The organism is Alcaligenes sp. SJTW-7, from assembly GCF_047716895.1.
Classification (GTDB): Bacteria; Pseudomonadota; Gammaproteobacteria; order Burkholderiales; family Burkholderiaceae_B; genus Alcaligenes; species Alcaligenes ammonioxydans.
Map to the genome: position 1 here is coordinate 1657248 of NZ_CP136682.1, position 55523 is coordinate 1712770.

At 57.1% G+C, this 55523-nt stretch carries 58 protein-coding genes (2 of these 58 cut by a window edge); 33 read left to right on the forward strand and 25 right to left on the reverse strand.

Annotation, left to right across the window (positions count from 1 at the left end; translation table 11 throughout):
* From RSQ48_RS07405 to hisI, 9 genes are all read left to right on the forward strand, one after another.
* Window positions 1–12, forward strand: the final stretch of a protein-coding gene (locus RSQ48_RS07405) for a TetR/AcrR family transcriptional regulator (RefSeq protein ID WP_059317735.1). 636 nt of this gene lie to the left of the window's left edge; only the last 12 of its 648 coding nucleotides appear in the window; its start codon lies beyond the left edge, outside the window; it ends in the stop codon at window positions 10–12.
* 19 nt (window positions 13–31) lie between these two features.
* The gene (locus RSQ48_RS07410) at window positions 32–1744 is read left to right on the forward strand and encodes an acyl-CoA dehydrogenase family protein (RefSeq protein WP_131071635.1); all 1713 of its coding nucleotides are present in this window, start codon (window positions 32–34) and stop codon (window positions 1742–1744) included.
* 290 nt (window positions 1745–2034) lie between these two features.
* Window positions 2035–3252 (forward strand): zinc metallochaperone GTPase ZigA, encoded by a 1218-nt coding sequence (gene zigA, locus RSQ48_RS07415; protein WP_415302284.1) that lies wholly within the window; start codon window positions 2035–2037, stop codon window positions 3250–3252.
* A 63-nt stretch (window positions 3253–3315) separates the two neighbouring features.
* Window positions 3316–4257, forward strand: a complete 942-nt coding sequence (gene folE2, locus RSQ48_RS07420) for a GTP cyclohydrolase FolE2 (RefSeq protein WP_415302285.1) — start codon at window positions 3316–3318, stop codon at window positions 4255–4257.
* A 130-nt stretch (window positions 4258–4387) separates the two neighbouring features.
* On the forward strand, window positions 4388–4663 hold the full coding sequence (yidD, locus tag RSQ48_RS07425; RefSeq protein WP_003801316.1) for a membrane protein insertion efficiency factor YidD: 276 nt from the start codon (window positions 4388–4390) through the stop codon (window positions 4661–4663).
* The gene (locus RSQ48_RS07430) at window positions 4560–5117 is read left to right on the forward strand and encodes a SufE family protein (protein ID WP_415302286.1); all 558 of its coding nucleotides are present in this window, start codon (window positions 4560–4562) and stop codon (window positions 5115–5117) included. The genes yidD and RSQ48_RS07430 overlap by 104 nt, the downstream gene beginning before the upstream one ends.
* Window positions 5114–6508: a dihydroorotase gene (locus RSQ48_RS07435; protein WP_415302287.1), complete on the forward strand. Its 1395-nt coding sequence runs from the start codon at window positions 5114–5116 to the stop codon at window positions 6506–6508. The genes RSQ48_RS07430 and RSQ48_RS07435 overlap by 4 nt, the downstream gene beginning before the upstream one ends.
* Window positions 6509–6533: 25 nt before the next feature.
* Window positions 6534–6986: a ferric iron uptake transcriptional regulator gene (fur, locus tag RSQ48_RS07440; RefSeq protein WP_003801310.1), complete on the forward strand. Its 453-nt coding sequence runs from the start codon at window positions 6534–6536 to the stop codon at window positions 6984–6986.
* The gene (hisI, locus tag RSQ48_RS07445) at window positions 6983–7498 is read left to right on the forward strand and encodes a phosphoribosyl-AMP cyclohydrolase (RefSeq protein WP_230406289.1); all 516 of its coding nucleotides are present in this window, start codon (window positions 6983–6985) and stop codon (window positions 7496–7498) included. The genes fur and hisI overlap by 4 nt, the downstream gene beginning before the upstream one ends.
* A 130-nt stretch (window positions 7499–7628) precedes the next feature.
* On the opposite strand, the gene RSQ48_RS07450 is transcribed toward hisI, so the two are convergent.
* The 7 genes from RSQ48_RS07450 to RSQ48_RS07480 form a co-directional block, all read right to left on the reverse strand.
* The gene (locus RSQ48_RS07450) at window positions 7629–9152 is read right to left on the reverse strand and encodes a tripartite tricarboxylate transporter permease (RefSeq protein WP_415302288.1); all 1524 of its coding nucleotides are present in this window, start codon (window positions 9150–9152) and stop codon (window positions 7629–7631) included.
* A 2-nt stretch (window positions 9153–9154) separates the two neighbouring features.
* Window positions 9155–9604: a tripartite tricarboxylate transporter TctB family protein gene (locus tag RSQ48_RS07455; protein ID WP_081050018.1), complete on the reverse strand. Its 450-nt coding sequence runs from the start codon at window positions 9602–9604 to the stop codon at window positions 9155–9157.
* 122 nt (window positions 9605–9726) lie between these two features.
* Window positions 9727–11109: an ATP-binding protein gene (locus tag RSQ48_RS07460; RefSeq protein ID WP_415302289.1), complete on the reverse strand. Its 1383-nt coding sequence runs from the start codon at window positions 11107–11109 to the stop codon at window positions 9727–9729.
* Window positions 11102–11821: a response regulator transcription factor gene (locus tag RSQ48_RS07465; protein WP_003801300.1), complete on the reverse strand. Its 720-nt coding sequence runs from the start codon at window positions 11819–11821 to the stop codon at window positions 11102–11104. The genes RSQ48_RS07460 and RSQ48_RS07465 overlap by 8 nt, the downstream gene beginning before the upstream one ends.
* Window positions 11822–12049: 228 nt before the next feature.
* The gene (locus RSQ48_RS07470) at window positions 12050–12514 is read right to left on the reverse strand and encodes an NUDIX hydrolase (RefSeq protein ID WP_003801299.1); all 465 of its coding nucleotides are present in this window, start codon (window positions 12512–12514) and stop codon (window positions 12050–12052) included.
* A gap of 259 nt (window positions 12515–12773) precedes the next feature.
* The gene (locus tag RSQ48_RS07475) at window positions 12774–13100 is read right to left on the reverse strand and encodes a hypothetical protein (protein WP_003801296.1); all 327 of its coding nucleotides are present in this window, start codon (window positions 13098–13100) and stop codon (window positions 12774–12776) included.
* 94 nt (window positions 13101–13194) lie between these two features.
* Window positions 13195–14712: a CoA-acylating methylmalonate-semialdehyde dehydrogenase gene (locus tag RSQ48_RS07480; protein ID WP_415302290.1), complete on the reverse strand. Its 1518-nt coding sequence runs from the start codon at window positions 14710–14712 to the stop codon at window positions 13195–13197.
* Window positions 14713–15209: 497 nt separating this feature from the next.
* Between RSQ48_RS07480 and RSQ48_RS07485 the strand changes: the two genes are divergently transcribed.
* Together RSQ48_RS07485 and RSQ48_RS07490 are read left to right on the forward strand one after the other, a co-directional pair.
* Window positions 15210–15764 (forward strand): cytochrome b, encoded by a 555-nt coding sequence (locus RSQ48_RS07485; protein WP_003801291.1) that lies wholly within the window; start codon window positions 15210–15212, stop codon window positions 15762–15764.
* 3 nt (window positions 15765–15767) lie between these two features.
* Window positions 15768–16700: an NAD(P)H-dependent flavin oxidoreductase gene (locus RSQ48_RS07490; RefSeq protein WP_003801290.1), complete on the forward strand. Its 933-nt coding sequence runs from the start codon at window positions 15768–15770 to the stop codon at window positions 16698–16700.
* A gap of 60 nt (window positions 16701–16760) precedes the next feature.
* Here the strand turns inward: RSQ48_RS07490 and RSQ48_RS07495 are convergent, their stop codons facing one another.
* From RSQ48_RS07495 to RSQ48_RS07515, 5 genes are all read right to left on the reverse strand, one after another.
* Window positions 16761–17675 (reverse strand): LysR substrate-binding domain-containing protein, encoded by a 915-nt coding sequence (locus RSQ48_RS07495; RefSeq protein WP_415302291.1) that lies wholly within the window; start codon window positions 17673–17675, stop codon window positions 16761–16763.
* Between the two features lie 394 nt (window positions 17676–18069).
* Window positions 18070–19695 (reverse strand): CopD family protein, encoded by a 1626-nt coding sequence (locus tag RSQ48_RS07500; protein ID WP_415302292.1) that lies wholly within the window; start codon window positions 19693–19695, stop codon window positions 18070–18072.
* Between the two features lie 53 nt (window positions 19696–19748).
* Entirely contained in the window at window positions 19749–20285 is a 537-nt protein-coding gene (locus tag RSQ48_RS07505) for a YcnI family protein (protein WP_415302293.1), read from the reverse strand.
* A gap of 62 nt (window positions 20286–20347) precedes the next feature.
* On the reverse strand, window positions 20348–20764 hold the full coding sequence (locus tag RSQ48_RS07510) for a DUF2946 domain-containing protein (RefSeq protein ID WP_415302294.1): 417 nt from the start codon (window positions 20762–20764) through the stop codon (window positions 20348–20350).
* Between the two features lie 228 nt (window positions 20765–20992).
* Window positions 20993–21595: an ATP-dependent Clp protease proteolytic subunit gene (locus RSQ48_RS07515; protein WP_131071644.1), complete on the reverse strand. Its 603-nt coding sequence runs from the start codon at window positions 21593–21595 to the stop codon at window positions 20993–20995.
* Between the two features lie 459 nt (window positions 21596–22054).
* On the opposite strand from RSQ48_RS07515, the gene RSQ48_RS07520 reads away from it, so the two are divergent.
* The gene (locus tag RSQ48_RS07520; protein ID WP_165477556.1) at window positions 22055–22300 is read left to right on the forward strand and encodes a hypothetical protein; all 246 of its coding nucleotides are present in this window, start codon (window positions 22055–22057) and stop codon (window positions 22298–22300) included.
* Window positions 22301–22507: 207 nt separating this feature from the next.
* On the opposite strand, the gene RSQ48_RS07525 is transcribed toward RSQ48_RS07520, so the two are convergent.
* Both RSQ48_RS07525 and RSQ48_RS07530 read right to left on the reverse strand, forming a co-directional pair.
* Window positions 22508–22882 carry a DsrE family protein gene (locus tag RSQ48_RS07525; protein ID WP_003801247.1) on the reverse strand — a complete coding sequence of 125 codons (375 nt, stop codon included), beginning with the start codon at window positions 22880–22882 and terminating at the stop codon, window positions 22508–22510.
* 22 nt (window positions 22883–22904) lie between these two features.
* A complete protein-coding gene (locus RSQ48_RS07530) occupies window positions 22905–23249 on the reverse strand; it encodes a carboxymuconolactone decarboxylase family protein (protein ID WP_003801244.1) in 345 nt (114 codons plus the stop codon).
* 117 nt (window positions 23250–23366) lie between these two features.
* Between RSQ48_RS07530 and RSQ48_RS07535 the strand changes: the two genes are divergently transcribed.
* The 4 genes from RSQ48_RS07535 (at window position 23367) to RSQ48_RS07550 (ending at window position 24902) form a co-directional block, all read left to right on the forward strand.
* Window positions 23367–23678, forward strand: coding sequence for an ArsR/SmtB family transcription factor (locus RSQ48_RS07535; RefSeq protein ID WP_003801242.1), 312 nt, complete (start codon window positions 23367–23369; stop codon window positions 23676–23678).
* Window positions 23679–23776: 98 nt separating this feature from the next.
* Complete coding sequence (locus tag RSQ48_RS07540) at window positions 23777–23974, forward strand: DUF2892 domain-containing protein (protein WP_131071646.1); 198 nt, start codon at window positions 23777–23779, stop codon at window positions 23972–23974.
* Window positions 23975–24172: 198 nt separating this feature from the next.
* Complete coding sequence (locus tag RSQ48_RS07545) at window positions 24173–24721, forward strand: zeta toxin family protein (protein WP_003801238.1); 549 nt, start codon at window positions 24173–24175, stop codon at window positions 24719–24721.
* Window positions 24714–24902, forward strand: a complete 189-nt coding sequence (locus RSQ48_RS07550) for a hypothetical protein (protein ID WP_003801236.1) — start codon at window positions 24714–24716, stop codon at window positions 24900–24902. The genes RSQ48_RS07545 and RSQ48_RS07550 overlap by 8 nt, the downstream gene beginning before the upstream one ends.
* Before the next feature lie 67 nt (window positions 24903–24969).
* Here the strand turns inward: RSQ48_RS07550 and RSQ48_RS07555 are convergent, their stop codons facing one another.
* Window positions 24970–25842, reverse strand: a complete 873-nt coding sequence (locus tag RSQ48_RS07555; protein ID WP_415302295.1) for a LysR family transcriptional regulator — start codon at window positions 25840–25842, stop codon at window positions 24970–24972.
* 143 nt (window positions 25843–25985) lie between these two features.
* Between RSQ48_RS07555 and RSQ48_RS07560 the strand changes: the two genes are divergently transcribed.
* From RSQ48_RS07560 to RSQ48_RS07615, 12 genes are all read left to right on the forward strand, one after another.
* Window positions 25986–27161, forward strand: coding sequence for a muconate/chloromuconate family cycloisomerase (locus RSQ48_RS07560; protein ID WP_207307409.1), 1176 nt, complete (start codon window positions 25986–25988; stop codon window positions 27159–27161).
* Between the two features lie 68 nt (window positions 27162–27229).
* The gene (gene catA, locus RSQ48_RS07565; protein ID WP_003801229.1) at window positions 27230–28165 is read left to right on the forward strand and encodes a catechol 1,2-dioxygenase; all 936 of its coding nucleotides are present in this window, start codon (window positions 27230–27232) and stop codon (window positions 28163–28165) included.
* A gap of 124 nt (window positions 28166–28289) precedes the next feature.
* The gene (locus RSQ48_RS07570) at window positions 28290–28985 is read left to right on the forward strand and encodes a 3-oxoacid CoA-transferase subunit A (protein ID WP_131071649.1); all 696 of its coding nucleotides are present in this window, start codon (window positions 28290–28292) and stop codon (window positions 28983–28985) included.
* Window positions 28982–29680: a 3-oxoacid CoA-transferase subunit B gene (locus RSQ48_RS07575; protein ID WP_003801224.1), complete on the forward strand. Its 699-nt coding sequence runs from the start codon at window positions 28982–28984 to the stop codon at window positions 29678–29680. Before RSQ48_RS07570 ends, RSQ48_RS07575 begins: the two co-directional genes overlap by 4 nt.
* Complete coding sequence (pcaD, locus tag RSQ48_RS07580; protein WP_415302296.1) at window positions 29677–30480, forward strand: 3-oxoadipate enol-lactonase; 804 nt, start codon at window positions 29677–29679, stop codon at window positions 30478–30480. The genes RSQ48_RS07575 and pcaD overlap by 4 nt, the downstream gene beginning before the upstream one ends.
* A gap of 33 nt (window positions 30481–30513) precedes the next feature.
* The gene (gene catC, locus RSQ48_RS07585) at window positions 30514–30789 is read left to right on the forward strand and encodes a muconolactone Delta-isomerase (protein WP_003801221.1); all 276 of its coding nucleotides are present in this window, start codon (window positions 30514–30516) and stop codon (window positions 30787–30789) included.
* 288 nt (window positions 30790–31077) lie between these two features.
* The gene (locus RSQ48_RS07590) at window positions 31078–32259 is read left to right on the forward strand and encodes a benzoate/H(+) symporter BenE family transporter (RefSeq protein WP_415302297.1); all 1182 of its coding nucleotides are present in this window, start codon (window positions 31078–31080) and stop codon (window positions 32257–32259) included.
* A complete protein-coding gene (locus RSQ48_RS07595; protein ID WP_415302298.1) occupies window positions 32256–33518 on the forward strand; it encodes a GTPase in 1263 nt (420 codons plus the stop codon). Before RSQ48_RS07590 ends, RSQ48_RS07595 begins: the two co-directional genes overlap by 4 nt.
* On the forward strand, window positions 33518–35059 hold the full coding sequence (locus tag RSQ48_RS07600) for a dynamin family protein (RefSeq protein ID WP_415302299.1): 1542 nt from the start codon (window positions 33518–33520) through the stop codon (window positions 35057–35059). Before RSQ48_RS07595 ends, RSQ48_RS07600 begins: the two co-directional genes overlap by 1 nt.
* Before the next feature lie 269 nt (window positions 35060–35328).
* Window positions 35329–36267 (forward strand): ZIP family metal transporter, encoded by a 939-nt coding sequence (locus RSQ48_RS07605; protein WP_165477557.1) that lies wholly within the window; start codon window positions 35329–35331, stop codon window positions 36265–36267.
* A gap of 291 nt (window positions 36268–36558) precedes the next feature.
* Window positions 36559–37173 carry an ABC transporter ATP-binding protein gene (locus RSQ48_RS07610; RefSeq protein WP_415302300.1) on the forward strand — a complete coding sequence of 205 codons (615 nt, stop codon included), beginning with the start codon at window positions 36559–36561 and terminating at the stop codon, window positions 37171–37173.
* Between the two features lie 201 nt (window positions 37174–37374).
* A complete protein-coding gene (locus RSQ48_RS07615) occupies window positions 37375–38484 on the forward strand; it encodes a class II histone deacetylase (RefSeq protein WP_415302301.1) in 1110 nt (369 codons plus the stop codon).
* 42 nt (window positions 38485–38526) lie between these two features.
* On the opposite strand, the gene RSQ48_RS07620 is transcribed toward RSQ48_RS07615, so the two are convergent.
* The 7 genes from RSQ48_RS07620 to RSQ48_RS07650 all read right to left on the reverse strand — a co-directional run bounded on the left by RSQ48_RS07620 (window position 38527) and on the right by RSQ48_RS07650 (window position 46648).
* Window positions 38527–39462, reverse strand: a complete 936-nt coding sequence (locus RSQ48_RS07620) for a helix-turn-helix transcriptional regulator (protein ID WP_415302302.1) — start codon at window positions 39460–39462, stop codon at window positions 38527–38529.
* A 249-nt stretch (window positions 39463–39711) separates the two neighbouring features.
* Window positions 39712–40323: a superoxide dismutase gene (locus RSQ48_RS07625; RefSeq protein WP_003801205.1), complete on the reverse strand. Its 612-nt coding sequence runs from the start codon at window positions 40321–40323 to the stop codon at window positions 39712–39714.
* 54 nt (window positions 40324–40377) lie between these two features.
* Window positions 40378–40857: a hypothetical protein gene (locus RSQ48_RS07630; protein WP_003801203.1), complete on the reverse strand. Its 480-nt coding sequence runs from the start codon at window positions 40855–40857 to the stop codon at window positions 40378–40380.
* A gap of 299 nt (window positions 40858–41156) precedes the next feature.
* Entirely contained in the window at window positions 41157–42590 is a 1434-nt protein-coding gene (locus RSQ48_RS07635) for a hypothetical protein (RefSeq protein WP_059317709.1), read from the reverse strand.
* 243 nt (window positions 42591–42833) lie between these two features.
* A complete protein-coding gene (locus tag RSQ48_RS07640; RefSeq protein WP_415302303.1) occupies window positions 42834–44795 on the reverse strand; it encodes a PIG-L family deacetylase in 1962 nt (653 codons plus the stop codon).
* Window positions 44796–44927: 132 nt separating this feature from the next.
* Window positions 44928–46091: an NnrS family protein gene (locus tag RSQ48_RS07645; RefSeq protein ID WP_301607329.1), complete on the reverse strand. Its 1164-nt coding sequence runs from the start codon at window positions 46089–46091 to the stop codon at window positions 44928–44930.
* A 77-nt stretch (window positions 46092–46168) separates the two neighbouring features.
* Window positions 46169–46648: a MarR family winged helix-turn-helix transcriptional regulator gene (locus tag RSQ48_RS07650; RefSeq protein ID WP_003801195.1), complete on the reverse strand. Its 480-nt coding sequence runs from the start codon at window positions 46646–46648 to the stop codon at window positions 46169–46171.
* A 412-nt stretch (window positions 46649–47060) separates the two neighbouring features.
* Between RSQ48_RS07650 and RSQ48_RS07655 the strand changes: the two genes are divergently transcribed.
* Window positions 47061–48200, forward strand: a complete 1140-nt coding sequence (locus RSQ48_RS07655; RefSeq protein ID WP_003801194.1) for an FAD-dependent monooxygenase — start codon at window positions 47061–47063, stop codon at window positions 48198–48200.
* 277 nt (window positions 48201–48477) lie between these two features.
* Window positions 48478–49794, forward strand: coding sequence for an MFS transporter (locus RSQ48_RS07660; RefSeq protein ID WP_003801191.1), 1317 nt, complete (start codon window positions 48478–48480; stop codon window positions 49792–49794).
* 138 nt (window positions 49795–49932) lie between these two features.
* On the opposite strand, the gene RSQ48_RS07665 is transcribed toward RSQ48_RS07660, so the two are convergent.
* Both RSQ48_RS07665 and RSQ48_RS07670 read right to left on the reverse strand, forming a co-directional pair.
* Window positions 49933–50202, reverse strand: a complete 270-nt coding sequence (locus RSQ48_RS07665; protein WP_003801188.1) for a hypothetical protein — start codon at window positions 50200–50202, stop codon at window positions 49933–49935.
* Window positions 50199–51002 carry a YggS family pyridoxal phosphate-dependent enzyme gene (locus RSQ48_RS07670; protein ID WP_003801186.1) on the reverse strand — a complete coding sequence of 268 codons (804 nt, stop codon included), beginning with the start codon at window positions 51000–51002 and terminating at the stop codon, window positions 50199–50201. Before RSQ48_RS07670 ends, RSQ48_RS07665 begins: the two co-directional genes overlap by 4 nt.
* A 77-nt stretch (window positions 51003–51079) precedes the next feature.
* On the opposite strand from RSQ48_RS07670, the gene RSQ48_RS07675 reads away from it, so the two are divergent.
* Window positions 51080–52387, forward strand: coding sequence for an aminotransferase class I/II-fold pyridoxal phosphate-dependent enzyme (locus RSQ48_RS07675; protein ID WP_003801184.1), 1308 nt, complete (start codon window positions 51080–51082; stop codon window positions 52385–52387).
* 71 nt (window positions 52388–52458) lie between these two features.
* On the opposite strand, the gene RSQ48_RS07680 is transcribed toward RSQ48_RS07675, so the two are convergent.
* Window positions 52459–53361, reverse strand: a complete 903-nt coding sequence (locus tag RSQ48_RS07680) for a DMT family transporter (RefSeq protein ID WP_415302304.1) — start codon at window positions 53359–53361, stop codon at window positions 52459–52461.
* 84 nt (window positions 53362–53445) lie between these two features.
* On the opposite strand from RSQ48_RS07680, the gene RSQ48_RS07685 reads away from it, so the two are divergent.
* Both RSQ48_RS07685 and RSQ48_RS07690 read left to right on the forward strand, forming a co-directional pair.
* Complete coding sequence (locus RSQ48_RS07685; RefSeq protein ID WP_003801180.1) at window positions 53446–53961, forward strand: MarR family winged helix-turn-helix transcriptional regulator; 516 nt, start codon at window positions 53446–53448, stop codon at window positions 53959–53961.
* A gap of 39 nt (window positions 53962–54000) precedes the next feature.
* Window positions 54001–55523: the 5' portion of a VRR-NUC domain-containing protein gene (locus tag RSQ48_RS07690; RefSeq protein ID WP_415302305.1), read on the forward strand. 145 nt of this gene lie beyond the right edge of the window; the window shows 1523 of its 1668 coding nt (coding positions 1–1523); the start codon lies at window positions 54001–54003; its stop codon lies off the right edge, out of view.

Consider the following 55523-nt stretch of genomic DNA (forward strand, 5'->3'; position numbering starts at 1 on the left):
GCCACACCCTAGAAAAAACTCGGAGACAAACATGAATCAGCCGCTTTCCCCCAGTGTTTTGACTGCGTCCGAGGATCGTTACAGCACGCATCAGGTTTTGAATCAGGCTTTGCCTGCCAGCGGGTTCAATGCTTTTACGGGTGATCGGGTGCTGGTTGACGCCATCAGTCGTGAAGCTCCCTGGGCCGCGTCGCGTTGTCAGGCGTTGGGGGCGGTAGCTGGGGATGAAAATGTGCAGGAACTGGCTCACTTGGCGAACCGCCATATCCCCGAGCTTAAAACGCATGATCGATTTGGCAACCGGATTGATTGGCTGGAATTTCACCCCAGCTGGCATGAGTTGATGGGCCTGGCCTGGCAGCACGAGGTGCCCAATTTAAGCTGGCGTACCCAAGAGAAAAACGGCCATTTCGCCCGCGCTGTCTTGTCTTATTTGTGGAATCAGGTGGAGCACGGTACGGGCTGCCCGACCGGCATGGCTTATGCGGCTTATGCTGGTTTCGAGGCCGAGCCTGCCTTGGCGATCTGGGCGGATAAGCTCAAAGGGACGCGCTATGAATATAGTCGTCGCGAAGTGGGGGACAAGCCCTCGGTGGTGATTGGTTATGCGATGACGGAAAAGCAGGGCGGCTCGGACTTGCGTGAGACACAGACGACCGCGCGCTTTTCCCACAGTGCGGATTATCACGGTGCTACGGCGCAGTGGTATGAGCTGACAGGGCATAAATGGTTTTGTTCGGTGCCGCAGTCCGATGGCTTTTTTACGCTGGCTAAAGTCAATGGCGCTGTTACGTGCTTCTTCTTGCCCCGTACCTTGCCGGACGGCAGCTACAACCGCTTTTTTGTGCAGCGCTTGAAGGACAAGGCGGGGAATCGATCCAACGCGTCCAGTGAAGTGGAGTATGCCGGCACGCTGGCGATTCGGGTGGGGGAGGAAGGGCGCGGTATTCGGGAAATCCTGTCGCACTCGCATCTGACGCGTCTGGACTTTGCGATTGGCTCGGCGGGTTTGATGCGGCAGGCGCTAACCTTGGCTCTGCGTCACACGACATCACGCAAGGCTTTTGGAACCTCTATTGCCGACCGCCCCATGATGCGCAATGTGCTGGCGGATATGGCGGTCGAGGTGGAAGCGGCAACTTTGATGGCTTTGCGAGTGGCCAAGGCGACGGATCTGATGCAAAGCAGCGAACATGAACGACTGCTGGCTCGGGTAGCGACTCCTGCGGCCAAATACTTTAATTGCTCACGCGCGCCCTCCATCGCGAATGAAGCCTTGCAGTGTCATGGTGGGAACGGGTTTATCGAAGAGAACCCCATGGCCCGCGTGTATCGAGAGGCACCCTTGAACAGCGTGTGGGAAGGCACGGCCAATATGATGTGTATGGATGTGCGGCGCGCCATGATCAGGGATCCGCGCACGGTGGAGGCGGTTTTTGATGAACTCAAACCCTTGGCCGGGCAAGACAAGCGCTTCGATGCGTTGGTGCAGCACACTGAGCGTCTGGTGAGAGCGGCGATCGAGGACGAGTTTCTGGCCCGCCCCATGACTGAAGCCGTCGCCCGCGTCTCGCAGGCAGCCGAGCTGCTGCGCTATAGCTCTCAAGAGGTGGCGGATGTGTTTTTAAGTACGCGCAGCGGCGGGGATGTGGGGTCTTGGGGAGCGCATTACGGCACCTTGGAAATGGCAACGTCCTCCTCAATCGCGCAGAAAATTGTGCGCAGGGCGATGGTCACAGATTGATCTTTGCTGTTTGCAAAGTCTGGAGTGAGCGGGGGCTATCTGGATCAAGTCTTGGATAGCCCTTGTTGCTTGAACCGGGTGGCTTTGCAGGCGAGGCGGCCACCTGACACCTGATTCCCGCTTCCCGTGACGTGGGGCTGGAAGAATCAGGTTGTCCGTTCTAGTCTTCCAGCCCTCCTTGCAAGAGGGTTTTTTCTTGGCTAAATATTGTTATGTTATAACATATCAAAATTGGCAAAATCCTGTGCAAGGAACCGCCCATTGATGCTCAAGAATGAAGAGAAATGACGATGAACCTTAATAACACGCCGGTCGATCCCGCGGCCCGCATTCCCGTAACGGTTTTGTCCGGCTTTCTGGGTGCGGGCAAGACGACTTTGCTGAACCACATCCTGAACAATCGTGAAGGCCGCCGCGTGGCCGTCATCGTGAACGATATGAGCGAGGTCAATATAGATGCGGCTCTGGTTCGTGACGGTGGTGCCGAGCTATCGCGCACGGATGAAAAGCTGGTGGAAATGAGCAATGGCTGTATTTGCTGCACCTTGCGCGAGGACTTGTTGCTGGAGGTTGATCGTTTGGCCAAGGAGGGGCGTTTTGATCAGTTGCTCATTGAATCCACTGGCATTTCAGAGCCGCTGCCCGTGGCTGAGACCTTCACCTTTGAAGGCGAGGATGGCCGTTGCCTGGGCGAAGTCGCTCGCCTCGATACCATGGTCACGGTGGTGGACGCCTTTAATTTCCTGCGCGATTACAGCTCGCAAGACAGCATTCAGTCCCGGGGTGAATCCCTGGGTGAAGAAGACGCGCGTACCGTTGTGGACCTGTTGATTGAGCAGATCGAATTCTGTGACGTGTTGGTTCTGAACAAGATTGACTTGATCAGCGAGCCAGAACGCGAGCGCCTGATGGCCATTCTGAGCAGCCTGAATCCTCGCGCACGTATTGAAATGGCCGAGTTCGGCAAGGTGCCCCTGGACCGCGTGCTCAACACCGGTCTGTTTGACTTTGAAGAAGCCTCCAGAGCCCCAGGCTGGCTGCAGGAATTGCGTGGCACTCACACTCCGGAGACACAGGAATACGGCATAGGCAGCTTTGTTTATCGCGCACGCCGTCCGTTCCATCCGCAGCGTTTTCTGGATCTGGTCGAAAGCGAATGGCCCGGCGTGGTGCGTTCCAAAGGCTTTTTCTGGTTGGCAAACTTCCCGACTTTGGCGGGTTCCTGGTCACAGGCGGGCGCGGTGGCTCGCTATCACGTGGCGGGTTACTGGTGGGCTGCCATGCCGCCCGAACGCTGGCCGCAAGACCCCGAAGCGGTAGCCCTGATCAAGGAAAAATGGGATGAGCGAGTCGGGGACGCGCGGCAGGAGCTGGTGCTGATTGGCATGGAGATGGACGAGGCTGCATTGCGCGCTCGTTTCGATGCCTGCCTGTTAAGCGATGAAGAAATGGCCAGCGGTCCCAGCACCTGGACAACATGGACAAATCCGTTTTCAGACTGGCCTTGATGGAATTGAGGTCTTGCCAAGTCTCTGTCGGCTTGGACAAGGCCTTTTGATTGGATGTTGAGTATGACTGTTGTACTTCCCGACCCGGCTCTGAACGATTCCAGCTATGGCCTGACTCCGCTGTCTTGGGTAGGTATGGAGGGAATCGATTTACCCATTACCGTGGTTGAACCGGGCTATGCGCGCCAACTTCATGCGCGTGTGGATGCCCAGGTTGATTTGCCGCTGACGCATGTGAAAGGGATACACATGTCCAGGCTGTATCGCTTGCTGAATGACCTGCCGCCCGAACAGGCCTTGTCGCCGTTGGAGCTGCGACGTCTTTTGCAAAGCATGGTGGATAGCCAGGAGGACTGCGGCACGCGCAGTGCGCGCTTGGGTTTCAGATTTGATTTATTGGTGCGACGGCCTGCCTTGGTGACGCCGGATCTGGCAGGTTGGAAGTCCTATCCCGTCGTGCTGGAAGCCAGACTTTTGGACGGTATCTTTATGTGCAAGGTGCAGGTTCAGATTGGCTATTCGTCGACCTGTCCGTGTTCGGCGGCGCTGGCTCGGCAATTGATTGAACAAGGTTTTATGCAGGCCTTTGGAAAACAGCCTGTGCTAGGTGCGGTTGAGGTTGCTGCCTGGTTGCATGAGCACGCCAGTCTGGCCACTCCGCATAGCCAGCGCAGTCAGGCTCTGGTTCAGGTCCACGTATTGGAAAATAGGGAAGACTGCGGGTTTTTAGCGCTGATTGATCGTGTCGAAGAGGCGCTGGCAACACCCTTGCAAACCGCCGTCAAGCGGGCTGACGAGCAAGCTTTTACGGCCTTGAATGGCCAGAACCTGATGTTTGTGGAGGACGCAGCGCGTCGTATAGAAGCGGCCTTGGCGGGCTATCAGAACCCTGGTATTCGGGTCCGTCATTTAGAGAGTTTGCATCCCCATGATACGGTGGCGTTCAAAGTTCCATTGTCGGAAGCAACGCCTTTTTCAGGACTGAACGGGGGCGTGGAGCCATGAGTGTTTTAGCCCTTGCTAATCCTTGTCAGACACTGCTGCAAGGTCAAATTTGCTTGCTGCTGGAGCAGGTCAGCAAGATCACGTTCAGTCTGACTGACCTGATGCTCCATTCCCGTCTTTCGGAGCGGCGATGAAAGCCTTTCTTGTCTCTGTCCTGGTCCTGCTGGTTCGGGGCTACCAACTTTTAATCAGCCCATTATTGGGGCCACGCTGCCGTTTTTATCCGACTTGTTCTCAGTATGCGATTCAGGCTTTGCGCACGCATGGCCCCTTCAAAGGAACGTGGCTGGCCGCACAACGCCTTGTCCGTTGTCATCCTTGGCATCCGGGCGGGCACGACCCGGTTCCTGCTCGTGGCGATCAGGGCAGGCAAGCGTCCAGGCAGTCAGGAGAAGGCCGTGGATAAGGGGGGCGTACCTAAAGAGTCCATCGCTCAGACTCAGCAAGCCATTGTGGACAGTTTCCAGTGCCTGGGTAACTGGATGGCGCGCTACGAATATCTGATTGATCTGGGGCGCTCCTTGCCCGATTTCCCGGAAAAATGGCGTACAGAAGCGAATCGTTTGCACGGCTGTCAGGCACAGGTCTGGATGGTCTCTGAATTGCATGATCACAGGTTGTTTTTTCAGGCTCGTAGTGATTCTGCCATCGTCACCGGCTTGTTGGCTTTATTGATGAAGGTGTATTCGGGGCGTCTGCCTGAAGAAATTCTGTCCCATCCCCCCGACTTTTTACGGGCAATTGAACTGGGGCAGCACTTGTCACCGAATCGCGCCAATGGCCTGTTTCACATGATGGAGCGGATTCGTTTGATGGCACAAGATGCTCTGGGTGCAGAAGCCGCAAAGGCAAAACCATGACGCCAGCAATCCTGAAGGCCCCTCTATCCCGGTCCACAGAAACGACCAAACAGCATGATCTGCGCCATGCCGATCTGCTGCTCTGTGGCGGTACGGTAATGACCCCTAACGGTGCCGAGCACATTGACATCGCCTGTGTGCAAGGCCGGATTATGGCTCTTGGCGATTTGCAGCCCAGCTGGAGCGCAGAGTGCCTGCTGAACTTGAGCGGCCTGCATGTATTGCCAGGGGTCATCGACAGCCAGGTGCATTTTCGAGAGCCGGGGTTAGAGCACAAGGAGAATCTGGAAGCGGGGACACGGGGTGCGGTCCTGGGCGGGGTGACTGCAATTTTCGAGATGCCCAACACCCATCCCTTGACGCTGGGAGCTGCCGATCTGCACGCCAAGCTAAATGCCGCTCAAGGTCGTAGCTGGTGCGATCACGCCTTTTACATCGGTGGCTCATCCTTGAATGCCGAATCTTTGCAGGAACTGGAGCAGCTTCCAGGCTGCGCGGGCATCAAGGTCTTTATGGGTAGCTCTTTTGGCGATCTCCTGGCGGATCAGGATGAAGTCCTGATCCGCATCTTGCGTCATGGCCGCAGACGGCTGGCGGTGCATGCGGAGGATGAGGCCAGACTGCGTGAACGCCAACATATCGCTCTGGATAGTGGGGACGTGCGGCAACACCCGGTCTGGCGTGATGTCCCAAGTGCGTTGATGGCGACTCAACGCATCGTTCGCCTGGCGGCACAGGTGAATCGCCGCCTGCATGTGCTGCACGTGTCCAGCGCAGAGGAAATGCAGTTTCTGGCCGCCCACAAAGCTCGCGTGACGGTGGAAGTCACTCCTCATCACCTGAGTCTGCAGGCTCCCGACTGTTATGAGCGCTTGGGCACGTTGGCCCAAATGAATCCACCGGTGCGGGAGCAGCGTCATCAGGACGCGCTGTGGCAGGCGGTCCGAGCGGGTGTGGTAGATGTGATCGGCAGCGATCATGCGCCGCATACCTTGTCGGAGAAGTCTCAGGGCTACCCGGCCTCGCCCAGTGGCATGACAGGCGTGCAAACTCTCCTTCCCCTGATGTTGAACCATGTGCATGCGGGTCGTCTGAGCCTGCAGCGACTGGTGGATTTGACCAGTACCGGTCCTGCCCGGATTTTTGGTCTGGAAGGCAAAGGGCGTATTGCCGTGGGCTTTGATGCCGACTTCAGCATTGTGGATCTGAAGGCGCGGCGTCGTATTCGCAACGACTGGATGGCCAGCGTCAGCGGCTGGTCTCCCTACGACGGCCTGCCGGTTGTGGGCTGGCCGATTCACACCATTGTGCGCGGCCATTGTGTGGTTCGTGATGAAGCCTTGGAAGGGCAAGCGCAAGGCAGGCCACTGCGTTTTCTGGATGTCCCCTAGCCGCCCATTCAGCAAGGAGTACGCCATGACGGATTCAAAAGAGCTTAAAGAGCGTGGTCTGAAGGTGACCGCAGCCCGTATCCAAATTCTTGAGATTTTCCAGACCCCCGGCATGGGTCATTTGACGGCGGACGATGTGTATCGTCAGTTGATCCGGCAAGGCAGTGAAATTGGCTTGGCCACTGTGTATCGCGTGCTGACGCAATTGCAGCAGGCAGGCCTGTTAAAGCAGGTTTATTTTGAGCCCGGCCGGGCTCTGTATGAGCGGGATGATGGCGAACACCATGATCACCTTATTTGCACGGACTGCGGTCGCGTGCAGGAGTTTCATGACGAGGTGATCGAACAGCGCCAACAAGCGATTGCTCAAGAGCGGGGCTTTCAAGTTCTGGCTCATAGCCACGTCTTGTATGGGCCTTGCCTGAATCCCGATTGCACGTATCGCCCCGGCTCCCCCCATGACAAGGAGAAAACGTGAAAACAGCAGGAAAAGAATGCGGACTGGACGACACCCCCATGGTGCAGATGCGCCCTCGAGTGTCAGTGGAACAGGTGGAAGAGGGCGAAGAGCTGGCGCCCAAATTTGACGAACAGGGCCTGATTGCCTGCATCACTACAGATGCGAAGAACGGGGAGGTCCTGATGTTGGGGTACATGAATCGGGAAGCCTTGGAAAAAACCATACAGACGGGCGAGGCCCATTACTGGAGCCGGTCGCGCCAGACGCTCTGGCATAAAGGGGCGAGTAGTGGTCTGGTGCAAACAGTAGAGGAGATGCGCATCGATGACGACCAGGACGCCGTACTGCTGCGCGTGCGGGTAGCCGGTTCAGGAGCCAGTTGCCACGTAGGCTACTACTCCTGTTTTTATCGGCAGGTACCGGTAGGAGCGGCGCACCGCAAGGGCCAGAAACTGGTGTTTATTGAGTCGACCAAGACCTTTGATCCGCAGGACGTGTATGGCGATGCGCCCAATCCTACCGTGCTTTAGCCTGCCGTTTGGGTGGACGGGGCCAGACAAGAGGCTGTCCGGTTTTCCTTGGGGAGCAGGCTAACAAAGCCGGGCGTGGTCGCCCCGCTTTGTGTTTGTCGCAGTTGCCTTGTGAACGGGTTTGGCTCCACTAGGATGCTTTGGCCAGACCCCCCCATTTTTTCTGACGGTTCGCGCGCCAGAACGAGTAACTCAGTCCCAGTATCAGCAAGATGCAGGCGATGATAAAGACCATGCTGATCGGGCGCTCCAGAAAGATCATGGGGTCGCCGCGGGACAGCAGCAGGGCCCGGCGGAAGTTCTCTTCTACCATCGGCCCCAAGACAAAGCCCAGCAGCAAGGGGGCAGCTTCAAAGCGCAGGCGCATGAAGCCGTACCCCAGAATGCCAAACAGCAGCACGATGTTGACATCGAACAGGTTGTTGTTGGTGCTATAGACGCCCACGCACACAAAGAACAGGGCAGCGGGGTACAGGTACTTGAAAGGTACAGACAGCAGACGCACCCACATCCCGATCAGGGGCAGGTTCAGGATCAGCAGCAGGATGTTGCCCACCCAGAAGCTGGCAATCAGGCCCCAGAACATATCGGCGTGTTCGACCACCATTTGTGGGCCGGGCTGGATGCCATGAATGATCAGTGCCCCCAGCATCAAGGCCATGACCGGATCGCCAGGAATGCCCAGGCTCAGGGTAGGAATGAAGCTGGTTTGGGTCGAGGCACTGGTGGCGGCTTCGGGCGACGCAATGCCTTCAATCGCACCCCGTCCAAAACGCTCAGGTTTCTTGGCGATTTTCTTTTCCGTGGCATAGGCAATAAAGGAGGCAATGGTCGGGCCTGTGCCGGGCAGGATTCCGAAGGCAGCGCCAATGGCCGTGCCGCGAACCAAAGCGCCCTTGGACTGCTTGATGTCGCCTTTTTCCGGGCGCAGGGAGCGGGTGGAGACTTTACCAATAGCCTTGGTATGGCCGCTATGGATCCGGTTGATGTTCTTGAGGAAGTCCGCAATACCGAACAGACCCATGGCCAGTGCCACAATCTGCAAGCCGTCCTGCAGCTCCGGAATATTGAGGTCAAAGCGCGACACACCGCTGTTTACGTCCGTCCCTACCACGCCAAAGATCAGCCCCATGACCACCATGGCCACGCCTTTGATGGCCGAGCCTTTCGCCAAGGTGGCCCCGGCCAGCAGTCCCATCATCATCATGGAAAAATATTCGGCAGGGCCGAACTTGAAGGCCACATTGACCAGGGCTGGCGAGAACAGGATCATGGCCAAAATGCCGATCGTGGCTCCAAAAAAGGAGGACAACATCAACATGAACAGGGCTGAGCCGGCCTTGCCGTTGCGGGCCATGGGATTGCCATCCAAACAGGCCACTGCGTGTGAGGCGGTTCCGGGCAGGTTGAGCATGATGGAGGTGATGCCGCCGCCGTATTGGGAACCATAGTAAATTCCGGCCAGCATAATCAGGGCAGCCGTGGGCGTCATGGCGTAGGTCAGGGGCAGCAGGATGGAGATGGCGGCCAGTACGCCCATGCCGGGCAAAACACCGATCAGGTTCCCCATGAACACGCCAAAGACGGCCCACATCAGGTTATCCAGTTGAAAGGCAACGCCAAAGCCGTGCATCAGGTTAGAGAGAATGTCCATGCCTAGCCCCACGTGAACAGGGGAAATTGCAGCTCCAGCCCCCAGGAGAAAATAAGCACACCCAGCAGCGTTACAAACACGGACAGCAGCAAAGCGGTGAGCCAGGAGTGCTCTTTGTCGCCCATGGCCGAGATGAACACCAGGGCGAAGGTGGCGGGAACCAGTCCGCCGTAGCGGCCCAGGATAATGAAGGCGATGATGCCACCCACAATGGCCAGCCAGCCTCGCCATTGCGGTGGGCCGTAATCTTCTTCCTGCTCCTCGTCGTGCGAGGCGGTCTCGACAAACAGGTACAGCGCGCCCAGCGCGATCATCACGATACCCAGCAGAAACGGGAAGTATCCCGGCCCCATGCGGGCCAGGCTGCCCAGGGAGTATTTCTGTCCCATCAGAACCGTCAAGACGCCCACCCCCACCATCAGCCCAACTGAGTAATATTTTTGTCTGCTCATGACCCTCCCCATTTCCGTAAAGCACGCATGATTTTTATAACTCCTGAAAAAGAGCGTTTAAAAATGAGGCTAGCTTAGCGGAGCAGAAGTTTGCTTAGGGTGACAGTTTCATTACCTTTTGGTCATGTTGGCGGTTGTGCAAAAGAGGGGGCGGGAAGCGCAATGGTAACTTTCAGGCCGGATTCTCCTTTTGAGAAAATCAGTTCGCCGCGATGTAATTCAACGATGGCCGAAACACTGCTTAATCCCAATCCAAATCCTTCGCTGTCATGATGGTAGCGGTAGAAATATTTGCCCACGTTCTCGTATTCACTTTCGGGTAAACCGGGGCCATCATCTTCAACACTAATCACAACAAGATGGCCGATTTTTCTTTCGATGCCGACGTTAACGTTTTTTCTGGCATATTTAATTGCGTTGTCCACGATATTGGCCAAGGCACTGGCTAAAAGATTGCTATCACCATTCAGGGTGACGGCATCAATTCTCTTTTTGTGCAGTCTGACCCCTTTTTCTTCCGCAATAAACTGGTACAGATCCAGAACGTCCTCCGCAATCTGCTCCAGGTTGCAGGCTTTAAAGCTTTGTCGGTGGACTCCGGCATTCAGTTCTGCAATCTGCAGCAGCTTGCCCAGCAGTACGCTCAGCTTCTCCACTTCTTCAATGGCTTCCTGTTGGGCCTGCTGGACGGGTGCCGGGACGCCGGGCAGGTTACGGGTCTCGCGCAGCTTGCCAACGATTCGGGTCAGTGGCGTGCGAATATTGTGGGCTACGGTATCGGAGATATGGCGGGCGCTTTGCATCAGGCTTTCAATCTTGTCCAGCATGCGGTTGATGTCGTGGTGGATCAGGCCAAAGATATCTTCGCTTTCGGAACTGATACGCTTGGAGATGTCGCCTGCACCTACTTGCTCCGTCAGCACACGGATGCGGCCGATGCGGTATTTCAGTTCGCTGCTAAAGACGTAGGCGCCCAGAATCACCAGCATCAAGGCGAGCATCATGGAGGTGAGGATGATGCGGCTCAGCATGGCACGCAGCTCGTTCAGGGTGCCCAGTTCGTGCCCAACTACCAGGGTTTCTCCGCCAGCCAATTTGGTGACGCGAACATTTCCTTCAGACAGGGCATCGATATGCTTGATCTGAACTTCCACCACCTGTTGCTCGGGCAGTTCGTTCAGGCCTGGGATCGCGTGGATATTGCCCACCAGTGTGTGCTTGTTCTCATCGAGCAGCAGGTAGATTTCCTGCCCCGAATCAATCCGGTCCGACAAGGTCAGTTCGATCATGCGCAAGACCTCTTCGCGTCCACCTACTTCATAGGCAATGCTCAGCCGCTGCACTGCAACGCTGATCTGGCGCAAGTGCTCTTCGCGCAAGGCACCAAAGACCTGAACGTAGAAAAAACCGATCAGAAACAAGGTGGTGAAGATGGCCAGTATGCTGTAGTTGAGCGTCAGCCGAAACGAGGTGGACTCCCAGAGCCGTTTCAGGAGCTCAATCATCGCTGCGTTTCAGCCTGATCCCGTCAACGCTAGCCTTGTCGCTGAGTACATAGCCGCGACCGCGTATCGTATGAATCAGAGGTGGAATGCCTTCCCTGTCCACTTTACGCCGCAGGCGGCTGACCAGCACATCCACCACATTCGATTGCGGGTCGAAGTTGTAACCCCAGACCACTTCCAGCAGCATGGTGCGGGTCAGGATTTTGTGACTGTTCATCATCAGGTAGGACAGGAGTTTGATTTCGCGCGGTTGCAGCTCCAGCACGACCCCTGCGCGGGTGATTGTCTGTGTACGAATGTTCATCACCAGATCATCAATCTGCACACTTCTGATTTCTGCATTATCTGTGCTGCGGCGGATCAAGGCATGCAGGCGGGCAGCCAGCTCCTGAAAGGAAAAAGGCTTGATTAAATAATCATCCCCGCCCGCTTTTAAACCATCCACTTTGTCGTCCACTCCTGATAAAGCACTCAATACCAGAACGGGGACTTTTTTTCCTAATGATCGCAAGGTGAAAAGAATAGAGAGGCCATCTACATGATTGGGAAGCATGCGATCCAGAATAATGACGTCCCATATCTCTTTCATGGCATTTTCCAAACCGGATACGCCGTCGTGACTAGCGACAACCGAGTAGCCCAGTTCGGACAAACCATTTACCAAATAGCGGGCGTTGTCGCGGTCATCTTCAATCAATAAGCAATTCCACATATGACTTTCCATTTTTTAGAAACAGGCAATGACATCCATTTAAAAAAACGGATTGTTCGCAAGGCTTAAGGCGGATCATGAGTCAAACATGACAAAACGCTCATGTTTGGCGTCGGCGATGAAAAGAAAAAGGGATGGGCACCCGATCGCAAGCCATTCCGGATTATAGGAATAATTAGCCTGCGTATTAGAAGCGGGTAGACCGGTGCTGCAGAGGCTCAGTGTCGGTCAGGCAGTGCGGCAGGAGGCAGCCAGTGCCAATGCGCGGCGCGCGAGGCCACGTACATCAAGGCTGTGTGCCACCTCCAGCGCGTCCAGCTCGGCCTCGGTGAACCAGCGCGCGTCGAGTGCGTCATCGGCGGCTTGAGCGCTACCCGACTGCCACTGAAAGAGAACAGCGATAAGAATGAAATGTGGATAGCTTGGCGGGGTGGGGCTGGGTTCGCGGTCAAACACATCCAGGGCATCAAAGATGTGCAGGGCCTGACCCTGTACCCCAGTTTCTTCGCGCAGTTCACGATGCGCGGCGGCATGAATGGTTTCACCGGGACGGATTTTGCCGCCCGGGAATGCCCAGCGCCCAGCATCGGGCCGGTTGGCGCGGCGTATCAGTAAAATTCGGTCTTGATGAACGACGGCGGCCAGGGTGGCGGGAACCGGTCCCGTGGCAGGGGAAGCGGGATCAGCGGACAAGATAGCAACTCCAGGTCAAGGATGGCCTTCCTTGATCAAGCGGCGAGCAGATAGCGATCCGTTCCTTTGCTGGCATGACCCGGATCAAGCTCAGCCGGTCACTCTGCTTAGCAACAGGGACAGGCAGTTTTTCAGCCCGCTTCCCAGGGCCCCTCGATCATAAAGACGGTTTTTGACAATATGACCTGGGCGAGTATACCTGCCTTTGCGTGACCCTTGCTCCCTGCGCCCTGGCCCTGACCCGCATGCCCACGACGGACTACGCATCGCTGGCAAGCTGGGCTTGAATGAGTAGATCAGCCAGTTGTTGGCGGGCAGACGTCCACCGTCCAAGCACGGTGTCCTCGCCCACACTAGGATTCAGTACATCCTGTATGGCCTGTAGCAGACAGGTGCTTGTCATGGGATCGAGCTCAGGCAGGACGGGCAGGGCCTTATGCAGCTTGCTGGTCCAGGGGGCCTGGGATTCTGCAAGGGGGCAGGTACGCAGCAACAAGGCATACAGATGGATGGCCAGGGCGTCACCACCTGTTTCCAATAGGCAAGCGGTGGTCTTGATGAGGTCGCGTTGATCGTCAGTCAGCATATGCAGGGGCAGGGGAGAGGGACGGCAAAGTCGGTGGCAGCCACGGAACGCATGGGGCGTTCGCTTGTTGAACCCTAAAAGGTGGCTGTGGTGCTCATTGCGTAGTGGGCATGACAAATTGCGCGCCTTTGGCGATGCGTTCCGGCCAGCGCTGCATGATGGATTTTTGCCGGGTGTAAAAGCGCACCCCTTCTTCTCCATACGCATGCATATCGCCATACAGGCTCTTTTTCCAGCCGCCAAAGCCGTGCCAGGCCATTGGCACAGGCAAAGGCACATTAATTCCCACCATGCCGACTTGAATGCGGCGCGCGAACTCGCGGGCTACATGACCGTCGCGCGTAAAGCAGGCTACGCCATTGCCGAACGCGTGGGCATTGACCCGTTCTAAGGCTTGCTCAAGGTTCGCCACCCGCATGCAGCCCAGTACCGGCCCGAAGATTTCCTCTTGGTAAATACGCATCTCAGGAGTCAGACCGTCGAATAAGGTGCCGCCCATCCAGAAGCCGTCCTCGCAGCCTGGTCCCGCTTCACTGCCTTGAAAGTGGCGGCCGTCGACCAGCAGTCGGGCACCTTCCTGTACGCCCAGTGCGATGTAGTGGGCAATGCGTTCGTAAGCGGCACGGCTTATGAGGGGGCCCATTTCGGCGGCCGGGTTTTCGCCATTTAGCACCTTCAAGGCTTGCGTGCGCTCGACGAGTTTGGGGATGAGCCGGTCGGCCACATCCCCCACCAATATGGCTACGCTGATGGCCATGCAGCGCTCGCCCGCCGAACCGAAGCCGGCACCGATCAGTGCGTCCACCGCCTGATCGATATCGGCATCGGGCATCACCACCATATGGTTTTTGGCACCACCCAGCGCCTGCACTCGTTTGCCATGACGAGCGCCCGCTTCGTAAATGGCGTGGGCGATCGGCGTCGAGCCTACAAAGCTGATGGCCTGCACCAGCGGGTGTTCCAGCAGCGCGTCAACCGCTTCCTTGTCGCCTTGCACCACATTGAATACCCCATCGGGCAGACCCGCCTGTTTGAACAACTGGGCGATCAAGAGCGAGGGACTGGGGTCGATCGGACTGGGTTTGAGAACAAAGGTGTTTCCGGCGGCAATGGCCAGCGGAAACATCCACATGGGCACCATGACGGGAAAGTTGAACGGGGTCACACCCGCCACGACGCCCAGAGCTTGGCGTACCGTCCAGTTATCGATATGGCTTGATACCTGTTCGGTGTAATCGCCTTTCAGCAGTTGCGGGATGCCGCAGGCGAACTCCACGATTTCAATGCCGCGAGCCACTTCACCTTGGGCATCGCTGAAGACCTTGCCATGCTCGGCGGTAATCAGGTGGGCCAACTTGTCCTTATGCTCGTTCAGCAGTTGCAAAAACTTAAACAGGATTCGGGCGCGGCGGATAGGTGGGGTGTCCGCCCAGCCGGGGAAGGCGCTTGCAGCGGCCTGAACTGCCTTATCCACCTCGGCAGCGGTGGCCAAGACGACCTGAGCGCTAACGGCGCCGGTGGCGGGATTGCAGACGTCCAGATGACGGCCGGAGGTGCCCGGCACGCGCTGGCCGTTGATGTAGTGGTCAATAAGGGCGACAGGATGAGTCATGCAGTCAGTCTCTTGGAGGGGGCGTTGTAAAGCAGCATTAGCAACTCCTAAGATAGGTGACTATAAGAATCATGTAAAATGATGAATAATGAATTTATAAATCATTAATAGTGAATAACAAGCACTACGTTCAACGCAGGCTTGCGATGAGCCGAGGCGTTACTCGTCAGGACCGTGGCTTATGCCAGTTAAACCTGGGCGATAGATGCGGTGACGCCTGACTCGTTGGCCGTCGCCTCATGACAGGGTATAAAGATTAAATAAATCATAAATAAAGATTGGTCCTATCAGGTTTTATCATTTTACTTGATGATTGATCGTGTCTATCTTAGCGGCGTGCGGACGGTGACCCGTTCCAGAGCAAGGGCCTTGGCGGGCCCGTCGCTCACTTCTTTGCAAGCCGCGCGGCATTGGCCAGCACTCACGCGTATCGCCCGGCTTACGGTGTGTGTGCTAGGACAGGAGAGGGTCTTCAGTGCTTTTTCAAGGAGGTCGTCATGCAGTTGCGCGACAACGGACTCAGGTTCTCGCCCATTACGATTGTGCTGCACTGGCTGGTCGCAGCCTTACTGCTGTCTATCCTGGGGTTGGAGGTGGCAATGGCCCGAACCGCGGCCCAGGCCTCGTCTGCCCGACTGGAGCCGATACAGAATCTGTTGGGGCTGATGCTCTTTCTGATCTCGGCTTATCGATTCTGGGCCAGGGTGAGCTCGCCTCATCCTTTACCCTTGGGCTCGCCCACGCCGGTACAAGTGATTGTGTCCCGCTCGGTGGCCACCGCCCTGGCATTGGCGATGGTGCTGCTGCCGCTAGCCGTCTGGCTGTCCCGCGCAGCGGCCGGCGTGGGAATTGAGCTGCCCGGTGGCTTGATGCTCCCGGCTCCGATCGGCCCGAGCAAGCCGCTCAAGGCGGTGCTGGACGCTTTGTTCAACATTGGGGCGACGGCTTTTGTGGCCGGGCTTGCTCTACATCTGTTTGGCGCGTTCAGAAACCACCTTGTGCTGAAGAATCAGACCTTGCGCCGCATGTTGGGCAAACAGGTGGAGTTGTGAATCATGGGTGATACAAAACAGACTTTTGCAGGCAATGTCATCACAGACATGTGCGGGGTAGCGTATCCGATTGTTCTGGCGGGCATGGCCGCGATTTCGGGGCCTAAACTGGTGGCCGCGGTAGCAAATGCGGGCGGGGTGGGAGTGTTGGGAGGCTTGCGTCTGGCTCCCAAGGTGCTGCGCGAGTGGCTGCGGGAAACCAGAGGTCTGACCGACAGACCGTTTGGTGTCAATATCGTGCCCCAGTTTGGTGGACCGGCTGTGTTTGAGGCCCAGTTTCAGGTGATTCTTCAGGAGCGGCCCCGACTATTGTCCTTGTTTTATGCCGAGGATGCTGGTGCCGACCTGATTGCCCGCGCCAAAGATGCGGGCATGATCGTCATGGTGCAAACCGGCACGGTGGCTCTAGCCCGTCAAGCGATTGCACAGGGAGCCGATATTGTGGTTGCCCAGGGCAGTGAGAGTGGAGGGCATTTGAATCGTGGCACGGTGGGCTTGATGTCCTTGCTGCCTGCGATTATCGACGTTGCACACGGTTGTCCCGTTCTGGCGGCGGGCGGCATCACGACAAGTCAGGATGTGCGGGCTGCCATGAGCCTGGGCGCGTCGGGGGTGCTGGCAGGTACTGCTTTTTTGGCCAGCGAGGAATCCAATGCGCACCCACTCTACAAACACAGAATTCTGGAGGCAGGTACGGACGATACGGAGTATCGCACTGGTTACTCCTTTGGCTGGCCCTATGGGACGCCGCATCGGGTGATACCCAACCGGGACAGGTGGAATCTGTTGCGTCTGATCGGGGGCGGTGCCAGGGCGATTGATCAGGACAGCGTGGCCAGGAAACTGTCTTTGTATGCCGGTCAGGGGGTGGGCAAAATCCATCGTATTATGCCGGCTGCAGAGCGCGTGGCGGAACTGGCACGGGGCCTGTCCTGAGGCTTTACGGGCAGATGGTTGTGGGAAGGCTGCGCAAGCTCAGCCTTGGGACTGGTGGGGCTAATCGAGGCGTTCGGCCTGGTTTTGCATTGATTTGGGTAATTGGGCGAACTGTGTGTGCGCCAGGGCGAGAAAACTGCGTAGAGCCGAGCTGGGTAGGGTATCCGAACGACGGATGAACACGGTTTTCACCCGGGCTACCTGCGGCGGCAGCTCATGACATTGGATAGGCAGGTGCATGCTGCGGGTTTGGGCAATCGCCTTCGGTAGTAAGCTGATGCCCATGCCCGAGGCCACGCAGGACAGAATGCCGTCCAGGGTGCCCATTTCCATGATCTGATCGGGGACCAGGCCGGCTTGATGGAGCCAGTGTTCCAGCGTAGAGCGGTAAAAGCACCCGGTCCTAAAGACCAGCACGGTTTGCTGGGTGATCTGTTCGATGAGCTCAGAGAGGGAGGGGATGGCCTTGCTGCTGAGCAGAACCAGTTCCTCTTCAAAGACTTCTTCTTGTGACAAGGCAGGATTGTGATGGAGTCCGCCTACAAAGGCGCCGTCCAATTGGTGACTTTCAATCGCTTTGATGAGTTCGGCCGTGGTGCCGGTTTGCAAGGACAATTGAACCTGGGGATAGCGTTCGCGGTACTGAATCAGTAATGGCGGCAAGCGTATGGCAGCTGTAGTTTCCATGGAGCCCAGGCGTAGCAGACCGCGTGGCGTGCCCGTGTCCTGCAAGGCGGCGCGGCTTTCATTGGTCAGTTGCAAGATCCGCTGGGCGTACGTTAGAAAAGTACGCCCCGCCGCTGTGAGTACCACCCCGCTTTTCTGGCGTATGAACAGTTGCTGCCCCAGCTCGGCCTCCAGCTCCTTGACCCGCATGGTGACATTGGACTGCACAGTATGTACTTTCTGGGCGGCAGCGGTAAAGCTGCCCTGTTCGGCCACAGCACAAAAAATCTGTAACTGGCGCATTTCCATACCGACTTCTCCATCGTTAAAAATGATGCCTGGTTTTTTGTTTCATCACTTTATGGTATCCATGCGCGACCGTAAAGAGGTCCTTCAACGCGGATTGCGGTCAGGGAGAGACTTGATGGTACCAAGTACACAGCAATCAGGTACGCGATATTCTGCCCGATCATCCCAATAAGATACAGGTTGCGAGCCCCGCGAGCGTAGGGCTAGCCAGACGGGGTCATACTGGGTCAGTTCCCTAGCTGTGATGAACAAGCTCAGTCTGCCCTAAGCGCTAGGGTGGCGGCCTTGGCCGCCCTCAAGATACTGGATTTGCTGGCGCGAAGGGCAGTGCGAGATTCTTGGCTATGTGCGTTTGTGCAGTCCCGCTGGAAATGGCACATGGGCGGAGCGCGGTTCAGTGCGTCTGCAGATTCAACGTGCCGTCCAGATTGATGCGTTCAAAGTCAGAGACCAATACCTGAATGCGAATATTCCAACTGGCCAGATGAGGCAGTTCAATCGGGTTGACCAGCCACTGGCCCTGCAAGGTAGGGGCAGCCGGAAAAGTAATGGAGGCGATACCGGCCTGCGGGTTGCTGAACGTCACCTCGACCTCTTGGGCTTGAAGGGGGATGAAACCGGGCTGGTGCAAGGTGATGGTCAGGGTGGGTCGGGAGGTAGCCGTGGCTGGGAGATACACCAGATCCGCCATGCCTGTTTCGGTTCGGATATGACTGGCAATGCCGGGCGCGACCCACTGGGCCAGGGACCGGGGAGGTGGGGTAAAACGCCACAAGGCGACGACGGCCAGGATCAGCACGGCCAGCGCGTATTCCAGACGGATCACTCTTTGCAGGGCGTAGCGCGCTCCTTCGCGCTTTTGCATCACGGCCGGGCTCAAGCGATAGCGGTTGTATGCACCCAGGGCCAGCAAAAACGCGACCAGAACCAGCTTGGCGATCAGGACCTGACCATATCGGCTTTCCCAGAGCGAGGCGATCTGATCGAATTGCACGTAGATCAAGGCCACGCCGCTTAGGGTCAGCACCAGCAAGATGCGGGGAATCCAGTGCGAGAACCACCTTACCAGGTGGGGCGGCTTGTCGTGCCTGAGCGTACAGACCAGCGGCAGGAAGGAGCCCACCCACAGTGTCAGTGCCACTCCATGGAGCCAGACGCTGGGCCGCGAGAGCCAAGTGGGACTGGCTGTACTGGCATGGCCGCTGGAAGCCAGCGAGGCTCCCAATAGAACGAGGGCCGCGACGGCCAGCCATGGCTGGGCAGTGGTCCAGACTGCTTTCCAGGAAAGGGCCGCACCAATCAGAGCCATCCAGCCCAGCAGCACTGCCAGGCCCATGGAGCTGGATACACCGGCTGTCCAGGGCTGGGGCTGTAACAGGGCAGAGAGCGGCAAATCCAGGGCATCGATACCCACCAGGCCAAGAGTCAGCAACAAGGCAGCGGCGCCCACGGCGAGCAGAACGGGAAGCCAGTGTCGATGACGGGCAAATGCCCCCTGGGGCGTCGGGCTCAGCGTTTGGTAGACCAGCCCTCCTATCCCTGTGAACAGACTCACATAAGCCACGAATCGGGCCAGCCAGATCAGACCATTTCGCAGGGGATGGCTGTGGGGTGTGGACGTCAGATTGGTGCCTGGTGTGCCAATGGAAAACGTCAGGATTCCGCCAACGGGGTGGCCGTCGGCGGAAATCACCCGCCAGCTCAGGCCGTAGTTGCCTTTGGCCGACAAGGTTGGCAAGGCCAGCTCCAGTCTCTGTTCGTGTGTGACGACGTTCGTGAGCGTCTCGACGGTGCCGTCAGGGCGAATTAATTTGAGCAGCAAGGGTGCCACGGGCTCATTGAAGCGCAAACTGGCGGTTTGCGGGGCCTGCATCAGAATCGTGCCGCTGGCGGGTTTGCTATCCACCAGGGCTGCATGAGCATGCAGTACGGGCGACCAGACCAACAGCAAGAGCAGCACCATCAGCCCTGAGACCAAGGCAAGCCCGCCTGCACGCCCTTGCTGAGTTTGCGTTTGCATAAAATTCTCCTTCAGGCGGATGCGCCCGATCCGTTCGCATCCGCTACCTGGGCTTACGGTTTGGGCAATAGCTGCAATGCCGGCGCGGGGGCGTCCGAATGATTTTTTGTCGGTCGTGAACCGGACTCAGTCTGATCGATCCAGCGCTCCAGTCCTTGCTCACATTCCTGAACGACCGGGAAATGGAGCGTGCTGTTGGGTTGGAGTTCGTCGCTCAAATAGCTGATGAAGACAAATTCGTCGTAATGATCGTCTGGCAATGGGCCACCAGCCCAAATCACTTCCTGGACCCCCGAGCTGACTTTGGCGCCCCAACGGGTGTAGCTTTGCGTGTAATCACCCTTCACGGTTTCCAGTGTCCAACCGGCCTTGGGCTGGGGTTTGACGCCCACTACACCGTCGGGAACACGGACACGGATTTTGGTGGTGGCAGAGCCTTTGCAGCCATGCGGAACCGTCAGAATGGCCTTATAGCTGCTGCCCACGGGGGCTTGCTCGGTGAGCAGTGAAATGTGGGCAACAGCGCCCGAAGCGAACAGCATCGCTGCCATGCCCGCAATGGCACGGGAAGACGTGGAAAAAATCGACATTAAAAACCTCGGCTGGATAGAAAAGTGCAAACCGTCACGGAACGGGGAAACCATCGGCGAGGCTAAAAGGGTGGGGCGCGTGAGCCTAACGGCGGGCCTTGTGCCAGTAACGGCGACCAGGCCCGATGCGTATCGTCCAGCAACACGGCCCGATACCGAATCAGATTATGTAGAGCCGGTGCATCCAGGGCAGGCAGTAAAGCGGCAGAAACCGCCATGCCAAAGGGGCAGTCCTGCTCAGGGTGAGGCGTGTCGGGGTCTGCCTGGCCCTCTTGGTCGAACAGATCAATCCAGAGCGTAGGGGTGGAATGGCTTGCCGTACAAAAGGTAATGGCAAAGCCCTTGCTGTGGGACGGACTGGCAGGCATATAGCCGGCCGGGATAAAGGCGCGACCCACGTAAGCCAGCACAGCCAGGCAAAACAGAATTTGCCAGACTCCGAGCTTGCGACAAACGAGACGAGGACCCAGGGCGCGCATGGGCAAAAGTATATTATAAAATACACAGCGGCCTGATGAGGTCTGCGTCAGCTATAAGGCACCAAATTTCAACGTGTCCTCACGGGGCTGCTTGATGAGGGGCAGGGTTCGCGGCCAGGATACCTGAGTCTGTAGAGCATCCTGGTGTGTGGGCGAGGGGCCTGATACGGCATCGCGGTAGGAAATGTCCGCAACACGCACTCCCCGTCCCGCAGGGCGGGGAGGGGTTTACGCTTGAGAGGGCAGCAGCTCGTTACGGCGTTCGATAATGCGCGAGATCAGGCCATATTCAATGGCTTCCTCGGCACTCATCCATTTGTCACGTTCGATATCGTCACGTACACGCTCGATAGGCTGGCCGGTTTCACGGGCAATCACTTGAGCGATACGTTCGCGCGCTTTCATGATTTCTTGCGCTTGAATGGCCATATCGCTGGCCTGACCGCCGGCGCCACCACTGGGCTGGTGAATCAGAAAACGGGTTTGGGGCAGGCAAACACGACGCTCGCGAGCCGCACCGAGGAACAGGTGGGTAGCGGCACTGCCGACCCAACCCGTCCCGACCATGGTGACAGGCGAGGAAATAAAACGCACTACATCATGGATGGCATCGCCCGATTCCAGATGGCCGCCGGGCGAGGACACGATCATGGTGATGGGGGCGGTGGACTCCGCATCCAGAGCCAGCAGCTTGCGCACGGTTTCCGAGGCGAGTTTGTCCGTGATGGTGCCAAAGACCAGCACTGTGCGGGCGCGGAAGGCTTTTTCTTCCAGGAAAGCGCTGTGTTGAGAGTTGCTGTCAGAGCTGGTTTCTTTTTCTTGGCCAAACATGGGAAAGACTCCAAGGGGTAAGTGGTCTGTCTGCTAAGGAAAATCGATTGCTCGACTATATCCCGGCTGATGGTCTGTGGGTTTTTTGCGCGGCGGTTTGTGTGGTTTTTGGTATCGGGCCACAGGGGACACCATTGCGCTTGGCATAAGCGCCCCGCAAGCAGCGCGGTGTGCCTTGCAAAGCAGTTCATGGTCGCATGCTTGTGGGCGTCTTGATCGCAAGAACAAGACCTGATTATTCTTCCTTTCCGGTTCGCTTGACGGCTAAGACCGCTGGGCACGCCATGGCTTGGCGATGAGCCCTTGCATCAAATTGTGGAGGGGTGATGGCAAAGCCTTTCTGTTGCACGTGGGGCGAGGCTTGCCGTTCAAAAACGATATCGTTCCGCTCACTTCTCAGTGCTCACCGATATTGCTGTTGTTGAAGCTGTGCTTCACATACAGATTGGGCGTAATGCCTTGAAACGCAAAGCGTGGCATGCCCACATTTTGGCCATGGTCGAGCTGTGGCAGATTCTGCCGGAGCAACAATGGCTGCACGAGCAATCGCGCCTGTATCTGGATGCCTTGCTGACGCCCGAGTTAAGTGAGACAGGGCGTTTTGTGGGGCATCTTTATCAGGTTGCGCCGGGGCAGTCGGAGTTAGTGGAGTCGGCTTGCGCCAGCTTCTTTTTACTGGAGGCCTTGCTGGCGCATTTGGCTTGATGGACGGATAGGTCGCTTGCTTGCCCCTTGCGTGATTGCGGGGGGCCGCGATATCGATGGTGTACGTTTCTTTGTGTAAGGCCGGTCCAGAAAACGAGGGTGCCACGTACGATTGCCCTACGTGATACCGATATCCTGTCTTCAAGAAAGAACAGGCCAAAACACAGAATGGGTTTTGGCCTGCGTTGCATTGGACGATGCGGTGGGTCAGGAAATCTGTAAAGACCCGGTCGCACCCATCAGCAGGTCGATCACATCCGGTGCGGTAATAATCTCAAAACGCGGGTCCATTTGCTCGGCGCTCAGGCCGTTATGCAGCATGCAGGACTTGCACACGGCCACGCGCCCACCTTGCTCCAGATACTTCTTTAATAGATCTGCGGCCGGTTCAAAGGGCGCGCCAATATGGATAGGTTCGGCGGCACCGGGTACTCCCAGGGCGACCCCTTCAGCCATCAGAATCAGGCAGGCGCTATGTCCTTTCTGAACGGCATTGAGCGCCATGGTCAGAGCCACGGTCACTTTGTCGGGATTGCCCTGTGCATGAAATAGCGTCGATACGAAAGCAGCGGGTTTAGGCATTACCGTTCTCCTGGTTTATGGTTCAAGACTTGAATTCATTGAAAGCCGCCACCGCATTGGCGGCATACATGACAGAGGGGCCACCGCCCATGTAAATCGCTACCCCCAGTGCTTCATGGACTTCTTCCAGACTGGCATTCATCTGCGCCAGTGCCTTGCTATGAAAGCCTATGCATCCTTCGCAGCGGGTAGCCACACCAATAGCCAAGGCGATCAGTTCTTTGGTTTTGGCATCAACAGCCCCGCCTGCCATGGCCGCCTTGCCCAGGTCTCCAAAGCCTTTCATGACCTCGGGCTGTGTCTGACGCAACTGGGCCAGATTGCCGGAAATGGTGTGGGTCAACTGCTTGTAGCTGGTTTCACTCATGGGTCACTCCCTTGGGATGGAAGAAAAGAAAAATGCCGTCCTTAATGACTTCTTTAATTGAGTATATGCTAAATTAAGCATTAACTAAATTAACAAGTCTGAAACCTTCGCAAAACCATGATCCAACGCAAATCCGACATTGAGCTTTTGCAAGAGAGCGCGCAACAAGCTGCTGCCTTGTTGCAGGCTGTTGGCAACCCTAAGCGCTTGGTCATCTTGTGTTTGTTAATTCAGCAAGGCGAGATGAGTGTGGGCGCCTTGAACGAGATGGTGGCACTTAGCCCATCGGCTTTGTCACAGCATCTTGCTCGGATGCGGCAGGAGGGCTTGGTCAGCTATAGACGACAGGCCCAGACGCTGTACTACCGAATTGAAGACCCGAATGTCGCCAGACTGATTGGCACCCTGAAAGATATTTTCTGTCCCTGAGCCTGTAGGCGGCAGAAAACAGGGCGGGTGACAATGCCCGTTACGCAGGTCATTGCCCGCCGCGTTTTTTCTTGTTTCTTGTGTTGAAAGGATGAGCCATGAAAAGCAATGTAGGTGGTTTTGATCGTATCGCTCGTATCGTTGTCGGGCTGGTGTTGATCGTCCTGGCGGTGACCAACGTGATTGGTTGGTGGGGCTGGCTGGGTCTGATTCCGCTCATTACGGGTCTGGTGGGGGTTTGCCCGCTGTACACCATGCTTGGCCTAAAGAGCTGCCCCTTGAAAAAACGCCTCTAAATCAAGTGCGGCGTGCGCTGAACGAAAGGTCGCTTCGCCGGCTTTTCTGAAGAGGGGCTGCTGCCTTCGGAAAGCCGGCCCGCCGCACTGAAACCGGGTTTATTGCTGCCGGGCAGGCTGCGCCGGGGGCGTCCGGCTGGCCTTTTCGCCAATCTATGATACAAATCTAATCAATGAGGACATTGTTTAGGTGTATTTATGTCTGGCAACATCGCTGAGACGGGCAAGAGCAAAAAGATTTTGATCATTGCTGGCCCGAACGGGGCAGGCAAGACGACGTTTGCGCGCTCTTTCCTTCCGGTTGAGGCGGAGGTGCCACGTTTTATCAATGCCGACCTGATCGCGGCCGGCTTATCGCCGTTTGCGCCAGAGAGTGCTGCCATCAAAGCTGGACGCCTGATGCTCGACGAGCTCAAAGAAGCGGTTCGTCTGGGCGAGAGTTTTGCGCTGGAGACAACCTTGTCCGGCCAGGCGTATGTCCGCCATATTCAACAGTGGCAGGCACTCGGTTATAGAGTCAGTCTGTATTTTTTAAGTCTGCCCGATGCGGAGATGGCGATCGCACGGGTGGCAGAACGGGTTCGGCAAGGTGGACATAATATTCCCGAAGCCGTCATTCGTCGCCGCTTTGCGGCTGGCATGAAGAACTTCCTGCATCATTATCGGGACACCGTGGATGACTGGGTTTTATACGATAACGCGGGCAGTGTGCCAGTCTTGCTGGAGTGGGGAGAGAAAGATGAATAAAGAAGATATTTCCAAAGCAAAAAATCCGGACTTGCGGGCTTCCTTGGCCGCCTTGGAACGCGCTGCACAGTCGGCCCGTTTTGTGGCCATACAAACCAATACCTCGGTGGTGCTGGTGGAGAACGGCAAAATGATCAAGCTGTCGGCAGAGCAACTGCGGCAGGAAGTCTGCAAGCGCTAAGGGGGCTGGCGCTTATCGCCGTTCTAGTGAGCTTGAGCCCGATTGTTTGACCGAGCGTGGCCATCTTTTACATGTCGGCCACCAGGCTTTTGATCGCCTCGATATACCAGGCCTGATCATTTATCCTGTGCGTCAGAATAATCGGTGAGGTCGCCTGCGCTTCTTCGATCAAGCGATAGTGCAGATCGTTGCGCAGGCGTGCCGAAGTAGGAATCAGGCACAGTCCCGAATCGGCAGCCACCAGCCCCAAGGCGGCTTGAATTTCCCCCGCTTCATAGACTTCAGCCGGACGCACGCTGTGGTCGTGCAGCAGGTGCAGCACGTGATCGGCAAAGCTGGGCCTGGGCTCTTTGGGATAGACAATCAACTTTTGCCCTTGCACTTTTTTCAAGCTCACAGCCTTGTCCGAACTGGCCAGATCCGAGCTGGGGGGAATGGCCAGGGCCAGTTGCTCTTCCCGCAACACCGTTCTTTGCACGGACGCATCATTGAGCCGTATTCGACCGAACCCCACATCAATCCGTCCTGACTTCAAGGCCTCCAGTTGCTGCATGGATGTCAGCTCCACGGTTTGCAAGTCGACTTCCGGGTACTGATGGCGCAGTTTGCGCATTAGCGCGGGCAGGCCGCCATACAGGGTGGAGGCGACAAAGCCAATCGACAGGGTTTGGCGCTGATTCAGCCCGATCTGCCGAGTGGTGTGTACGAGTTGGTCCACCCGGCTCAGAATCTGCAAGGACTGTTCATAAAACACCCGCCCCGCCTCCGTCAGCCGCAGAGGTCGGGAATTGCGCAGCAGCAAGGTCACACCCAGCTCTTCTTCCAACTGTTGGATCTGTCGGCTCAGCGGTGGCTGGGCCATGTGCAGGCGTTCGGACGCCCGGGTGAAGTTGCGGGTTTCGGCTACAGCGACAAAGTACTTGAGTTGGCGTAGATCCATAAGGGAAAACCATACCTGAGCTGGATTGATGGAGTTTAGATTCTTGATTTTTAATATTTATATCAGAAACTATACCTGTAAGGTATGGAACTAGACCTATTTAGTCTTGGAAAGAGCAGGGCTGATTCGTGTTCAATCAAGGCATGGAACACACGCAATCTTCTCAACTATTAGCAGCGCCGGCCCTGATCGAGCGGGTGGAGACTTTGCTGCTGGATCTGCCCACGATCCGACCTCATCAATTGGCGATGACGACCATGCAAGGCCAGACCTTGATGCTGGTGCGTTTGTATTGCTCGGACGGTTCGGTGGGGGTGGGCGAGGGTACGACCATCGGTGGTCTGGCCTATGGCGCGGAATCGCCCGAGGGTATGAAGCTGGCCATCGACACCTATTTCACCCCTTTGCTGCTGGGAGCCAATGCCAATGCGGTGCCGGCCATCATGGCTCGTCTGAACACGGCGATTCAGGACAACCGTTTTGCCAAGAGTGCGGTGGAAACGGCGCTGTTTGATGCCCTGGGCAAGCGTGCCGGTCTGCCGGTTTCGCACCTGCTGGGCGGCCGCATGCGCGACAGCCTGCCTGTTGCCTGGACACTGGCGTCGGGTGACACCGCCAAGGACATTGATGAGGCCGAGCGCATGTTGGCCCAGGCACGTCACCGTATTTTCAAACTCAAAATTGGTCGTCGTCCCGTCAAGGATGATGTGGCGCACGTGGCTGCCATCAAGAAGGCGTTGGGCGATCGCGCCGAAGTGCGTGTGGACGTGAACATGGCCTGGAGCCCCTTGCAGGCTCAGCATGGTTTGGCTGGTCTGGTGGATGCAGCTTGCTCCTTGGTGGAGCAGCCGGTACGACGCGCCGAGGCGATGGCTGAGCTGAAAGGCCGCTTTCCGATTGCTTTGATGGCCGATGAGTCCCTGACTGGCCCGGCCTCCGCCTTTGCGCTGGCACGCGACGGTGCAGCGGATGTGTTTGCAATCAAGATTGAACAGTCTGGCGGTTTGCGGGCTGCCATGCAGGTTGCGGCCATTGCTGAAGCAGCGGGGATTGAGCTGTATGGCGGCACGATGCTGGAAGGGGCGATCGGCACGATTGCGGCGGCTCATGTGTTTGCCACCGTCAACCAGTTGCAGTGGGGCACGGAGTTGTTCGGGCCTTTGCTCTTGACCGAGGAAATTCTGGCAGAGCCACTCAAATACAGCAATTTTGAATTACAGATACCTCAAGGGCCGGGTTTGGGTATCGTACTGGACGAGGATCGTGTCCAGTATTTCCGTCGCGACAGGACACACGTCAGTGTTGGCTCGGCTGCCTAGGCGCATCGGCAAGCCAGTCGTAGCGGCGTTGCTGGGAACACTTTTTTCAGGATATTAGGAGACACAGAATGAGCGTTAAGATTTTCGATACCCCCGATGTACAGGACTTCCTGCGTTTGGCCTCGGGCCTGGATCAACCCGGTGGCAATCCACGCGTCAAGCAGATCATGCACCGCATCATCAGCGATCTGTTCAAGACCATTGAAGATCTGGAAATCACCAACGACGAATACTGGGCGGCGATCGCCTATCTAAACCGTTTGGGCACCGCCAGCGAAGCGGGCCTGTTGTCCCCCGGTCTGGGCTTTGACCGTTTCCTGGACATGCGCATGGATGCGCTGGACAAGGAACTGGGTCTGGACAACGGGACCCCCCGTACCATTGAAGGCCCCTTGTACGTGTCGGGCGCTCCGGTGGAGCACGGTTTTGCCCGTCTGGACGACGGTTCCGATACCGCGGGTGAAACCCTGATCATGCATGGTGTGGTCGCGGGTGCGGATGGCAAGCCAATTGCGGGTGCCCAGGTTGAAGTCTGGCACGCCAACACGAAGGGCTTTTACTCCCACTTTGACCCCACTGGCGAGCAACAAGCTTTTAATATGCGTCGCACCATCATTACCGATGAGAATGGTCGCTACAAATTCCAGAGCATTGTGCCCAAGGGTTACGGCTGTCCTCCCGATGGCCCAACCCAAGGCTTGCTCAACGAGCTGGGCCGTCACGGCAACCGTCCTGCGCATATTCACTTCTTTGTGACGGCTCCCGGCCACCGTAAACTGACCACGCAGATCAATATTGATGGCGATCCGCTGGTGTACGACGACTTTGCCTATGCCACCCGTGAAGGTCTGGTTCCGCCCCTGACCGAGCAGACGGACCCCGCCCGCATCGCGGCTGAAAACCTGGATGGTCCTTTTGCAGAGATCGTGTTTGATATTGCCTTGACCCCGCTGGTCGACGGTAAGGACAACCAGATTGTGAATCGTCCGCGTCTGGCCGCCTAAGTTCTGCATCAGTCCAGCGCCCGCGTTTACTTGTTAAACGGGGCGTTGGGCTGATTTGTTTTTGCTGTGCCTGACGTCAGGGCTGAGCCCATCCGTAGCGTCAGCGCTTTATACGGAGAACGGAGTGATCGATAAACAGGTAAGCAGTGTTGCACAGGCTTTGCATGATGTGCAGGACGGCGCCACGATTCTGGTCGGTGGTTTTGGAACGGCTGGCATACCCACGGAGCTGATCGACGGTTTGATCGAGCAAGGCGCTCGCGACCTGACCATCGTCAACAATAATGCAGGTAACGGCGATGTGGGGCTGGCGGCCTTACTCAAGACTGGCCGGGTCCGCAAGATTATCTGCAGCTTTCCCCGTCAGGCAGACTCCTGGGTATTTGATGATCTGTATCGCAGTGGCAAGATCGAGCTGGAGCTGGTGCCGCAGGGCAATCTGGCCGAACGGTTGCGCGCTGCTGGTGCAGGCATCGGCGGCTTTTTTTGCCCTACAGGCTATGGTACGGAATTGGCCAAGGGCAAGGAAACACGTTTGATCAACGGACGCTGGCATGTCTATGAAGAGCCCATTCACGGCGATGTCGCCCTGATCAAGGCCGAACGGGGAGACCGTTGGGGGAATTTGACTTACCGCATGGCGGCGCGCAACTTCGGTCCGGTCATGGCGACGGCGGCGCGCACCACGATTGCCAGTGTGTTCGAGCTGGTTGAGCTGGGTCAGCTGGACCCTGAAACCATCGTGACGCCGGGCATTCATGTGCGTCGCGTCGTGGTGGTGCCACGCAGTCGCACAGAAGCAGGCGGGTTCAAGGCATGAATGGACAGAGCATGAAAGAGGACAGCATGACACTCAGTTATCAACGTCGCAGCAAAGACGAATTGGCGCAGCGCGTCGCCCGGGACATTCATGACGGTGCCTATGTGAATCTGGGTATTGGCATGCCGACGTTGGTCGCCAATCATTTGCCCGCTGGCGTGGAAGTCGTTTTGCACAGTGAGAACGGTATTTTGGGCATGGGCCCGGCACCGGCTGCCGGTCAGGAGGATTACGACCTGATCAATGCGGGCAAGCAGGCGGTGACTCTCCTGCCCGGGGGCGCATTTTTCCATCATGCCGACAGTTTCGGCATGATGCGGGGCGGTCACCTGGATATTTGTGTGCTGGGTGCTTTCCAGGTGTCGGCCACGGGTGATCTGGCCAATTGGAGTACCGGCGAACCGGGCGCGATCCCAGCGGTCGGCGGTGCCATGGACCTGGCGATTGGCGCCAAACAGACTTGGGTCATGATGGATGTGTTGACCAAGCAAGGTGCGAGCAAGCTGGTGGAGCATTGCACCTATCCCCTGACGGGGCTTGCCTGCGTCAAACGCGTTTACACCGATTTGGCTACCTTGGCCTGCACGCCGGACGGTTTGCAGTTGATCGATCTGGTGCCCGGTTTGACCCATGACGCTCTGGAGGAAATGATTGGTTTGCCCATCGCCCCAGCTGCGCGGGAAGAAGAGCAATGACAGGCAGCACTGGCATCTTGAATACCGCACAGGGCAGGTTCCGCGTCAGCGTGCAAGGCGATCCGCTGGCTCCGGCCCTGATTCTGAGCAACTCCCTGGGCACCACACACGAGATGTGGGACCCACAGGTGGCAGGTTTCGCCCAGTCTTATCGCCTGATTCGTTATGACACTCGTGGTCATGGCGGCAGCCCGGTGACTCCTGGCCCATACTGTTTCAAGGATTTGGGGCGTGATGTGCTGGCGATTCTGGATGCGCTGGATATTGAACGCGCTGCGTTTTGCGGCCTGTCCATGGGGGGGCACACCGGTTTATGGTTGGGGGTGAATGCGCCGGAGCGCTTGAATGCGTTGATCGTGTGCAACAGTGCGGCCAAGATTGGTACCGCCCAAGCCTGGCAGGAACGCGCCGAGGCGTTGCGTCAAGGCGGTGCCGCTCAGATGCGTACCTTGGCCGATTCGGCGCCGTCGCGCTGGTTCGGTGAGGCCTTCATCCAGCAATCGCCGCAGTTGGTCAAAGCCATGCAGGACGCTCTGGCCAAGCTGGACCCCCTGGGTTATGCCGCTTGCTGTGATGCCTTGGCCGAGTCGGATCTGCGTGATCAGATCAGCCGTATTGCGGCACCGACGTTACTGGTCGCGGGCCAGTGGGACCCGGTTACAACGGTTGCCGATGCCCAGGCCATGCAAGCCCGTATTCCTGGTTCCACCGTGGCGGTCGTACCGGCCTCGCATCTGTCCAACCTGGAAGCGCCCGAAGCCTTCGAGCGTGCCGTACTGAATTTTTTAGCCCAGGCCTAAGTGCCCGAGCGCTTGTTTTTAGAAAGGAACACCATGCTTTATCTGGTACACATGATTGTTGATATCCCTGACTCCCTGCCGGCCGAAGAGGCTGCTCGCATCAAGGCCGAAGAAAAAGCCTACTCGCAGGATCTGCAACGTTCTGGCAAGTGGCCGCATATCTGGCGTGTGGTGGGTCAGTACGCCAACTACAGCGTGTTCGATGTAGAGAGCAATGAAGAGCTGCACAATCTGCTCAGTGCCTTGCCCTTGTTCCCCTATATGCAGATCAACGTGACACCCTTGGCCACCCACCCGTCGGCCATTTAAAACCTGACTGTCCTATACGGCTCAGAATATGGCTGCCTTGCGGACACCTTGCTGGTCCGGAGGCGGCCAGCGATAAGAAGCATGCCCGTGCCATACTTTTGCCCTGTGCCCTGCTGTGGGGGGTGACCACAAGAAGATCTCCCGCGTGGTGCTTTGGGCTTGCGGTTGCTTGGCAGGGCGTTTGTTCCTGGGGACGGGCCAATAATAAAAAAACCAGGCTGCGATCCCAGCACGGCCTAGGGCCGTGTCCGTTGACTATGCTGATAACCCGTCTGGGGAGACAAAACGATGGGATTGAAAACTGGTTCGGCATCCGTTTGGGTGGCGGGGTTTTTGTCGGTCTTGATTGCCTATGCCGGACCCTTGCTGATCTTTATCCAGGCCGCACAGGTCGGACGAATTGCCCAGGCAGAGCTGATTTCCTGGGTTTGGGCCATTTCCATAGGTGCCGGCCTGAGCGGCTTAATCCTGAGTGCGTGGTTAAAGCTGCCCATTATTACCGCCTGGTCTGCACCGGGCACGGCCTTGCTGTTGACCCTGTTTCCCGGCATCACCATGCCCGAAGTGGTGGGCGCGTATCTCAGCGCCGCCCTGATTATCGTCCTGATTGGTTTGAGCGGTGGCTTTGAGAAGATTCTCTCTTTTATTCCTAAAGGAATCGCCGCCGGCATGATGGCCGGTATTTTGTTGCAGTTCGGGCTGGCGACGTTCCAGGCCAGTGGCGAAATGCCCGCTATCGTGCTGGTGATGGTGGCGGTGTATGTGCTGGGCAAACGCCTCTTGCCGCGTTATGCGATTGTCCTGGTGGCCTTGTCGGGATTCGGGATGGCAATGCTCAGCGGACAGGTGCAACTGGACGCTTTTGAGTTGGCGCTGGCCAGCCCGGTCTGGATCAGTCCCGCATTCAATATCGCGACCCTGCTCAGTCTGACCTTGCCCCTGGTGCTGGTCAGTTTGACAGGCCAGTACCTGCCTGGCATGGCGGTACTGCAATTGGCCGGCTATCCCACACCGTCACGCCCCATTCTTGTCGGCACGGGTTTGGCCTCGATAGGGATGGCCTGCTTTGGCGGCATCACCACCGTGTTGTCCTCGATTACTGCGGCCTTGTGTACTGGCAAGGATGCCCATCCCGATCCAGGCAGGCGTTATATGGCCGGTGTCGCCAATGGCGTGTTTTATCTTTTGGGCGGCACCTTTGCCGGCTCAATTGTGTATTTGTTTACTGCCTTACCCGCCTCGCTGATCGCGGCGCTGGCCGGTCTGGCACTGATTGGAGCCATTGTGGCCAATATGCGGGCAATGACCAGTGAGGATGCTTATATCGAGCCGTCTGTCATTACGTTTTTGACAAGCGCCTCGGGCATGAGTCTGTTTGGGCTGGGTGCCGCCTTTTGGGGCGTGGTCTTTGGCCTGCTGGCCTATTGGGTGCTGGGCTCTGGCAAAAATGAGAAAAGGAAGAGACTATGAATCAGTTGGCAGTATCCCTCGATCATGTCTGGGACGCCGTGTTGGCCGTGCTGCCGCAGCGCCGCTGGGACCTGGACCGTCTGCGCGTCCTCCTCCAAAAAGAGGTGCCGCCCACCGTGACCGTGGTCGGCAAATACAATCACGGCAAAAGCCGTTTGCTCAATGAGTTGATGGGCAGCGATATTTTCAATGTGGCCGACCGTCGCGAAACGATTTCGCTGGCCGAGCATGTGCATGAAGGTGTGCGCTGGTTGGACGCACCGGGTCTGTACGCAGACGTGGCCTTGCAAGATGATGCGCTGGCTCGCGAGGCGCTGGGTTTGCAGGCTGATATCCGCCTCTTTGTCCACGCAGCCAAAGAAGGTGAGCTGGACGCGTTGGAAAGCAGCTTGTTGCAGGAGTTGTCCGCAGATCACCAGCGTTCGCGGCGTCAGACTCTGTTGGTGATCAGCCAGATCGACCAATTGGCCGACGAGCAGCAGCAAGAGAAAGTGCTTGATTCGATTGCACAGCAATGCCCAGGCTGCTTGCTACACCCCGTCTCCAGCACCCGTTATCGTCAGGGCCGCGACGGTGGCAAGCCGCGCATGCTGGAGAAAAGTGGCATTCCGGCTTTGCAGGCTTCTTTGGAAGCCGCCTTGAAGCGTGTGCCGCAAGCCCGCGAGTTCGAGCGTGACGCCTTGCTGACCGAGCTGACGCAAGAATTGAGCGCCTTGCAGCAGATGCAAGAGCAAAGTCTGCACAGCCTGCAGCAGACGCAAAGGCAGCAGCATATTGATTTTGTTGAGGGTTTGCGCAAGGTTCTGGAAGGCATCGAGAAGGATCTGGAACCGCTGGTCAATGCCGCGGGGGTGGACCATTCGCTGGTGCCGGATACGGCCGAATTCGGCTTCAAGATGACAGCGGGCAAGCAAGAGCGTGCCCGGTTGCAGATCGCCTATTCGCGTGCGTGTATTGCGATCAATAGTCATCTGGTGGAATACGGTGCCGTGGGTTTACCCGCAGCGCAACGGACCTCGGTGCGCAGTATGGACACCGTCATGATTGCGGTGATGGGTGTGTCGGTGAAGTACCGTGCCGATCTGCGCCGCATCTTCTGTGAGCAGGCCGGGCGCGACAAACTGGTCCAGGATTTCACCCATTATTTTGAGATTTCGGATGGCCGCAGGGCGTTGGAAGCACAGATCGAGACAAGCCAGAAACAGCTTCAGCAGACCCGCCAGGCTCTGGAGGAATTGGCGCTCTTGGAGGGTGTCTGATGTCAGCGGAAAGCATCCTTATCCGGGCAATCGCCGATCTGCAGCCTGCCTGCCAGGAAAGTCAGCCCGCTATTACCAGAATGGAACAGTGGTTGACGGAATTGGAGCAAGCCACCTTGACCCAGGTCTTGTCCGACACTGGATTGCATGAGCAGGGGACTTTGGCGCGCGCGGTCGGGCATTTGAACCAGCAGCTACAGGAACACCGGGCAGGCTGGGCGACCTCGTGGACTGCGTTGATACCAGCGCAAGAGCTGGCGGAGCGTTTCCGCGACCGTATCATGCTGCTGGTGTTCGGCTCCTTTAATGCCGGGAAAAGTTCCTTGTGCAACTTCCTTGCCGAGCGGTTTCGCCGTCATGGGCAGCGTGTGGATTTTTTTCGTCTGGAAAAGGGGCAGTTGCAGGCCATGCCCGAGGGTTTTCAGGAAGGCGCTACAGAAACCACCGTGGCCTTGCAAGGCGTTTGTCTAGGCGACAAGCTGGTCTTGCTCGATACCCCCGGCCTGCATTCGGTCAATGCCCATAACGCGGCGTTGACACAGCAGTTTCTGGAAAGCACGGATGCACTTTTGTGGCTGAGCAGTTCCAGTGCGCCGGGGCAAGTTCATGAGCTGGAGGATCTGCGGGTGGAATTGCGCCGCAACAAGCCTTTGCTGCCTGTAATTACCCGCAGTGATCGCATTGAGGAAGATGAGATCGACGACGAGATCGTCAAAGTGCTTTGCAACAAGACAGCTGATAATCGTCAACTGCAAGAAGAGGACGTCATGACGCGGGCAGCGCAGGCCCTGAGCCATTGGGGGCTGGACAGGGATGTGCTCAAACCGGCTGTGTCCCTGTCTGTTCACATGGCGCGCAGCCAACAGGATGAAGAGCAGGGGTTGGAGCAGGCGGGGTTTGCACGTTTATACGTGGCACTGCAAAACATGCTGGAGCCCGCTTTGGCCTACAAGCGACGCAAACCTGCTGAACTGCAATTACATCATCTAGAAGAGGCTATTCTGGAGCCCTTGACGGTGGAGATGGAACAGGCCGCTGCCCGACTGCATCAACGTATCCAAGAGCAAAGGCTTGTTTTGCAGGATGCCGTACACCTATTGGCCGAAGGTAGCTGGCGGCGGGTGGTGCCCCAATTGCCTGCAGTGCTTGAACAACATGCGGCCCAGCAAGATGTGGCCGCCGTGCGTAACGATCTCGCCCAGAATCTGGGCAAGGAATTTGCCGAGTTAAGCCGGACTGCCTTGGCGAACTTTCAGCTGTCGCAGCCAGACTTGCCGACGCTGAATCTGCCTGCTCATATAGGCTATGACGTTTTCCAGGAGCCGGGGGGAGGGCAGGCGCCACTGATCGACTACAACCGCCTGTACATCAGCTTGAGTGAGGCGGTGATGAATAGCGCCCAAGAGAGGGCGGTACAGGTGGTGGAGCAGGCTGAACAACGCCTGGAGCAGCTCACGCAGGAGCTGATTCAATTGGAAAACGCCGTGGCTGAGCGGGTCCAGGCCTTGGAGGCGATCAAACAGGATGTACAAACTGCGTGAGGCAGCATTAATTCGGTTTAGCATCGCACTATAAAGTACAAAAAGCAGGCTGGATTGCCATCCAGCCCCACGCTGATCGCATAGATTGTGGTTTATTTGTTGAATTGCTAATGAGAATTGTTATCGTTTCTGTTTTTGTATTTTAAATCGCAGATGAAGTCGCTATGATGGTTGATACGGCATCCATGCCTTTGCAGGAGCGGTTTTGCAGCTCTTTGCGTCTGTCATAGGCATACCTGGATGGCGTCATTTTCTGGGGGTGCATGGCGATGAAACTGAAATCAAGTCTCTATTTTTCGCCCAATAAGGGAATATCGCCGAACTGGCGCCAACACTTGCGCCTGTGGGTTGGACTCATCATTTCCATGGGGGGCGTCTGGGCGATCTGTCATCAGTTCTGGTTGTACGCGCAAGATCACCCGGTGGTTTTACAGGCCCTGGTAGGAGGCTCCATCGCGGCACTGGCTACGGCGCTAGGCACCATACCCGTCATGTTTTCTCAAACCATGTCGCAGCGCACGCAAGATACGCTGTATGGTTTTGGGGCGGGGGTGATGTTGGCTGCCTGTGCCTTTTCGCTGGTTTTGCCGGGGCTGGAAGCGGCAAAGCAACAGCAGGTGTTTGGCCCTGGCGCCTGGGGGGCGGGTTTGGCTGTCGGCTTGTCAATCCTGCTGGGCGCTGCTGCTTTAATGCTGCTGGATCGTATCCTGCCTCATGAGCATTTCATCAAGGGGCGTGAAGGTTCGAGCCGCTCCTCCTCGGCTACCATGCGTCGAGCTTGGCTGTTTGTCATCGCCATTACCTTGCACAACTTCCCGGAAGGCTTGGCGATTGGGGTGGGATATGTAGGTAATGAAGGCGTACGTGCCAATGCCTTGGCCACAGGGATTGCCATTCAGGACGTGCCTGAAGGGCTGGTGGTAGCACTGGCTTTGCTGGCGGCGGGATACAGCCGTACGTTTGCGGTGGTTCTAGGCATGGCCAGCGGTCTGGTTGAGCCCTTAGGGGCGGTGCTCGGTGCCGTTGCTGTCAGCAGTTCGCTGATGCTGCTGCCTTTTGGTTTAGGCTTTGCCGCTGGTGCCATGCTGTTTGTCATCAGTCATGAAATTATTCCGGAATCACACCGACAAGGGCATGAAAGCTTTGCAACCGGCGGTCTGATGATAGGTTTTGTCTTGATGATGTTGCTGGATACTGCATTGGCTTAGGTGTGGCCATGCGGGAAAAAATAGCCTGAACAAGCCGGCCTTGATTCAGGCTATTTTCTGGCTTTGGCTACAGAGCTGAGCATGGCGGTCCGCCCCGCTTTTGTTCGACACGGCCCTTGCCCCATAGCCGGTGACTCCCGCATGACCAAGGCACGGCAGGCAGTCCAAACAGCCGCCCATAAAGCCCTATACTAAAGCCCCTGTTCGGGGTAGTGCCCGACTTGTTTTTCATCCCGCCCCGTCAGCGCATCTTGTAACTGTCCGGGCGCTTCTTTGGCAGTGATTTCCAGCATGCTACGCATAGACAATCTCAGTAAAAACTATGGTGACTATCCCGTTTTCAAGGGACTGACTCATACATTTCAGCCAGGCTGCGTGGCGCTCTGTGAAGAAGACAGTACCGGCAAGTCCACCTTGCTGAACATCATCGCTGGCTTGCTCGAACCAGATACGGGGGACGTGTGGGTAGATGGGCATTCGCTAATGAAAGCCCCCCGACGAGCACGCGCCCGCATGGCGTATGTGCCCGACAACTGCATGTTGTTTCCGTCTCAGACTGGCCGAGCGCTGCTGGAGCAAATCGCCACAGAAAAGCAGACCCACGTGGATGACACTGTACTGGATCTGGCCTGTCGCTTGGGCTTGGAACCGCACCTGGACAAGCGCTTTGAGCAGATGTCGACCGGAACGCGGCGCAAGGTGTTTCTGACGGCGGCCGCCTTAGGTGACCCGGCTGTAATCATTGCTGATGGCCCGAGCAATGGCCTGGATATGCAGGCTCGTGCTGCCTTGGCTGAACAGTTTCAGATCTGGTCACACGATCGTGTTGTGCTGTTCGCCAGCTACGATGCCGAGTTGGTTGAGGCATGCAGCGCAAGAATAATCAATGTTGCAGAGCTGGTTTAAGCCTTGGCCATTGCGCGTCGTCTATACATACATCAGCTCAACGAGAGAGGCAGAAATCACCCACGGCAAACGAGTGTCCTCTGCCTTTTTTGCCGTGAGGGCTGTCTGATCAGTTCATAAATTCGGCAATCCTACGGATTCGTTCTGTTGTCTAAATCCCTACTATGGTTGTGCCACACAAACCAAAATAAAGGAGACGACATGGCAACAGGATACATCTGGAACACGCTTTACGGCTGGGTGGATACTGGTACGGGCAGTCTTGCCTCGGCCAATCTGGGAGCTTGTTTACAGCCGATCAGCCACCACCTGGCTCATCCTGATACGAAGCGCCGCTTTCACGAGCTGGTTTGCGCCTCCGGTCAAATTGATCATCTGACCAGCATCCAGGCCAAGCCGGCACGCGACAAGGATATTTTGCGTGTTCATACGGCCGAGCATCTGGAAAACATGAAACGCGTCAGCGCCTTGCCCACCGGGGGCGACACCGGGGACGGTATTACCACCATGGGCAATGGCGGGCTGGAAATTGCCATGCTGTCTGCGGGTGGCGCCATTGAGCTGGTCAAGAAAGTGGTCAGCCGTGAAGTCAGCAACGGCTATGCGCTGGTCAATCCTCCCGGCCACCATGCACCCCGCGCCGGGGCAATGGGTTTTTGCATTTTCAATAATACCTCGGTAGCGGCGGCCTATGCCCGCGAGGAGCTGGGTCTGGATCGTGTCGCGATTCTGGATTGGGACGTGCACCACGGGAATGGTACGCAGGATATCTGGTGGAATGACCCTTCTGTTCTGACCATTTCCCTGCACCAGCATCTGTGCTTCCCGGCCAATAGCGGCTTCACGACTGAGCGCGGTGAGGGTGAAGGCCTGGGCTACAACTTGAACATCCCCCTGCCTCCTGGCGGCGGGAATGCCGCTTACCTTTATGCTATGGAGAAAGTGGTGCTGCCTGCGCTGCGCACTTACAAGCCGCAGCTGATTATCGTGGGCTCGGGTTTTGATGCCAGCATGATGGACCCCTTGGCGCGCATGATGGTGACAGCGTCCGGTTTCCGCCAGATGGCGCGTCAAATCATTGACTGTGCCGAAGAGGTTTGTGAAGGCCGTATCGCTTTTGTGCAGGAAGGGGGTTACAGCCCACATTACTTGCCATTTTGCGGCCAGGCCGTGATTGAAGAACTGACCGGGGTACGCACGCTGGCTGATCCTTACGCGGAGTTCCTGGGAGGGATGGGCGGCGACACGCTCTTGGATGCGGAGCGCGCTAGCGTGGATGAAGCCGCAACCTTGTTGAGTGGACTGCGTTAATTCCTGAAGTGCCTGGCTGGACCGGCATCCCGGACTGCTTCTTTAGTGGCACAGTCCGGGCACCGCCGCCAGGATCGCACCCTGTGCATCCGGCACATACCAGTGATTCAGAGCCGCTTTAACAGCGGCTTCGGTGCGTCTGGTAATGCCCAGCTTGCGTAGCAAGGACGTAACATGCGAATGGACGGTGCGCTCACTCAGAAACAGCTTGGCGGCGATTTCCCGATCGGTGTGGCCCGTAAGCAGCCAGCTCAGTACCTGCATTTCCTTTGCGCTCAGACCACCAGGCAAATCAGCGGGCACCAGTCGCAGCAGCACATCTCCTTTCGGAAAGCGCTGTGCCTGTAAACGGTAGCTTTGTCTGCCTTCCAGCCAGAAAGCCTGCAGCGTGGAGGTTTGCCGATCCATGAATGACAGGGCTTTGAACAGCGTACCGCTGATTGCGTTCGCCTGTGCTTGCATATCCTCGCGCACGACCAGCCCGCCGGCCTGGGGTACCAGATGCAAAATGGTGCCTTGGTGCCAGGCCATATTCTGCATGGCCTCCTCCAGCAAGACCTTGGCGCCCAGGGCCAGTGTGCGAACGTGGCGATTGAAGCTTCCTGCATGTTGAGAGGAGAAGTGAATCATCCCCAAATAGGAATCTCCACGCTGCAACTCGACCGTCATCCCATCCTGAAACCCGCCACGCAGCAAGGCATCGGTATAGATGGCGGTGCTGCGAAAAGGCGGATTCATGGCGTCCGAGCATTCTGAAATGGAGGGTGGTAGCAAATCGTGGGGAGAGGCTTGGGCTGTGAAGCCTGGTGCATAGATCTGCGGAAAACCCGTCCCCAAGGCAGAGGCACAGTTCAGGTTATAGCCTTCGCAATGCAATTCCAGATGCGTACGGCTTTGCGGCGCGCACCCCAGAAGTTGCACCGCATCGAAGTGAAACAGAGAACGCAGGGATTGAATACGATCGCAGAGACTCAACATGTGGGGGCCTGAGGACGGGTGTGATAAGGGTGCTGATAATTAACATAGCGTTTGATGATGGTGAGCGCAATCGGGCCAAACCCAGACTCGACGTCAGCCTTGTGTAGGGCTGGGTTCACAACGCAAAAACCCTCCAAAGGAGGAGGGTTGCGTGCAACAGGAGACACGCCAAAGCGCTTGGTGCCAGCTATCGTTAAATAGGAAGATAGGGGGATGAGGGGCTGGAAAATGACAAACAGTAAACCCGTTTTATGTAAGGGCTTCCAAATATCTTCTTAGCACTTCGGGCCAATTGATCACTTGAAAGAAAGCCGCAATGTATTCGGGCCGTCGATTTTGATACTTCAGATAGTAGGCGTGTTCCCACACGTCCAGACCCAGAATGGGCGTGTTGCCGTGCATCAGCGGGCTGTCCTGATTGCCGGTGCTCTCCACCACCAGTTTCTTTTCGGGTGTCACACTCAGCCAGGCCCAGCCACTGCCAAAACGTGAAATCGCCGCTTTGGTAAAGGCATCCTTGAAGTGCGCGAAGCTACCCAGATCCCGGTCTATCGCATGCGCCAGAACCTTGGGAAGGGTGGTGTCGGCATCGGGTGTCATGACGGTCCAGAACAGGCTGTGATTGGCGTGACCGCCTCCATTGTTGCGCACGATATTGCGCAGGGGTTCAGGCACGGTATCCAGGCCGGCTATCAGTTGATCAATAGGCGGGTAGGGCAGCTTGGCCGCCTCCAGTGCCGCATTCAGATTATTGATATAGGTCTGATGATGTTTGCTGTAGTGAATCTCCATGGTCCGGGTGTCGATATGCGGCTCCAAAGCATGGTAGGGATAAGGCAGGGCAGGTAAGGTATAAGGCAAAACGCACTCCTCGATAAACCCCAGGTCAGTCGCATGTGGGGGACACCATGAAACTTAATGAGAAAAAGAGCGCTCCTGCGGGCTGACCGCCCCCAAGAACAGGGCAGAGCAGGTCGCGACATGATGGGGATAGCGACGTGCATAGCGCGCCAGCTCGGCATACGTGCGTCGGCTATGTTGCCAGGCAGCCATGCGCCAGTCATCAGCCAGGTGGGTGTTGGCTGCGGCGCAGCACAAGGTTTCATGCGCGGTGCACAGGTGCAGACCCTGCTCGTCGCTTTGACCCAGCTGTTCGCAGGCATCGGCCAGATTCAAATGGGCAATGACCCAGGCGGCAATGGTGGCGTCAGCTCCATCCGAAGCATTAAACAGCAGGGGCCGGACAGACGCGCGAGCTTGTTGATAGTGCGCCAGGGCGTTGGTGTAATTTCGAGACTGGAAGGCCAGGTTTCCCTGTGCAATCCAATGGCGCCAGCAGGCCAGTTCGTCGCGCTGGCTCAGGGCGTGGTGGGGCGGTTGAACGGGTGTCTGCATGCGGGGCTCCTGCTAAAAGGGCGGTGCATCAATAATGAAATTAATGATAATGATTTGCATTTATAATTACAAGAAAAACAGTGAGCAAATCGTAAGCAGACCAAACGGGAAAAACCGGTACGCGAGAGGAGGAAAGCGCGGGTTGAGAGGATAACGGTAAATAGCAGGCCCTGTAGCGATGGGGCAAGTTCGGGGCATTTCAGGTAGGTGCTCCTGAGCAGGCCCAGGCCGTTATCCATATAAAAAAAGGCTGAAAGTCCGGAAACTTTCAGCCTTGATGCTAGCGTGTCAGTCCGCTCTTAAAGACGTTGCACTGACAGCTCATACTCCATGTCTTGCTCATAGCTGCCCAAGGACATGGCTTTCACTTCGTATTCGCCCACTTCCAGTTGTACCTCCAGACGAGCGTTCATATCGCCACCGCTATCGTCATCTTCGGCTACGGTTTGGCCGTCTTTGCGCAGCACCAGGTAGGTGTCAAAGATTGGTGAGGTCATGTCGATTACGTAGCGGCCAGCCTGACGCACATTCAACTGGTAGCTGTCGCTGGTAATGCCCTGCAGCATGAGGGCCTGACGAGGCTCACCCACGAGCAAAACGCCACCACCCGCATTGGCAGGAACCTCATCGGCCGTGGCCGACAAGGTAAACAGCCCAGCCTGGGAGGAGCCCGAAATCTTGACCTGATGCTCGCCTGCGGCCAGTACCCCACGCACCCGTTGCTGACCGGCTTCATCGCCGTACTGGCTGGCGGTGCTGGAGTCTACTTCCAACGAAGCCTGGAAGCCTTGGGCATCCATTTGCACTGTAACCAGCTTGGGTTCGGACAGGGTGAAGCTGTAGGTCTGAGTCTCACCGGTAAACAGACCCGTTTTGCCTTCACCGTCCAGGCTCAGACTATCGCCGTTTTTCAGCTCAATCTCGCCCGTCATCTCTTCTGGTTTGATTTCCAGCGAGAAGCCGCCCTGGAAGTTCTGCGAGCCCATGGCCGAGCTGGCCTGAACAATGTAGTCGCCCGCTTTCAGGTACATCTGCAAACGTGCATCGGTACCACCAGCGCTGTCATCGTCCGACGCCAGCTCCATGCCGCGGCGATCCATCAGCTTCAGATAGGCATCCAGGCTGCTTTGCTCGGCTTTCATGGCCAGGCTGTACAAACCATCCTTGTCGATAGTCAAACGGTAACGCTTCTGACCGCCCAGAGCCCAATCGTGAATGGTCTGGTCGGCGCTCAGTGGCTCGCCGGTATAGGCTTTCAAGGTGTCTACCGTAACCTGGAAGGGACCATACGAGCTGGTATTGAAACCGCTCACAACGACTTGGTAGGTGTCGTTGAAGTCTGCCTTGAAGCCCAGCGTGGTGGTTTGGCCCTTGGTTTCGCTGTCGGGGCAGTCTTCACAACGCTGGCTGCGAGTCACCAGCTCGCCATTGCGCAGGACGCTGATCTGTGGACGCAGAGGGCCGCTGACGCTGATCTTGATAATCTGGCCGGCTTCAGCCTTTACATCAAACAGGCTGCTCCGTACGCCATCGCTCAGATTCAAGAAGCTCTTGCTGGTCAGTTCGCCCGAGACGGATTGGCCCAGGGTCAAGGCTTGGGCAGCTAGCGTCGTGCTGGCAGAGCTGACTGGTTTGTCGGTGGCGGGGGACGATACGTTTTTGGCGTAATAAATGGCGCCACCTGCGCCCACGAGTACACCCAGCAGGGCAGCAAATAAGGTAGTTGGCTTCATGATCTCTGAAGAGTAGCTAAAGAAAGGGGCGCCGGTACGCTGGCACGCGTTAGCGGGCGATTGTACTGGAGCTGAACGAGCAGGCGCATGCCATTGCAACAAAGTGCTACTGCAACGCGTAAAAGTTCGCCTGCCTGCTCGAGCTGCGGATCAGTCACGGGGTTCGCTCGCTGGTTCAGCGGCTTGCCCAAGCTTGCCATAGCATATCCGTATTTTGTTACGTTTTAAGGGCGCTACGGGCACTTACGGTTGCACGTAGGCTTGGGTAATGAAGGCCGGGGCCTCGCTAAAGGATCGTCCACCCGCGGGAGGAGGCGCTTGAGTCAAGGCCACCTGCACCCATTTGCCCGCACGTCGTTCCAGCAGACGGTAGCGTTGTTGGGGGCCAGGGGGGCGGTTGGCCAGATAAAGCGTACGCCCCAGTCGGTAAAGCACCGGCTGGGAGGCCGAGTGTTTGTCTACTTCCACCACCTGTCCTTCATCGAGCAAGACAATTGCGCCCCCGGGTTGTTGCTGGAGGGCGACCACGACCTGTTCTTGCTCGCCCAGACTCAGCGCGGGACGACCCACATAGGTCAAACCCAGATTTTCAGGCTTGCCCCAGTTGTGCTCGCCCGCCGACTGGACCAGGCGCTGCAAACGCTGGCTTTGCCGATCGCGCAGGTACAGCTCAATTTTGCCTTGCGCATTCACAATCGTTGCCAGGCCTCCGCTGACCGGCGCCACTGGAATGGCCTGCCAGGCGTGCCATTGGGTGTCGTTGCGCTGGACGATCTGAAAAAGTTGGCCCTGCTGGTTGCTGGCAAATACATGTGCCCGTCCCTGAGAGTCCACGCTCAGGGCGGCAGGATAGGTGGCTTGGTCCAGAGGTGGAAGCGCTTTCCAACTGCCCCAGGCATGATCGGTTGGACGAACCGTGCTCCAGTAAAAGCGTCCGTCGGTAGCCATGGCCAAGGCCTGGCCTCCTTGTGGACTGACGATAGGGGTGTGCAAGACCCGAGGGCCAGGGAGTTTTTGCCAGGCCAGCCAATCATCGTCATCTTCAGATCGGCTCACCCATACCTGGCCTGTTGCGTCACGGGCTAACAGCCCGGCGCTGCCGTCTGCATAATGAAAGACACTCAAGGCGTCGGCGGTGCGCCCACCCAAGGTGAACCAGCGCTGTTGCTGGACATCCCACTGGTTGATGGCGTCGTTTTGTTCACCGGAGACGAAAAAATGCAGGCCTCCGGAGCGGTCAGCCAGGAGACTGGCAGGGTAGTCCGCCCGGCTGGTGTAGTAACTGCGTTGCACCCAGGCAGCCGCCGGCCCAGCCGGTTCCTGACACACTGCCGGGCCTTTGCAGGCATGTCGGTCATGCCAGGCATAGCGCCTGAAAATCTCGGTTTTGCTACGGATTTCGTTCAAGGTCAGGTTGGCGGCCTGCTCCTGAATGGGGTAATCCACATAACCAATTTGCGCGTAATTACCCGGCGCCGCCAGCATGGCTTCGCGAACCAGACGGGCGCTGGCAATATGGTCTGGGTGGCCATGGCCGGTACAACGCCAGCAAAGTTGGGTGTAAGGAACCGGATTGGTGTCATCCAGATAGCGGATGCTCGTGGGTTGATAAAGTCGTATCAGGGCAGCCAGCGTTTGAACCAATTGTTCGCGATTGAACGTTTGTTGGGGGCTGTCCAAGGTCTGGACGGTTTGTCCGGGTTCGGATTCTGCCCGGCTCAAGGGGGTCAGGCTTCCCCATCCCGGTCCTAACCAGGGGTCTTGCAGTCGTAAATGACTGAGCTGAATGCCGGGGCGGGACCGCAAAGTAAATTGCGCAATCGAGGCACTGCCGACCATCAGGCGGGTTTGCTGCCACTCATTGACTGCACCAGCCATATAGGCATAGGCCGCGCGTACCCCCTGTTCGCGGCTGTACATGTATTCCAGCCCGCCTTTGCGTTCGCTGGCGGTCAGGTATAGAACCTGCATACAGGCACCGGCCTGGATATTGCTGGACAGGTCCGGATTCATGAATAGCAGATCGTCGTCCATATGGCCGACCACCACCAGATCCCGGCTGCCGTGACAGGCATCGGCGGCCAGGACGGAAAGCGGCAGAACGAAGGCACACAGCCCGGCAAACAGGGAGCGTATCAATACAGAGCAGGCCAGACTGGCAAGAGACATGGGTGGTGGGAGCGCGGAGTAAACAAGGATCAGCATGATCCGTCCCGCGTTGTTGGCAGAGTGCGCGAACAACGTGCCTGCTTAGTATAAGCAGGCACGGTCAGACAGAAAATAAAGATACATAGCCCCAGGAGCTTGGGGCGGTAAAGTGTGGCGCTGGCGCTGCGATCAGTTCAGTCTGGGGCGAATCAGCATTGGGGCAAATTGATGCAGGTAGTTCAACATGGCCAGAATCCAGCACAGGCCGGCAAGGTGCAGCAAGGGCAGGCTCCAGCTACTGGGAATCAAGGCCAGCAGGCGCAACACGCAGGCGGCGATCAGGAAAGCATAGCTCAGTACAACTTTGGGCGTGGCGCGCAGGGGGCGGCCCAGATGGCCTAGGGCGGTGCGGGTCAGCATGCCGATGATCATGACGCTAAACCCTGCCAGGCCCACAATATGCACAGGCCAGGCGGCGCGTGCAATCCAGCCTGCCTCATAGGCGGCAGCACTGAGCAGGCCGAGCGCCAAGCCTGCATAGCCCAGATACAGAATCCAAAGCAGGGGGGTATGACGGCTGGCCCAAGGCTGCCAACGTATCCACTGGTAGCAGGCGATCAGCCCCAAGGCCGCCAGTGTCAGGGCCAGCGGCAGGCGCCATGGGGTCAGCGACAGGCCGATGGCAAGGGCGCTCAGCCCCATTTGCCAGTGTCCGCTGCGAGTTTGAGCCGGCAGGCTCAGGCCCGGTAAAGCGCGCATGGCAAAAAAAGGAATGATGCGGCGGGCGATCAGCAGGGTAATCAGCCCCATGGTCCAGAATCCACTGTAGAAGTAGGGCATGGGGTCATGCCCTTGCATCAGGCTGTACATGAACAGGCTATGGCTCAGGCCCAAAGCCAGCATGGCCACGGGAATACCGTAATTACGCTTGTTGCGCGCGATCAGGATCACACGGGCCAGCTCGGCAGCGGCAATGGCGAAAAATAGGGCGTCGAGTAGCAGGGCTGCCAGCAGGCCATTGGGAAGCAACAGGCTGAAGCGGGCCAGAATCCAGATCAAACACAAGGCGCCCAGGGAGGGGCCCCGCAGGGTAGTCTGTCCTGTCCAGGTGGCACTGGCCGTTAGCAGAAAGCCGACGGCGATGGTGCCGATAAAGGCCCAGAGCATTTCGTGGGCATGCCAGTACAAGGAAGGAATGGCGGTGTTGGATAGCCAGGCGGGTGTGTAGAGCCAGAGCGCAATGCTGGCAGCACCCCATAAGGTGGCTAAAAGGTAAAGGGGGCGAAATCCCAATTCCAGAAAAGCGCGCCATTGCGGACGGGTAGAGGCGGGGGAGGCAGTCAGAGGTATCATGGCAGATCAGTTGAAAGATGTATTTTAAATATATCTTAAAGGCCGAATAAAACCTAGTCTCTTGACGATAGGCGGCCTTATTCTTTGTCGCTCATATCAAGCGTGCTGTCTATCATTTTTCGCAGCAAATAGACGATCGCCACGCGTTCGGCGGGGTTCAGATTGCCCATGGTCAGTTCGCTAATCGTGTGGGCTCGTGGAATAACGCGATCGAGCAGTGCCAGGCCATCCTGGGTCAGTTCCACAATCACTTTGCGTCGATCATCTTTATCGGGTGCCAGTTCAATCAGGCCCCGCGATTTCAGTCGCTGAATAATGCCTCGTATGGTCGCCTGGTCTACCGCAGTGGCCTCGACCAATTCGGTTTGCGAGCTCGGCCCGTGGTCGCGCAGGGCGCACAAGGTCACGAACTGAATGGCCGTCAACTGACTGTCACCGACGTAATGTTGAAAGATGGCCGTGTGCCGTTGACCTGCCTTGCGCAGCAGGTGGCCGATCTGTTCAGTGACATCGTAGGACAAGGTTTGGGGCTCGGAGGCCGGGGAGCTAGGCTGCATAGTCTTTCTGTCTTTTTGTGGAGTGGGCAGGCCGGGGTATGACAACGGGGCCAGTATACCTGTCCCGAGATGGAGCAAGGCCTGATCCAGATCAGTTCTTTTGAGCTTGAAGCATACGTCTTTCTAGGGTGTGCATGGCAATAAATAAGTCTACACACTGTTAAATTCAAAAATTTCATAAACTGTAGGCTTAAGTTTTTGAGACGGTGCTTGTGGTTAATTTTTATTTATAAGTTCTTGATTTTTTATTGTTAAATGGTTTTTTGCTCCCATATTTCGCGCGGCTTTTTTTGCATGAAAGTAGGTATAAACCCTAGCAGCTTCCTATGTTTTCATGCTTAAACTTAGTGTGTACACTACGAAAAAACATGTGGTGAGCACTTTTTGTGAGTGCCGTGATTTGGAGCTAACGATGGAAAAGACAGTCAAGATTGCGATTGTAGGGGCCGGTCTTGGCGGAGCCGCTGCGGCGACTCTGTTGCAGCAGGCCGGCTTTGAGGTGGAAGTATTTGAACAGGCGCCGGAATTCTCGCGTTTGGGTGCCGGTATTCACGTGGGTCCCAACGTGATGAAGATTTTCCGTCGCATGGGTCTGGAAAAGGCGCTCGATGAGATGGGCTCGCACCCTGATTTCTGGTTCAGCCGTGATGGTGAGACAGGCGATTATCTGTCGCGTATCCCTTTGGGCGACTTTGCGCGGAAAGAATACGGGGCTTCCTACATCACCGTGCACCGCGGCGATATGCACGCCTTGCAGATCGACAGCATCAAACCGGGCACCGTCCATTTTGGCAAGCGCTTGCAAAATCTGGTGGACCGCGGCGATGACGTGTTGCTGGAGTTTGCCGATGGCACCAGCGTGACGGCCGACATTGTGATTGGTGCCGATGGCATTCACTCCAAGATTCGCGAAACCTTGCTGGGGGTGGAAGATCCGATTTACAGCGGCTGGGTGGCACACCGTGCCCTGATCCGTGGCGAGAATCTGGCCCGCTTTGCCGATGAGTTCGAGGACTGTGTGAAGTGGTGGACAGAGGATCGTCACATGATGGTGTACTACACCACCGGCAAGCGTGATGAATACTATTTTGTGACGGGCGTGCCACATCCTGCCTGGGATTTTCAGGGCGCGTACGTAGACAGCTCGCAAGAAGAGATGCTGGCCGCATTTGAGGGCTATCATTCCACGGTTCAGAATTTGATCAAATCAACCGAGAGCATTACCAAGTGGCCCTTGCGCAACCGCAATCCCTTGCCGTTGTGGAGCCGTGGCCGTCTGGTAATGCTGGGCGATGCCTGCCACCCCATGAAGCCGCATATGGCGCAAGGCGCGTGCATGGCGATTGAAGATGCCGCCATGTTGACCCGCTGCCTGCAAGAGACCGGTTTGTCGGACTTTCGCACGGCCTTCGAGTTGTATGAGCTCAACCGCAAAGAGCGTGCCACTCGCGTTCAGTCGGTCTCCAATGCCAATACGTTCCTGCGTACCCAGGAAGACCCGGCCTGGGTGTATGGCTACGACTTGTACGGTCAGGACCTCAAATCCAGCTAAACGGCATGCTGCGCCAAATACGGGAGCGATCCGGATTTGGCGCAGCCTGATCGGATCGGGTCCCGCTATTGTAAACCCGCTGCTCTCGCCCAAGCGAGTCAGAGGCCATGACAAGCGGGAATCACGGTTGATCCTTCATTCTTTATCTGTAAACAGTCTGCAGCCCAATGGGGGGAATGCGGACGTGTTCAGGGCCCTGCTGTGTTCTGTCAGGCGCTGTTCTTAGGCAGTTTTCTGGTTCACCAGGCATACCAATAATTATCTGGAGATATACAAGGTGCATTCATCCATCCCAAGTCCTACGGCGGTGCCTGCCGGCCGGGACGGTAACGAAGATCTCTACAAGAAGATCGTCTGGCGTCTGATCCCCTTTCTGTGTTTTTGTTATTTGGCGGCGTATCTGGACCGGATCAACGTCGGTTTTGCCAAGCTGCAGATGCTCGATCATCTGCAGTGGAGTGAAACTGCGTACGGCCTGGGAGCGGGCCTGTTTTTCCTGGGCTACATTCTGTTTGAGGTGCCCAGCAACCTCATTCTGGAGCGGGTGGGTGCCAAGTTGTGGATTGCCCGCATCATGATCACCTGGGGCATCTTGTCGGGCCTGACCATGTTTGTCACCACGCCTACGCAGTTCTATATTCTGCGCTTTGTGCTGGGGGCGGCGGAGGCCGGTTTCCTGCCAGGTGTACTGTACTACCTGACCTTGTGGTTTCCCACCTATCGGCGGGGCAAGATCATTGCCTTGTTCATGATCGGTTTGCCCTTGTCCAGTGTGATTGGCGGTCCTTTGTCCGGTTGGATCATTGGTCATTTTGATCACATGAACGGCTGGCGCGGCTGGCAGTGGCTGTTTTTGCTGGAAGCCATTCCCAGTGTGCTGCTTGGCATTCTGACGTTCTGGGCCTTGCCTAACAATTATCAGTCCGCCCAGTGGCTCAATAACGAAGAGAAATCCCGCCTCGCTGCGGACCTGGCGGCCGATGACGCAGAGGGCAAAGGCGTCAAGCACAGCTTCAAGGACGGCTTTTTCAACCTGAAAGTGTGGATGCTGGGTGGAATCGATTTTTCCATTTTGTTGGGGACGTACTCCATCAGTTTCTGGATGCCGTCTTTTATTCGTGCTGCCGGTGTGCAGGACCCCTTCCAGATTGGCCTGATGACTGCGATTCCGTCTTTGGCCGGCGTGGTCGGCATGCTGATGATCGGTGCCAGCTCAGACCGTCGCCGTGAACGTCGTTGGCACTTGATTGTGCCGCTGACCATTGGCGCGATAGCGCTGGTTGTCAGTACCTTTGTTGCGCATCACGCCTGGTTGACCGTATTGGCCTTTACGGTTGCTTCGGCGGTGATTATGGGTGCGGTCCCTGTGTTCTTCAGCCTGCCGGCTACCTTTCTGAAAGGCACGGCCGCTGCAACGGGTTTTGCCTTGGCCTGCTCTCTGGCCAATATTGCGGGTCTGGTCAGTAATTCCCTGATTGGCTGGGTGACGGATCTGACCGGTTCCGGTAGCGCCGCCTTGTGGCTGTTTGCCGGCAGCTTGATGGTAAGTTGTTTGCTGGCCTTTGCCTTGCCGGCCAAACAGGTGAATCGTTAAGTCTTAGTTGGGACTGATAGTCTGAAACACAAGAAACATACCCGGCTGCTGGCCGGGTATGTTTTTTTTTGAGGCAGCGGGTAAGCGCCACAGGGTTGCACACGTGTGATGGGCTTGTGGCCCGGCCACGGGCTGTGTTCAGGCGGTCACCTTGCTGCCTTGTTGCAGCCAGGCCTGCAGATCGACCGTTTCGTACAGTACCTGCGCGCTCAGGACACGCAGACCGTGCGGGCCGCTATCGAGGATGCGATGTTCGCCTTTGGCTTGTTGCAACTCCAGCTCGGTGTCTGGCAGCGTCATCAAGTGTCGGGCTACGGCCAACAGTTGTTCGGGAGGGCAGCAGGGGCTGGATTCAAAGTGACCGATTTCCCTGCCGTTTTGACGAATGATCAGGCGTAGTGGGTTCATGATGTTGTTGCCGTATCAGAGACGGGCCAGTAAAAGTTATTGGGCGTGGCGCGTGCGCCAAAAATAGCTTGTCCGACGCGCACAATGGTTGAGCCTTCGGAGATGGCAACTTCGTAGTCGCCTGACATGCCCATGGAGAGCTCGTGCATGTTTTCGGCATGCGGGATGTCGTTGCGTAACTGATCGCGCAAATTGCGCAGCAGCGCAAAGCAGGGGCGCACCCGTTCAGGATCGGCGTCCATCAGGGCCAGGGTCATCAGACCTTTGACCTTCAGGGCAGAAAACTGTGGTAATTCGCGCACAAATGCGTGAACGTCTTGCGGCGGCAAACCGAATTTGCTGTCCTCGTTGGAGGTGTTCACCTGTACAAAGACATCCAGACTGCGGCCTTCGATTTGCAGGCGACGATCCAGCGCCTCGGCGGTCTTGAGCTTGTCCAGTGCGTGAAATTCGCGCGCAAAGCGTGCAACCGACTTGGCTTTATTGCTTTGCAGGTGTCCAATAACAGCCCATTCCAGATCCGGCAGTTCCTCGCGCAGGGCCTCGTACTTGCCTTCGGCCTCTTGCACCTTGTTCTCGCCCAGCAGGCGGCAGCCGGCTTGATACGCCAGACGAATGCGGTCAATCCCGAAGGTTTTGCTGACAGTGAGCAAGCGGACATCGCCGGGAGCACGTCCGTACCGCACGCAGGCAGCATCAATTCGTTGTTGTACCAGGGCAATGCGTTCCCGAAATGCCTCTACACTGGTGGAGGTGGGATAATGCTCGGTGTGAAGTAGATCAGGGGCGGATTCGGACATGGCGCACCAGTAAGGAAGAAAAAAAAGATAAACTCGACCCTGCGGGTCGCGCATAAACTATTATGTCATAGGTCAAAATGAATATCCAGGGAAGCAATGCGAAGGAACTTTTCGATGATATCCGTCAGCAGGTGGCGCTGGGGCGGATAGCGCCGGGTCAGATCCTGCCGCCGGTGCGCGAGTTGGCTCAGACACTGGGACTGAACCGGAACACGGTTGCCCTGGCCTACAAGCGCCTGGTGTCTGCGGGCGTGGCCGATGCGCAAGGTCGTCGTGGTACGCGCATTCGCGAGGCGATCCGGGAGCTGGCGCGGGAAGGGCACGGAGCCAGTTCTGCCTTGCAGGATCTGGCCAGCGGAAACCCGGCGCTGGAATACCTACCGGCTCCGACTCAGTTGGTGGCCGGGGTGCGAGGTCAGACTCAGGCCCTGTATGGCGCCGATCCCCTGGTGCCGGAGCTGCGCGCAGTGTGTCAGCAGGTATTTCATAAAGATACGCCCCCGGAAACCGACTACCACGTCAGCTACGGCGCGGTGGATGCCATAGAGCGTTTGCTACAGGCTTTCCTGCTGGCGGGCGACAAGGTTGGCATTGAGGACCCAGGCTATTTGAACAGCATCAATTCCGTTCATACGCTCGGCTACAAACCAGTCGGTATTGAGGTCGACAGTGAGGGCATGGTGCCAGCCTCACTGGAGGCAGCATTGGCCGACGGCCTGCGAGCCTTGATCTTGACGCCGCGGGCTCACAATCCCACTGGGTGTTCGCTTAGTCGTACCCGGGCCAAGCAGATTGAGCAGATCCTGAAGCAGTATCCTGAGCTGTTGCTGATGATTGATGACCATTTCTGGATGCTGGCCAGCAGTCCTTACCGGAATGTGATTCCCGCCGAGCACTTGCGTTGGGCCTTGATCCGTTCTGTCTCCAAGGGACTGGGGCCTGATTTGCGGGTGGCCCTGGTGGCGTCTGACCTGCAAACCAGCGAACGCTTGTCACAACGCCTGGCGTCGGGGGCGCAATGGGTGAGTCACCTCTTGCAGCAAATGGTGGTACACGGCTTGACGGACGCCCAGATCAAGGCTCAGACCCGCGCCGCCCAGGCTGCCTACGTACAGGCCCGGGCCGACCTGATGCAGGCCTTGAAAAAGCAGGGCATTCCGTTCTGGGATAGCGAAGAAGGGTTCAACCTATGGATACCCCTGGACCGGGAAGCCGAGCCTGTGCTGGCCGGGCTGGCCGCGCGTGGCTGGTTGGTTCGCTCGGGCCAGGTTTTCGGGGTGAGCCATCCAGCCCAAGGCTTGCGCGTCAGCTTTGCGAGTTTGAATGCGAAAGATGCGCAACGTTTTGCCGCTGATCTGGCACAGGTTCTGAAAGAGCGGTACTAGTCACTATCTTGCCGCTTCCGGCGAAGTGGCAAGATGGTGAACTCGTTGCAGTGCGCCCATGGCTGGTTTTACTAAGGGGCGCTTTTTTTACGTCCCTCAGAGCGTGGGGCAGGCGGACGATTGCTGATCCATTGGACCGCCAGCACGCTGCCCATCACCAACACCATGCCCAGCAGGCTGGTGCCAGTCATGGCCTGACCCAGAATCAGCCACCCCAGTATCACGGCGGTCAAGGGGCTGAGCAGCCCCAGGGACGACACCGCCACCGATGGCAGGACTGCAATCCCTCGGAACCACAAGGTGTAGGCCAGTAGCGCGCCGACCAGACACAGGTAGAGATAGCCGCTGATCTGCATCATGCTCAGGGAACCATCCAAAGGTGGGTCCAGCCATAAGGCCAGGGGAGCGAGCATCAATCCGCCCAACATCAGTTGCCAGGCCGTGAACGCCAATATTGGCATGCTGCTTCGCCAGCGATGCGACAGATAGGTGCCCAGTGCCATACACAAAGCCCCGACAATCGCCGCAAGCATGCCCCACGCGTCCCACTGACTGTGCGGCGAGAGCAGCAAAATACCCATGCCCACGATGCCAAGCACACAAGCGACTAAAGCCAGGCTGATCGGACGCTTGCCTTCCAGCGCCCAGGCTAGCGCAATGACCACCAAGGGTTGAGCGGCGCCCACAACGGCAGCCAGCCCGCCCGGCAGGCGATAGGCAGCCACAAACAAAAGCGCCTGAAAAGCGCCGATATTCAAGGCGGCCAAAATCAGGGTCCGCCCCCATTCCCCTTGGGCGGGCATGCGCCGACTCCATAACAGCAGGATCACACCGGCTGGAAAACAGCGTAGGAATGCGGCGATAAAAGGGCGATCCGCCGGCAGGATTTCGGTAGTCACAATATAGGTGGAGCCCCAAATGGCCGGGCCCAGTGCGGTCAGTGCCGTCACCAGCCAGAGAGAAAATCGGGTCATGGTTAATTGTCTTGATATCGAGATAAATGCCAGTGTAGGGACGTTTTATCTTAATATCAAGATAAATGTTTTTACCGAGAAATCATGAGCACTAGCGAAGAACAGGATGCCGTCGACCTGATTATCAAGCAATGGCGTGAGCAACGGCCCGACCTGCAGAATCTGGATGCAATGGCTCTGCTTGGACGCATGACCCGCTGCTTTCAACTGGTTCAAAAGCAAATGGGCGAAAACTTTCGTCGTCATGGTTTGCAACTGGGTGAGTTTGACGTGCTGGCCAGTTTGCGCCGTTCCGGCCCGCCCTACACCTTGGCGCCCACGGCTTTGTTTTCCTCACTGATGGTCAGCTCGGGCACGATGACACACCGTTTGCACGGTCTGGAAAAGCAGGGCCTGATCGAGCGTATCGCCGACCCTGAGGATGCCCGTCGCAGCCTGGTACGGTTGAGTCCGGCTGGGCTGGCCTGTGTGGACGCGGTGGTAGTGGACCATCTGGCCAACGAGGAAAATCTGCTGCAAGGTCTGGATGCGACGCAGCGACAACGCCTGGACGGTTTGCTGCGTGACTGGATGCGTTTGTTGGAGTCGCGCCCGGTTTAAAGGAATGCTAAAGTAGCTGGATATATACACAGCCTGCTTATGATTTCGCCCGAGCTTCCTCCGTTTTATTACCTGCATAATTTCCACCAGGTATTGCAGTGGGTCCAGCATGTCAGTGCCGACTTGCTGGAGCCCGAACATGTCCAGTGCGACCATGCTTTTGCGCAAGCGTCTCAGTCTGCGCAAGCACTGTTGGTGCGATTGTTGATGCGCAAAGGCCCGGTGTTTCGTATCGACAAGCTTCGTTATGCCGAAATCGAAGATCTGGAGGCCGCTGTGCAGGAACTGGCCGCCTGCAAACTCATAGAAACCGATCCTGTGCTGGATCTGGATACCCTGTTTGCCGTGCATACCATGCCTGAATTGCGTCGTATGTTTCATGATCTGCCCGCCGCCGGCCGCAAGTCGGATTATCAGCAATGGATAGCTCGGACCCAGGGTGAGCAGGAGCGGCCTTTTTTGCAATGGTGCGCGCGGCCAGAACTGCGGGCTCCCTTGCTGCGTTTGTCAGCGGCCGTGGTGCATTGGGCGCAGCGGCTGCAACTGTTGTTCTTTGGCAATCATTACCAGGATTGGTCCGAGTTCGTATTAAGTGATCTGGGCCTGTATCGTTACGAGGCTGTGGCGCTGGATCAAGGCAGTCGAGCGTTCCGGCACCAGGAGGACGTGCGTCTGTATGAAACCCTGTCTGAACTGCGTGATGCACCGGACGAGGCCGATCTTGAGCACTGGACAGAGCGCTTTGCCGCGGTGCAAAGGATTCAGACGGACAGTGACTGGTTGCGGCGACGCAAGGCAAAAACCGTGTTTCAGCTGGGCCAGCAAGCCGAGCGACAACACTGGTGGTCACTGGCCGGGCAGGCCTACGCGCAGACCCGCTGGCCGGGCGCGCGTTATCGTCAATTACGGGTGTTGGAGCGGCAGGAAAAGCAAGAGGATGCCTGGCCCTTGTTTTGCCAGGCCTGGGAGCAACCCGAAAGTGAGGGTGAGGCACAGAAATTACGACGTATGCTGCCGCGCCTGCGTCGTAAGTTGGCGCTAGAGGCACCTCCCAATGTCCCATCCGGCAAACCGGCGAGCCGTACACAACGCAGCGACCTGGTGCTGCCTGATGATGGCACTCGGGTCGAAGTGCAGGTTCTGTCCCATTGGAACAGCCCTCTGGCACCGGTCTTTTATGTAGAAAACACTTTGTTTCCGGCCTTACTGGGTTTGCTCGGCTGGGATGCCATTTACGCCCCTTTGCCTGGGGCTTTCTTTCATCCCTATCAGGCCTGTCCGGCCGATTGGGGGAGCCCGGATTTCGTGTCCCGCAGGCAGAACTTGTTTGATCAGTCTTTAAGCGTGCTGAACGGTACAGACTATAAAACCGTGATCTGGCAACGCTGGCAGGAAAAGCGCGGCATACAGTGTCCCTTGCTGATTTGGCCCGCCTTGGATGAATCCTTGATTGGGCAGGCTTTGCACTGCATTCCCGCCCAGCATTTGCAGCTCGTGTTCACGCGTATCTTGCAGGATTGGCGGGATAACCGTGCCGGCCTGCCGGATTTGGTGCGTTTCAT

What these genes read in the sequence shown, in the direction of transcription:
- RSQ48_RS07480 (WP_415302290.1), bottom strand. Translation starts at nt 14,712, where the DNA reads ATGACTCATCCTGTCGCCCTTATTGACCACTACATCAACGGCCAGCGC.
- RSQ48_RS07465 (WP_003801300.1), bottom strand. Translation starts at nt 11,821, where the DNA reads ATGTGGAATTGCTTATTGATTGAAGATGACCGCGACAACGCCCGCTAT.
- RSQ48_RS07485 (WP_003801291.1), top strand. Translation starts at nt 15,210, where the DNA reads ATGCAGTTGCGCGACAACGGACTCAGGTTCTCGCCCATTACGATTGTG.
- RSQ48_RS07490 (WP_003801290.1), top strand. Translation starts at nt 15,768, where the DNA reads ATGGGTGATACAAAACAGACTTTTGCAGGCAATGTCATCACAGACATG.
- RSQ48_RS07615 (WP_415302301.1), top strand. Translation starts at nt 37,375, where the DNA reads ATGGCAACAGGATACATCTGGAACACGCTTTACGGCTGGGTGGATACT.
- RSQ48_RS07550 (WP_003801236.1), top strand. Translation starts at nt 24,714, where the DNA reads ATGAATAAAGAAGATATTTCCAAAGCAAAAAATCCGGACTTGCGGGCT.
- RSQ48_RS07680 (WP_415302304.1), bottom strand. Translation starts at nt 53,361, where the DNA reads ATGACCCGATTTTCTCTCTGGCTGGTGACGGCACTGACCGCACTGGGC.
- RSQ48_RS07515 (WP_131071644.1), bottom strand. Translation starts at nt 21,595, where the DNA reads ATGTTTGGCCAAGAAAAAGAAACCAGCTCTGACAGCAACTCTCAACAC.
- folE2 (WP_415302285.1), top strand. Translation starts at nt 3,316, where the DNA reads ATGACTGTTGTACTTCCCGACCCGGCTCTGAACGATTCCAGCTATGGC.
- RSQ48_RS07635 (WP_059317709.1), bottom strand. Translation starts at nt 42,590, where the DNA reads ATGAAGCCAACTACCTTATTTGCTGCCCTGCTGGGTGTACTCGTGGGC.
- RSQ48_RS07545 (WP_003801238.1), top strand. Translation starts at nt 24,173, where the DNA reads ATGTCTGGCAACATCGCTGAGACGGGCAAGAGCAAAAAGATTTTGATC.
- RSQ48_RS07475 (WP_003801296.1), bottom strand. Translation starts at nt 13,100, where the DNA reads ATGCTGACTGACGATCAACGCGACCTCATCAAGACCACCGCTTGCCTA.
- RSQ48_RS07610 (WP_415302300.1), top strand. Translation starts at nt 36,559, where the DNA reads ATGCTACGCATAGACAATCTCAGTAAAAACTATGGTGACTATCCCGTT.
- RSQ48_RS07655 (WP_003801194.1), top strand. Translation starts at nt 47,061, where the DNA reads ATGGAAAAGACAGTCAAGATTGCGATTGTAGGGGCCGGTCTTGGCGGA.
- RSQ48_RS07600 (WP_415302299.1), top strand. Translation starts at nt 33,518, where the DNA reads ATGTCAGCGGAAAGCATCCTTATCCGGGCAATCGCCGATCTGCAGCCT.
- fur (WP_003801310.1), top strand. Translation starts at nt 6,534, where the DNA reads ATGACGGATTCAAAAGAGCTTAAAGAGCGTGGTCTGAAGGTGACCGCA.
- pcaD (WP_415302296.1), top strand. Translation starts at nt 29,677, where the DNA reads ATGACAGGCAGCACTGGCATCTTGAATACCGCACAGGGCAGGTTCCGC.
- RSQ48_RS07575 (WP_003801224.1), top strand. Translation starts at nt 28,982, where the DNA reads ATGAATGGACAGAGCATGAAAGAGGACAGCATGACACTCAGTTATCAA.
- RSQ48_RS07560 (WP_207307409.1), top strand. Translation starts at nt 25,986, where the DNA reads ATGGAACACACGCAATCTTCTCAACTATTAGCAGCGCCGGCCCTGATC.
- RSQ48_RS07530 (WP_003801244.1), bottom strand. Translation starts at nt 23,249, where the DNA reads ATGAGTGAAACCAGCTACAAGCAGTTGACCCACACCATTTCCGGCAAT.
- catC (WP_003801221.1), top strand. Translation starts at nt 30,514, where the DNA reads ATGCTTTATCTGGTACACATGATTGTTGATATCCCTGACTCCCTGCCG.
- RSQ48_RS07640 (WP_415302303.1), bottom strand. Translation starts at nt 44,795, where the DNA reads ATGCTGATCCTTGTTTACTCCGCGCTCCCACCACCCATGTCTCTTGCC.
- RSQ48_RS07510 (WP_415302294.1), bottom strand. Translation starts at nt 20,764, where the DNA reads ATGCGCGCCCTGGGTCCTCGTCTCGTTTGTCGCAAGCTCGGAGTCTGG.
- RSQ48_RS07435 (WP_415302287.1), top strand. Translation starts at nt 5,114, where the DNA reads ATGACGCCAGCAATCCTGAAGGCCCCTCTATCCCGGTCCACAGAAACG.
- RSQ48_RS07500 (WP_415302292.1), bottom strand. Translation starts at nt 19,695, where the DNA reads ATGCAAACGCAAACTCAGCAAGGGCGTGCAGGCGGGCTTGCCTTGGTC.
- RSQ48_RS07645 (WP_301607329.1), bottom strand. Translation starts at nt 46,091, where the DNA reads ATGATACCTCTGACTGCCTCCCCCGCCTCTACCCGTCCGCAATGGCGC.
- RSQ48_RS07620 (WP_415302302.1), bottom strand. Translation starts at nt 39,462, where the DNA reads ATGTTGAGTCTCTGCGATCGTATTCAATCCCTGCGTTCTCTGTTTCAC.
- RSQ48_RS07525 (WP_003801247.1), bottom strand. Translation starts at nt 22,882, where the DNA reads ATGCCTAAACCCGCTGCTTTCGTATCGACGCTATTTCATGCACAGGGC.
- RSQ48_RS07505 (WP_415302293.1), bottom strand. Translation starts at nt 20,285, where the DNA reads ATGTCGATTTTTTCCACGTCTTCCCGTGCCATTGCGGGCATGGCAGCG.
- RSQ48_RS07495 (WP_415302291.1), bottom strand. Translation starts at nt 17,675, where the DNA reads ATGGAAATGCGCCAGTTACAGATTTTTTGTGCTGTGGCCGAACAGGGC.
- RSQ48_RS07605 (WP_165477557.1), top strand. Translation starts at nt 35,329, where the DNA reads ATGAAACTGAAATCAAGTCTCTATTTTTCGCCCAATAAGGGAATATCG.
- RSQ48_RS07555 (WP_415302295.1), bottom strand. Translation starts at nt 25,842, where the DNA reads ATGGATCTACGCCAACTCAAGTACTTTGTCGCTGTAGCCGAAACCCGC.
- RSQ48_RS07595 (WP_415302298.1), top strand. Translation starts at nt 32,256, where the DNA reads ATGAATCAGTTGGCAGTATCCCTCGATCATGTCTGGGACGCCGTGTTG.
- RSQ48_RS07450 (WP_415302288.1), bottom strand. Translation starts at nt 9,152, where the DNA reads ATGGACATTCTCTCTAACCTGATGCACGGCTTTGGCGTTGCCTTTCAA.
- RSQ48_RS07455 (WP_081050018.1), bottom strand. Translation starts at nt 9,604, where the DNA reads ATGAGCAGACAAAAATATTACTCAGTTGGGCTGATGGTGGGGGTGGGC.
- RSQ48_RS07410 (WP_131071635.1), top strand. Translation starts at nt 32, where the DNA reads ATGAATCAGCCGCTTTCCCCCAGTGTTTTGACTGCGTCCGAGGATCGT.
- RSQ48_RS07650 (WP_003801195.1), bottom strand. Translation starts at nt 46,648, where the DNA reads ATGCAGCCTAGCTCCCCGGCCTCCGAGCCCCAAACCTTGTCCTACGAT.
- yidD (WP_003801316.1), top strand. Translation starts at nt 4,388, where the DNA reads ATGAAAGCCTTTCTTGTCTCTGTCCTGGTCCTGCTGGTTCGGGGCTAC.
- RSQ48_RS07675 (WP_003801184.1), top strand. Translation starts at nt 51,080, where the DNA reads ATGAATATCCAGGGAAGCAATGCGAAGGAACTTTTCGATGATATCCGT.
- catA (WP_003801229.1), top strand. Translation starts at nt 27,230, where the DNA reads ATGAGCGTTAAGATTTTCGATACCCCCGATGTACAGGACTTCCTGCGT.
- RSQ48_RS07460 (WP_415302289.1), bottom strand. Translation starts at nt 11,109, where the DNA reads ATGATTGAGCTCCTGAAACGGCTCTGGGAGTCCACCTCGTTTCGGCTG.
- RSQ48_RS07590 (WP_415302297.1), top strand. Translation starts at nt 31,078, where the DNA reads ATGGGATTGAAAACTGGTTCGGCATCCGTTTGGGTGGCGGGGTTTTTG.
- RSQ48_RS07630 (WP_003801203.1), bottom strand. Translation starts at nt 40,857, where the DNA reads ATGCAGACACCCGTTCAACCGCCCCACCACGCCCTGAGCCAGCGCGAC.
- RSQ48_RS07685 (WP_003801180.1), top strand. Translation starts at nt 53,446, where the DNA reads ATGAGCACTAGCGAAGAACAGGATGCCGTCGACCTGATTATCAAGCAA.
- RSQ48_RS07540 (WP_131071646.1), top strand. Translation starts at nt 23,777, where the DNA reads ATGAAAAGCAATGTAGGTGGTTTTGATCGTATCGCTCGTATCGTTGTC.
- zigA (WP_415302284.1), top strand. Translation starts at nt 2,035, where the DNA reads ATGAACCTTAATAACACGCCGGTCGATCCCGCGGCCCGCATTCCCGTA.
- RSQ48_RS07535 (WP_003801242.1), top strand. Translation starts at nt 23,367, where the DNA reads ATGATCCAACGCAAATCCGACATTGAGCTTTTGCAAGAGAGCGCGCAA.
- RSQ48_RS07665 (WP_003801188.1), bottom strand. Translation starts at nt 50,202, where the DNA reads ATGAACCCACTACGCCTGATCATTCGTCAAAACGGCAGGGAAATCGGT.
- RSQ48_RS07670 (WP_003801186.1), bottom strand. Translation starts at nt 51,002, where the DNA reads ATGTCCGAATCCGCCCCTGATCTACTTCACACCGAGCATTATCCCACC.